We start from the raw sequence: 57,671 nt of genomic DNA on the forward strand, positions 1-57,671 counted from the left end.
GTGGGAGATCCCATGTGAGAGTAGGTCGTCGTCAAGCTTTACATTAAGAAGGCCCTGATAGCATGCTGTCAGGGCTTTTTTTCGTTTGGAGCGCTTAGTGGTTAATCCAGTAAGGCATGTCTAAAGAGGAAAGAAAAGAGTCAGCTTTGTTTCCTTGTAAAAGAGAGAGGGTGGCGATTATTCCGGCATTTACACAGTTAGGTGCGGCAACGGTAATGCTTCTTGGGGCACCTTTAACCGGCCAACCGGTACGAGGGTTTAATACGTGAGAATAACGAATACCATCTTTAAGTAGAAAGCGTTTGCTGTCACCAGAAGTGGCAAGGGCACCTGACGATAGTTCAATTATCCTTTCTGCTTTATTATCTACGGAAAGCGATTCAATTCCTACTTTCCAGCTTTCGCCATTAAGTCGAGGCCCGCTGCAAGTAAGGTCTCCGCCGCAATTAATTAAGACGGCAGAGGGGGCATCTTGTAATACTCTAATGCAGATATTAAGCATTCTATCTACCGCGTATTCTTTTCCTATACCACCAAAATCCAGTTCCATACCCTCAGGAATATTTAACTGTTCAGGTGTATCAAGGTTCCAGTCAAGTTTTTCCCAACCAACATGAGTCAAAAGATCGTCGATCTGGCTTTGTTGCGGTAGATTGTCACTGCCATCAAATGACCATACCCTTCTTAGAATACCAGAGGTGATATCAAACAGCCCCTCGGATGCTTGGTATGCATGACTTGCGAAAATCATCAGTTGAGCTGTTTCATGATCAAGTGCTTGCCAGTGATTTGCATGGGAATGAATAGCGGTAAAGGTGTTGTCTTGTCTATAACGGCTGAATTTATGTTCTATACGCCACGCTTCCATTATGGCTTTTTTTGCTGCGCTTTTAACAAGATCAATATGGTCGCATTCAATGAGGATTGAGCAATTGCTTGCCATACAATCAAAGCGTATTTGATAGGAATTAGAGCCTTCTAACCATAAGCTGGGGTTAGGGTGATTACTTATATTGAATTGAGAGGCTATTGCTAGATCTTCAATAAATATCATGCTGTCTCTTTGGATAGAAGTACCCTCTACTGCTTTTGTAGAGGGTATTTTGTAGGAATTAAAATTTATAGCCCATGATTAGCATCATGGAGTCTAAACCAGGATAAAGTTCTTGGGAGGCTAGCTTACCTATACCTTTCTCACCGGAACTTTCTTGGTGATAGAGTGAGAAGCGGGTATAAAATTCGGTATTGTCAGCAAATTCATAGCCGTATCTTAATCCAATTGTATAGGTATCTAAATCTCCCAATCGGTAATCAGCACTAGCCAGACTGGTATTTGTATAATCGCTTGATGTTAAGTATCGGTTATAAAAATCCGCTTTGCTTTGAGTATACCAACGAAGTTGAGGCTCTAGGTATTGGTTATCAAAACGGAATCGATATTTTGCGTCAATAGTATGCGAATTCACGCCCCAATCGTCGAACATAAAACGATAACTTACATCGAGAACATCGCTGTTATCAAATTGGTGTTTGGTTTGCCAATAGATACTTTGCTTCAAACGAGAGTCAGGCCTTTTTTCATAAAGGTAGACATTGTTGCCACCACTTTGAAAATTACCACCAAAATTACTTCCTGCTGTGTCATCAATGACTGAAAGCATTTTATAGGGGTCTGTGAGGTAGCCAGAGCTAGTGCTTAATGCGTAGTTAAACTGCATGATGGTTTTGCTGTTAATTACCTGAGTGACACCAAACACGGCATCGACAAGGTTCTTATTTTCAGAATCTGAACGTTGTGTAAATTCACTGTCAGACCTATCAAGAGGGATTTGATGTAATCCTGTGGGAACACCACCTTCTGGAGTGACAGCATCATTAGATAGGTTTAAGCCTAATGTAAGTGTTGTATTTTTTTGATTGAGATAGCGAGATAGGTTGCCGTTTACGCCAAGGGAGCGGTAATCATGCTCTGCTGATAGGTAACCGCCAACGCCATAAGCCCAATCTCGGTTAATCGGTGCAGACCAGTTACTGGAAAGCGCTATGCGTGTGTCTTTAAATGTGTCATCTAAAGGTTGCTCACCTGCTGTCGCATTGTAAGATGACTTACCGGAAGGGCTAGTGAATGTTTGGACTTGATCACTTGGTGTTGCGCCATTAGGTGAGGCGCCAGTCAAGGTATCAGCCACTATTTTGAAGTTGAGCTTGGTTTCTTCATCATAGTTTTTTGTTGCACTGACAACAGGCTCTACAGCAGACACTCGACTATCACTTTCTGAATAGAGTAAAAAGGCTGAATCCACATCCCAGCTGTCGTCTGCATGCGTTGTTGTTGATAGCCCACTAACTAATGCACAACTTGCTGCTGTTAGTAAACGAGCTAAGTCTTTATTCTTTTTCATTGTTTTAGTTACAGCCACAGCCACCACCTCCGAAACCTTGTCCGCCACTGCTGGCTTCTTTACTAAAGTAAATGTGATCGTTCAAACTGCTTTCTATTGGTTCGTTGATCAGATTCATTTCTTGTTGGGCAAGAATACCTCGCTCCCATGGTTTAACGCCCAAGTCACTGCAACCTGTTAAAGCAATAGTGATGGAAATCAAACCGAATATACCGGAGACGCCTCGCATAATTTATTCTCCTTTCTCTGCTAATAGTTGGGTTATAGCGCTTTCATAATCCGCTAGATTTTCATTATGGAATCCAATATGTGTTGCTCTAATGTTACCTTGGCGGTCTATTAGGTAGCTGGTAGGCATACCAATTACCCCAAAGTCTTCCGGTAAAAGCGCATCGGAATCGAACAGCACCGTGAATCCTGGTTTGTATTCTTTTAAGAAATCGAGAGCTTGTTCTTTTGCTTGATCCAAATTTATGGCGATTATTTTAAGACCTTGGTCTTTATATTTGGCCTGGATATTTGTCATCCAAGGGAATGATTCTCGGCAAGGGCCACACCAGGAAGCCCAAAAATCGACTAATAAAATCTTACCTTTCTGACTTTTTAGTGAAACTTGCTCACCTTGGTAGCTAGGTAATTGAACACTTTGGTGTGGAGCGGCTTTTACGTTACTAGAAGGTGTGAGTTCTGCTGCCCATGTAAAAGAGGAAAAGGCAATACTACAGAACAGTGCAGTGGTGAATGTGAGTGATTTGTTTCCTATCATGACTTTCTCCAAATACGAGGAATGTTTGGAATAATAGAGAGTCATTCTTAAGGAAAAATTAAGGTGAAAAAATAAAGGGCGTAAGATTCGCTTAAGGTTTCTTATCTATAGTAGCTAAACACCAGTAATGTTAAGGGCTATTAAGTGATCACTTCTTTTTTACCTGCTAGGCATATCAAATGGCTTATCGCTACATTGATGACTTTATTCATTGTGACTCATGTATGGGCCGAGAATGTCTTTTTAAAACCATCTGAAGCATTTCAAATACATCTTGATATAAACCAAAGGGAAGTTCAGTGGATCATTGCTGATGGTTACTATTTGTATGAGTCTCGAGTAAAGGTGTCATTGGCGAGTGATAAGAAAGCGTCTGTCCCTTTTGAGTTTTTAACCATATCAGAAGAAAAGAATGATCCAAATTTTGGACTGGTTAATGTTTTTCATAAAAAAATGGTTATTAAGATCGGACAAGTTAGCAGTGTGCCAGATGAGGTGAAGGTAACTTATCAAGGTTGTGCTGAGGCCGGTCTTTGTTACCCACCACAAACTAAGGTTATATCTTTAGGTGGTAAGCAGGCGGTACCTCAAACTAGCGAGCTTGAGCAAATTCCTTCTGAAAATATTCAATCTTCACAGACTTCTGGTGAAGAAGGGCAGTTGGTTAAGCTTTTATTGAATGGTGATCGAGTCTGGGTATTGCTGACATTTTTTCTATTAGGACTCGGGCTTACATTTACCCCCTGTGTTTTACCTATGATTCCTATTCTGGCTGGGATAATAGCGGGACAGTCTGGAAATATCACAGCGAAGAAAGGTTTCTTTTTATCACTTTCTTATGTTCTAGGTATGTCTGTTTCTTATAGTGCTGCTGGTGTTCTGGTTGGAGTATTTGGTGCTCAACTTAATTTACAGGCTTTGTTTCAAACACCTGTGGTATTAATTGCCTTTAGTTTAATTTTTGTGCTGTTGTCCTTGTCTATGTTTGGCTTTTATGAGCTTCAATTACCGATGTCTTTAAGAGATCGTCTTGATCGCTTGAGTCAAAAAAGCATCGGTGGGCCATACATTGGTGTTGGTATCATGGGGGCTATTTCTGCTCTTATCGTCTCCCCTTGTGTATCTGCTCCTCTAGCAGGTGCTTTAATTTACATTAGCACAACTGGAGATGCTGTTCTTGGTGGTAGTGTTTTGTTTGTCATGAGCCTAGGAATGGGCGTTCCATTATTACTGGTTGGTCTAGGTGGCGGTAAGTATTTACCGAAAGCTGGCATGTGGATGATGCAGGTTAAGGCGGCATTTGGGGTTGTCTTGCTTGGTATTGCGATTGTTTTGGTATCTCGGATGGTATCCGATACTGTGAGTGTATATTTGTGGTCAGTGCTTTGTGTGACCTATGCGCTACATCTTTCACCGTTTCAATCAGGCGACAATAGCTGGGGGAAAACGCGCCAAGGTTTTGCATTGATTTTGTTTATTTATGGTGTGTCGATATTGACATCCAGTTTGGCAGGACAGCCAAGTTTAGATAGGCCACTTGGTTATTTAAAACCTACTTCAATGGCTATCTCTGAGACAGTTAGAGCGCCATTGTTTACGAGAACTGAAGATGTTGGCTTTATTGACAATGCGATGCGTCAGGCTTCAATTGATGGCAAGCCTGTGGTTGTCGATATGTATGCTGACTGGTGCACTGCTTGTTTAGAGATGGAAAAAGATATCTTTAGTCGCACTGAGTTGAATTCTTATAGAAATAATGTGATTTTTCTACAACTTGATTTGACGCAAAATACTTCTAAACAGCAGGACTTTTTGAGTAAATATGGCATTTTTGGACCTCCAACTCTGTTATTCTTTTCTAAACATGGCGATTTAACAAAGGTACGTCAAGGTGAAATTGATTTAGCGGAATTTAGACGCACAGTTGACTCTACCTTGGCTGCCCTATGATTGAAGGAATGGGTTTGCGAATATTAGTGGTAGAGGATGATCTTTCTTTGGCGGATGGTTTAGTGACGGCTTTGAAGCGAGAAGGTTACACTGTGGATTTACTTCATGATGGCATTTATGCATTGGAAGCCTTAGCAAATGAAGTGTTTGATTTGGTGATATTAGACCTTGGGTTACCACGACTTGATGGACTTGCTGTATTAAAGCAATTACGGTCAGATAAAAGTGAAGTTCCTGTTTTAATTCTGACAGCAAGAGACGCTTTGGAGGATCGTGTTGCCGGATTAGATTTAGGTGCCGATGATTACCTAGTGAAACCTTTTGATGTGACTGAGCTGAAGGCGAGAGCGCGAGCTTTGTTAAGGCGCAGTTATGGCCGCGCAATCAGTGAAATTCATTACAAAGGGCTGGTGTTGTACCCTGCTAGCCATAAAGTGACCTATCAAGATAAAGATGTAAACCTTACGCGAAGAGAGTATTCACTGCTGCATGAACTAGTTAGTCAGCCTGGTCATGTCTTTACTCGTGATGTACTTCAGCAGCTTATGTATGGCTGGGGAGACGATGTTGAAAGCAATGCTCTAGAAGTACATATCCACCATCTACGTAAAAAGCTCTTTCCCGAATTGGTTCGTACTATAAGAGGTATTGGTTACGTCGTTGATCAAGAAGAAAGTTGAATATATTAGAGCTAAGAGTGACATGTGATTACGCTTTGCTATTTTGAATGTATTTATCATAATGTTTTTCTTTAGAGGTGAAGACAGTCTGGTTTAATATGATGCCTAGTATATTAATATTAATTTGTTCTAGCTGTTCAATCGTTGCTGTTAAATCTTTCTTTTTTGTATAGTCGGCTTTTACTATAAGGAGTGTGGCATCTACTAATTTTGATACTACCTCTGCATCTGAAAAAAGTTGAACAGGAGGCGTTTCAATAATGATTCTGTCATAATGATTTCTTAGGTGCATTAATATTTTTCCCATCATATCTGAAGATAATAATGCATTGGGGTAGTCTAATGCGGTTCCTACACCAAGAATATCGAACCCTTCTTTAGAGTTTCTAATAATGGCGTCAGAAAATTTAGCTTTATTCAAGATGATATCAGATAAGCCAGACTTTTCATTTGAGATATTGAGATCCTTTGTGATTGAATGTCTTCTGAAATCGATATCAATAACTAGCACTTTTTCTAACTCGGAAAGGGCCTTTGCTAAATGTAGAACCGTAGTTGATTTCCCCTCTTTGGGGATTGCTGACGTTATTGAAAGCATTTTTTTATTTTTATCTATCGTTCTAAGTCGTGTTCTTAAGCGATAAATAGACTCCAAGTAGATTTTATCTTGGATGAAGTTGTAGGATTGCCCTATCTTTTTTCTATTTTTCACTTTAGGTAAATTAGTGAGTATTGGAGCTTCTGTTAGGTTGTTTAAGTCATCTTTACTGTGTATTCCTTGATCAATTATTCCTAGAAAAAGGCTAATAAAAATACTAATAAAGAAACCTAAAAAAACTATCATAGTTGAAATTAAGTTCTGCCTTGAGGTTTTTTGAGCATCTTCAACTAGAGAATAATCAAGGACTGTAGCAATCTCTTGTTTTAGATTATTAATACTTTGGGCTTCTTGGAAACGCTTTAAAGTCATGTTGTATAGACTTCGATATGTTTCTATTTCTCGAAGTTTTTTAAGGTAAATATTCTCTGATTGTCTTAATTTTTGCAGCTCTATTTTGTTTTTTGATAATAGTTTTTCTAGTGATTTTATTTTTTTTGTTTCTATTTCAAATATCGAAATGTAAGTGTTTAATAGATTTCTTACTTGTCTTTTTAATATGGATTTTTCATTATATAAATTCTCTTTAGCTATTATATAAGATGGATGTTTAGGGCCATACTTTAGACTGAGCTCGAGTAATTTATTTTCAGCATCAGAGATTGAAGTCTGGGCTTTTTCAATTTGTGGGGTGGATTTTATTAATGGTGACTCTAAAATTATAGTTGGCTCTGTTACCCCTTCTAAATTTTTATAATGAATTTCATCTATTTCTATTTTTTGTTCTAGTTCATTTTTTTTAGAAGATAAAGAGTTTAATTCATCTTCTTTTAATTTCAACATTACTCTTATGTCTGGTGAGTCTTCGTTTCCAGAGAGGGGGATTAATTCATTTTCTGATCTCATTATATCTTTTTTTATAGATGCCAGCTCGCTTGAAAGCCAATTTAGAGTGTTTTTTTGTTGTTCTTTAATTTGTTTTTCTTTGTGTTGCATGTATATTTTCGCAATAGAGTTCACTATTCTTGTTGATAATTCAGGTCGGTAGGATTCAATTTTGATGGTTAAAAATTTTCCAGAATCTGAATATGATACAGAAAGCATTGATTGTAGTTTTTTTGTTATCAATATTTTCTTGGATAGGCTTTCATATTTATTTTTTTTAGTTGCTAAAGATGAAAATAATTCATTTAGATATGTGTTGATTTTTTTAATATAAGGTAAGAGTGGTTCTGGTTCTTTGTTTTTTAGCTTTATATTTAATTGAGACTCATTAAGATTTAAGTCATCAACAACTTCTGATAAGAGTTTTCTAGATTTAATTAGCTCAATTTCTGAACCATAATTATTTGCTTTATTGGAGCCTAGGGGAAGACGGGAAAGGATAGACGACATACCGCCTTTAGAGTCTAAATTTACCTGGATATTTATATTTGACCTATATGTATTTGGAATAGAGTAATAACAATAAATACTAATGAAAATGCTAGTTATTATGATGGCCAAAATCAACCATTTTCTATGCCATATAGTTGAAACTATCTGCAGAATGTTTATTTCATCTGTATCGATATTTTGTGATTTCATTTTAAAAGAAACTTTGATCGATTATCAAAATGTCACCAGGGAAAAGAAAGCTCTCTCCTGTTACTTTATACTTTTTATTACTAGGTTTTTTTATAAACCAATTAGATTTGGATGCTCTATCTGTAAGTCCACCCGCTAGGGCTATTCCCATAGAGACTGTAATGTTTGGTTGATAGGGAAATCCACCTGGTTTCTTTACCTGTCCATTGATATAAAATGGTCTATATTCAACAATAGAGACATGTACTTCAGGGTTAACAAAGTAACCATTTCTCAATCTAGATGAGATGTTCTTTGATACCTCTTTTGTTGATTTATTAAGTGTTTTAACTTCACCAATAAACGGGAAATTTATTATTCCTGATGAGTCGATTTTCGTAGTTAAATCTAAGTTGTTTTCATTATAAACATGGATTTCAATAATATCTCCCGCCTTTAAAATATAGCTTCCTTGAGCATATATGCCCATTGATATTGAGAATAATAAAATACATTTTAAAAGTTTAGTCATAATACCCCCTTAAAATTATAGCTTAGAGAAATGTTGAGCTCTGTTTCTTCTTTAGATGATGTTTTCTTTTTTAAGGCTAATGTTAAATCAAGGTCTTGATAGTTGTTTTTTATATCGAGTGAGATTTCATTTGTTGTTTTTGATATGTTGTTAATGATTTCTTTTGTTTTATTTTTTGCTATTGAAATAATAATATTGTGATAAGAGTTTCTAATGTGCTTCCACTTTAAAGATAGATTGTTAGACTCATTGAGTGTTTGGTTTATCTTGCTTATTGGATTTTGTTTATTTATTGCTTCTAAAGTAAATTCTGTGTAAGTGAGAGGTGACCAATTTAGAAGGCCAAGCCAATAATTCGTGGTGAGGGATTTACTCCCAATCACAAAGAGTTTATTTTCTCTACCGTAAGCAATAGATATATCACTAATAGAAGTCAGTGGCCATGTCACTCCTAGCGATGAAATTTTATTTTCAGAATCTTTCGATCTATCTTTAACATCAAAATATTCTTGCTGTATTATCGTCGACTCAAAGTAAACTGTTTTACTATCCCCCCATTTATAACCTAGATTCGTTATTAGTTTTTTTTGCTCTAGATTGGCATTCAGGGCAAGCTCACGATTCGAGTTATATATTTTTTTATCTAGAGCATAGGCTAATGTAAAAATTAAACTTTCTTGGCTTAAGCGGTCAAAAACATAGCCGCCTGTAATACTCTCATAGCGAAACGAATCGATTTTATTCTCAAAATCTATAGTATCAGACGTTAGTCCTGTGCCACGTTGCTCATCTTCTTGTTTGATTGTTGTAGAAAAAGACAGAGTGTTTGATGAAACGGGAGACCAATAGGAACTTACTCCTAACAAATGACTCTGTGCTAAATCTTTCTTTTTTTCAGGGGAAAATAAACTGTATCCATAGCGCCCCTGAAGACCATAGGTGTCTTTTTTTATACCAGATAAAAAATCAAAACTTGGTTGATGGTAAAAACTTGATGCCTGAGCTTGTGAAGAGTCATATCCTATTTTTAAATTGGCTGCGATGCTTGTGTTTCCTTGTTTATAGCCCAAATCTGTGTTTTCTGCGTGGGCAAGGGAAGGAGCCATGCCTATTTTTGAGAGTAAATAGATTAGAGCTAAGCGTTCAAACTTAAACATCATGGCATGTCTTCCTACTTCTAAATGGAATTATGCATAGAACAAGAAACCCAATCCGATTAATTTTCGCTGCTTTACAGGCATCATTTTATTGCTAACCTTACATCCTGATTTACATTTCTTTTCTAAAGAATACCTATGTAAACAATAAATATGCCTTTTTTTACACTAAAGTGCAATGTTTAATCAGATATATGACTATAAGTACCTGTTTTTTCAATATTCTTTCGTTGCTAATGTATGATGAAGCGTTGTGAACTTTTAAGAAGGGCTAGGTTATGTGGTCGATCAGTACATGGATTAGAATTCAAATGCTTAGCTCTATTCGAAGAAGAACGTTATTTTTTGTCATGCTGCTTTTCACCATAACAAGCTTAATGATTATGATAATGGGGTTGCTATTTGCTAACCATGAGGTGGAAGAGTTATTTGATGCTCGTTTGGCACAACAGGCCAGATTACTGCTTGTGCTGTCTGAGAATATTGAAAGTCTAGATGCGAATATTAAGCAGGCATCCACTTTGATTATTAATGAGGCAAATACTAATACGTCTGTTGGGCATAGGTATGAAAGTAAAATTTTTTATCAAATATGGAAAGAGGCGGAGCTTAAGGTAGCCTCGGATGACATAGTTTTATCTCAGCAAACCGAGGATCTTGATGGTTTTGGTGATGCGGTTGCTGACCATTATAAATGGAGGACTTTCACCCTAAATCAGAAAGTCAACAATGTAAAAGTTATTGTCGCCGAGCGTTCTGATGTAAGAGGAGAAATTTCTGCTCAGATTGTCTTTCAAACCCTTCTACCTGAGATATTAGCTTGGCCAGTTTTAGCCATTTTAGTTTGGTTTGCTATTGGGTTTGGTCTGGAGCCTCTTCAGCAGTTGGCACAGCGTATAAAGAAAATTACTCCAACGAAATTGGAACCTATTGAAATGTCGTATGTTCCAGAGGAATTAGCCCCAGTTAAAACGGCTCTTAATGGGCTTTTAGTTGAAATTGATGTGTTGATGGAGAGGGAAAAGCGTTGGATAGCGGATGCTGCCCATGAGTTAAGAACCCCTTTAAGCATTTTAAGAGTTCACGCTCAAAATGCGGAGACGGCGGGCAATGACATTGAACGTAACCAATCCTTAACACAACTGACGGTCGGCGTTGACCGTTCGACTCGAATAGTTTCCCAACTACTTGCTTTAGCACGCCTCGAACACCAGAAAAACCTATTAAGTAAAAAGGTAGATGTATTAGCCATTACCCGCTCTATGATTGCCGATATATTGCCATTAGCTTGGCAGCGAAATATTGAAATTGTTATGGATGTTGATGATAGTTTGTCTTGGTATTATCTTTTTGAACCTAGTCATATTGAGATCTTGTTGCAAAATTTAATAAGCAACAGCATAAAGTTCTCACCTGATAGAAGTGTCATTAACGTCGTTTGGGAGCAATCCCTTGAGGCAATCGAGCTTAAAGTCGTTGATAACGGCAAAGGTGTGACGGAAGAAGAAAGGCAGAGATTAAGTGAGCGTTTTTTTCGCTCTGGAGAAGTTGAAGGGGCAGGTCTTGGGCTTTCTATCGTTAAGAATATTGTAGAGAAATACCACGGAAATATTTTTTATGAAGACTCGGTCATACAGGGGCTAACGGTACGAATAAGTTTCCCTATATTGACCTGAAGATCTAATAATATTCAGTTAGGTGATAAAACTTGGCTGTATACGCGAATGCTGGTATCGGCAAGCTTAAGCAAGAATTTTAAAATTTTGTTTAGCATTTTAAGTTTTATATTTTAAAAATGTATACAAAAATACCCTTTCTCAAATATAGTGTTAGCTACTATTACTTAGAAAGGGAGCAGAAATTGTGCGTCAGGTTTTCAATGATTTTAGTTTGAGTGCCCTAGTGGCAGGTTTTGTGGCAGTTCTTGTCGGCTTTGCAAGTTCTGTCTCTATTGTTTTTCAAGCAGCTCAAGCGGCTGGAGCCGATTCCCATATTATTGTTTCTTGGATCATGGCTCTTGGTTTAGGTATGGGCTTAACCTGTTTTTTCCTTTCTTTATGGTATCGATCGCCAGTAATTACCGCCTGGTCCACACCTGGCGCTGCGTTATTAGTCACCAGTCTAGGAGGTGTTAGTTACCCCGAGGCTATTGGCGTGTTTGTTTTTGCCGCCATTTTGATTTTATTAACTGGGGTTTCTGGGTTATTTGATAAGTTAATGCGTTGGGTTCCATTGCCAATTGCTTGTGCCATGCTAGCAGGGGTGCTGTTTAAATTTGGGTTGTCTGTTTTTGATTCAATGGAAAGCGATACCTTTCTTGTGAGTACTATGTTGGTGACCTACCTTGTTAGTAAAAGTTTTGTACCCCGGTATGCTATTTTATTTGTCTTAATGGCAGGTGTTGTTTTTGTTATCGCACGATCTGATAGTAGCATGATGTCATCTATACCTCTGACTATAGGGGAACTGGTCTGGGTTGGGCCTGAATGGAATCTAGGTGCTTTAATCGGCGTCGGTTTACCTCTTTATATTGTTACCATGACTTCCCAAAATATTCCTGGTGTTGCAGTAATGCGTAGCAGTGGTTTTCAAACTCCTGTATCTCCTGTGATTAGCTGGACTGGATTCACCTCCTTGGTGCTTGCCCCGTTTGGTGGTTTTGCATTCAACTTGGCGGCAATCACCGCGGCGATCTGTGCTGGTGAGGAATGTCATAAAGACCCAAAGCGTCGTTATATTTCAGGACTTTCAGCGGGAATATTTTATCTAATAGCAGGATTGGCGGGGAGTTCAGTTGTCGCCTTATTTTCTATTTTCCCTCATACCATGATTGCTGCGCTGGCTGGCATTGCTTTACTAGGTACAATTGGGGCGAATTTGAAAAATGCTATGTCGGACGATACGAACCGAGAAGCGGCATTAGTGGCTTTTTTAGTGACCGTGTCAGGCGTGTCCTTTTTTGGCATTGCGTCCGCCTTTTGGGGGATTTTGTTTGGGGTGATTTGCTTATTAATTTCTAACGTTAGCTTTAAAGCTAGTTAAGGGCTTTTAGTTAATGAATATTTGCCAAAAAATTAAAACGGATATTATTAAAAATCAACTTCCGAGAGGAAAGCCACTGAGACAAGTTACGTTATCATCGCGCTATGGCGTGAGTCGCATACCAATTCGCGATGCTTTATTATCGCTAAAGGCAGAAGGTTGGCTGGTTCCCCATGGGAAAGCAGGGGTAATGATTCCTGCTTTAGACTGGAAAGAAGCAGAAGATTTATATCTTATGCGATCTTATTTAGAGGGGCTTATTTTCAATATGGCATTTGAGCACATTTGTCCTGAAGATCTTCTTAAGGCCAGAGGCTTTCTAATGGAATTAGATAAAGAGGGAGTTGGCTTATTGGAGCGAGGTAAGCTCAATTGGTCTTTCCATAAAGCGCTTTATCAAGCCGCAAACCGACCCACTTTATTGCAAGTAATCGCAGGCTTAAATGAACAGGTGGTTCGTTACATGGGGTTTCAATATGGTCCGTTAGATTACCGGCATAGAAGTGAGTATCAGCATGAGATTCTGCTTAATCATATTGAAAATAAGGATAAAATATCTGCGGAATGTCTCTTAAAGTTACATATAGAAGAGGCTGGTGTTTTGTTGGTGGATTACTTGAAATCATCAGAGGCTAGGTGATTTTGCATCGATCCCCAGAGAGATATGGGTGAAAATTCGAGCCCTATCGAAGATAAGGGTTATTGGGGTAAATAGATACAAAGGCTCGCTCCACCTAAATTGACTGAACTCTCTTTTTTAATAAAGCCTTTTGTCTCACGTGCTATGTGGGCATTAGCAGATAGCTCTGCGAAATATAAGCCTAAGCCTGTATTAGAGTCGAGCAAGTTATCTTCTGATTCTTCGGCCGGATTAAAGCCATTACCATCATCTTCTACTGCTATGACGAGAAAGTTTTCGTCCATTTTGGCGGTGATGACAATTTTAGACTTTGCAAAGCGTAGGGCGTTATAAACGGCAGTACTAACAACCGCAGTCATCAGTCTTTCGTCAAAGATGCCTGTAAGACTTGCATCACATTGATAGTCTAATTTGAGATTTTTGGCCGTTGCTGAAGGTTGAAGTGCAAACACTTGATCATCTAAAAACTCTTCCATTAGAAAAGTATCAACATGAAGCTCATACCCATCTGAAGCCAATCGGTAAAGGTATAGGTATTCAACCCATTCATCGTTAAGCTTTTTAAGCGACTCTTCAATCAAAGTGATTTTAGTTTGATTGCCATCTTTGTTTTCTAGGGAGTCCTTCAACCCCTGTAATTGATAAAGTAATGTCCCAACCTGATTTTTACTTTCATGTATGGCACTGGCTAGGATGGTACTAATATCCATTTTTTTCATCATTAGCCTCCAAAAGCGGCGGTGTATTTTTGAGTCTGTTGTTTAGTAGGGGGAGAAGCAACATTTGTTTTTACTTCATTCAGCCAAAGCTCAAACATTTGTTTAGCTGTAGTAAGGTCTTTATTTGCTAGATAAATGTCAATTTCGTAGCTGTAAGATTTTGCTGCGACGCGAGGGTCATCTATAAAGGATTGATGTATTTTCTTTAATGTATTATTAAAATTGTCTAGCTGTCGTTCGGCTAGGGGGCCATCATCTGCAATGCGCACTAAAGATTCTAGGTGACCTAAGTAGACGTCTGCCGTGTTATAGCAAGAGTGTTTAGCGAGAAAGACAGCCCTACGGTAGGCCATTTCGGCGGTAGTGTAGTCTTTAATCGATAAACTAAGATGGCCCAGTTCAATTTGTCTGAGGACATTTTTGGGAGAACGGCCAATAGCATCAATTAAGATAGCCTGTGCTTCCTCCGGGTGTCCTTGAGCGACTTTAGTTTTTGCTAACCAGTCATAAGCGCTAACAAAAAAACGATTGTCCAACATTAATTGGCGCAGGTTTTTTTCAGCTTTATCTAGTTCGCCTAAGTGGAAGTAAGACTTTGCTTGACCAAATAAGGCCCAAGGCATCTTTCTGCTTTTTAATGTTTTATTGAATAGCTTAAGGGCTTCTGGATACTGCTTGAGTTCTAGCAGGCTTTTTCCAATAACTCTTTCACATCGGCCTTCAAGGGAAGGGTGCTTTTTCATAACCGCTTTAGCGGCTTTAATGGTCTCTTGAAACTCACCGGCATCTAAAGCGAGATTGACATTAAGGAGCCTTTCCTTGGTTTTAAGTAACTTGGTCAGTCGTCGCTGAAGTTCCGCTTGGGAGAAGGGCTTTGTAATGTAGCCATCTGGCTGAAAATCGATGGCTCCCATGATCATTTCTATGGATGTTTCGGCAGTAACCATAAGATATGTCACAGTATTTGGAATAAGTTTTGTGTGCCTTGCTTCTTCTAAAAGCAGTTGCCCATCTTTCCCCTTGCCAAGGTTATAATCGGCCAAGATGATATCAAATTGTTGATTTTTTAATAGTTCAATGGCAGTTTCTGCTTTCATGGCAATGTCGACTGACTTAAATCCAAAGTCATTTAACATCTTCTTCTGCATGATTCGCGCTTCTGCCATATCCTCTATGAGTAAGGCTTTTTTATTTGAGAAGTCTTGATGTCCCATAAAGAATGCATATCCTGTTTACAAATTATAAGAATGACTTATTTGGGTTCACGACCAGTTCTTCTGAAAAAACTTCGTCTTCTTCGGATGTTTGCTGTGGAATAGCATAAGATTCACTGGCCCACTCTCCAAGATCAATTAGTTTGCATTGTGAACTGCAAAATGGACGGTCTATATTTTCATTAGACCAAGGTGTTTTCTTTTGGCAAGTTGGACAGCTAACTAGGGTCAAGGGATTGCTTTTCGACATTGTAATAACTCTAAGATTTTCTTGTGTAATTCTAGGACTTTAGCACTCAAATCTACAGTATTACCAGTGTTTTCCAATACTAGGTCGGCACGACTCTTGCGTTTTTCATTAGGTAGTTGAGTTGCCATTATTTTTGTTACTTTATCAAGGGTGGAATTATCTCTATTGATCACCCGTTCAAGTTGTAGCTCAGTTGGAACATCAATAGCGACAATGAGCTCACACATTTCATTTTGGTGTGTTTCAAATAGTAAGGGGTGAACTAGCAGAACATAGCTGGAAGAGACAGAACTAAGTTGACGTCTGATTTCTTCACGGATTACAGGATGTGTAAGTTCTTCTAACCAGACTCTTTCTTCTGCTCGGTCAAAGATGATATCCCGAAGTGTCTTGCGGTTTAAGGTGCCGTCTTCTAACAGTATTCGATCGCCATAGCGTTGCTGAATTTTTTTTAAACAGTGGGAGCCTGATTGGACAACAATTCTAGCTACATCATCAGCATCCACACTCTGAATTCCTAATGTATTAAAAAGTTGAGCGACAGTGCTTTTACCTGAGCCGATACCACCAGTCAGTCCAACAATAGGGGGGTTATGTGTCATAGTTTTGAATAATAAAATAAAATAATTGCTGAAAAAATTAAAAATGGTCCAAAAGCCAGTTGTGTCGGAGCTTTTCGTGTTATCACAACAGTGTATAAGATTCCGCCTAAGCTTGCACAAAGTAATAGCGGCGCTAAATTCATGATGCCCAACCAAGCCCCTAGCGCCGCAACAAGCTTTACGTCACCCAAGCCCAGTCCTTCTTTATGTCTTAATGTTAAATAGGCCCACCTCAGAAGATATAAACTGGAATAGCCTACTAGCATAGCTAAAACACTATTATTTAATGTATTTGATTGCAGGTGGCTAAGTAGGGCGCAACCTAATGCAATCACATTGCACTCATCTGGTATCAATCTATGTTCGAAGTCAATTGACGCCGAAGTAATAAGGGCACTGATAAGAATCGTCATGAGTGCTAATTGATACACGTCTTGATAGAAGAATAATAAAGGCAGACAACAGATAAAATGAAGAGATTCGATAATGGGGTATCGATAAGATATCATTTTTTTGCAATATCGGCATTTACCTTTCAGCAAGAGAAAGCTAAGTAACGGGAAGAGATCTTTCCAATTTAATGTATGTTGGCAGTGAGGACAATGAGACCTTTTGCTTGCTGCTTCATTTGGAAAGGGAGCTGTAAAGGTTTGCTCTAGTAATTGGTGTGCTTCTTTATTCCATTCATGCCGTTGTTTTATTGGCCACCTTATCGAAAAGGCCGCTGAATAACTGCCTAAGCTTAAAATAACCAAGGCATACAAAAAACATTCTACTAAAGTAACGCTCATTTATAGTGTCTCTATGAGTGGTGCGTATAAGGATAATAGTGTTGAAGCAACAAAAGCGCCTGCAATAAAAAGGCAGAGAGCAGGAATTGATTTTTCTAAAAAAGTGACATTCTTCTGCCAACGTCTTTCGTGTTCTTTTGCTGCTAAATGTAGAGCCCGCTCAATATCACCATCTTTTTCTGCTGAATGTAAAGCAATTGCTGATTCATTAGGAAACCATTGCTGTGGAAAACAGTCACCATAATTGTGGCCAAGACGAAGGGAATAATACACTTTTAAAATCTCGTGTTGCATTGTTTTGTGCTGAAAATATTCCGGCATAGATTTCAAAGCTTGTTGTAGCGGGTAACCTGTTTTTCTCGTTGTCGCTAGCAGTGAAAAAAATTTGGTTAGACGGAAGCTATGACTATATGTTTCTAACCAATTGCAGGCATTACCTTTATATAGACTGGTGATGATCAAAATCTGGATTAAGCTACAAAATAGATAGATACCGATATCATGGATAAGCCTAAAAGATAAAGTAAGGCTCTGACTAGATAAAAAAGCGGTATTTAATACACTCATTAAGAGGGCGATTTGAATGATACAGCATGGATAAACCATGGCTTTTAGAAGGCGTCTAGACCAGGCCAACAGAGTGTTTAATTGTGTAATAGATAGCTTTAGGCTTTCTTCACAGTCTTCCCGAGAACCTTGAGAATTTAATAGTTGGCAGTAAGGGGCTGTGTGGCGGTCCGCAAGCTTTGTCAAAACAGTGTTTAAGATAGCGCCATTTTCTAATTCACTTAATATGGTCTTACAGATATTCGCTAAGTCAGTATGGGTTGAGGATTGGGCCAAATGAACTAAGGCTTCATTAAGTTGTAGGCCTGAATGTAAGGCATTCTGTACTTCTTCATAAAAGGTCAATAGCGTTTTGTAATTTAGTTTTTTAGGGTGCCATCTCGTTATGCTGACATTCCATTGCCCTTTTTTGATGCAATTGAAAAGGATTTCTTTTTCAGCGTGACTAAAACGATATTCAATTTCTCCATCGTCATATTTTATTTTATACCATGGCATTTTGGGGGTCTTCCGCTTTATAGCTAAAAGCCTGCCATAATCCTGATAAAGAAATCAGGGACTCATAATCTCTTGGAAGGTTATTTTCCCATCTTGGTAGTAAGCCATTAAAAATAGGTTTTTGTGAGTTTGTTTTGTAAGACATGGATTGATGAATGATCAATTTTAATGAGCTGACCAGTGAAAAGAAATCGACTTGCCAGCCATGACATCTATGAATCGCATCTAAGGCTGAATTCGTGTGTAATGTGGCTAATACGAGATGGCCTGTTAAGGCGGCATTTACTGCAAGGTTTGCGGTAACTGCATCACGTACTTCTCCAACCATAATGATATCTGGGTCTTGTCTTAGGAACGATTTGAGTAGGGCGGCGGAATCTAAACCAATTGCTTTGTTTGGCTCACATTGAAAGAGGCCAGAAATTTCGTATTCTACAGGGTCCTCTATTGTGAAAATTGTTTTGTTTCCTGTGTTTAATACATCCAGGCATGAGTACAGGCTAGTGCTTTTACCTGCGCCTGTTGCTCCACAGACCAAAATCAAACCACTTGGAGACTTTAAGGTCGATTTTAATGTTTGCAGTAAAGGTTTTTGTATGCCTATTTCGTCTAGTGGTAAGCGGCTTTTTTCCGGCAGTAACCTGAGTGCGGTTTTTTCACCTTTAACCGTTGCTATGATGCTGACTCTGATAAAAGTACTACGGCTTTTTTCTGTAAACAAAAACTGCCCTTCTTGAGTTCTTCTCGTTTCAGATAAATCTAGATTGGAGCGAATTTTAATACGATTTATGAGGTTACTATCACTGGGCAGTGTCGCGACCGTGTGTAACTTCCCATAACTGCGCTGATAGATTTTTACACTGGAATGGGTGTGTTCAATATGCACATCCGTGGCATTGTTATTAATGGCGTTTGAAATGATTTCTTCTAGAGTCATTCTTCTTCTCCTTCTAAGCTGTCACATTGCTGAGGAAGAACGTTTTGATTTATATCTGAAGTGCAGTGCCAAGTTTTATTTGAGTCGCGAATATAGGTGATATTTTGATTTTCTTTTATTCCGGTGCTCTTTTTAAGAGCAATAATGAGGTGACCCGTATCATCATTTTGCTGGCTAACAGAAATTGACTTGACGATTGTATCGTCATTGAGCGTTGTTTTGATTTGATCGAATTCAGTTGTGGTAGGAAATAGGCCTTCTAAGAGAATATATTCTTCTACCAAGGATTGGTGTTGTGTGGCTAGATTTTGTGCTTCAACCAATTTCGCTTTGGTGATTTGTCGAGTAAAAGTAGGAGCAGAGACACTGGCCAGTATGGAGATGATAGCGATAACTACCATGAGTTCTAATAGGGTGAATCCATGTGCAAAAGGTTTGTGAGACATCTTTCTTCACTCCTTTGAATATTCTATTTTAGCATCCTGCTAAAACATGGTTTTTAGTTTGTCGTTACTAAATTGACTAGACTAAACAATGTCGTCTAAAAAATGTCCCGTATGGGCATCGTTATCTTGATAGTCTTCTAGCTCACCTTGATGCTTTTCTTCAATACTTTGAATACTCTCTAACTCCTCTCGGGAGTTTGATGCTTGCACCTCTACCGTTTCGGCTTTCTGAATATCATTTTTAGATAAAGGCTGTGCTTTCATTTCTTCAGATTGAGGCTTGCTATGTTGGGATAATGCTTGTCCCTCTTCGGATATGGTGACAACAAAGTCACTAGACGCTTTTGCATTGCGGGCATTAAGAGCGGCGATATTTTTGTCTTCATCGGAACGTAGGTCGAACGGGGTGTACCCTGTGGAATTAGCATTCGGCAGGGTATGGTTAGTTATTGCAATGGTGTGAGGAAGACTACCAGACATTAACGCCACCACTTGATTACAAATAGACAAATAGGGATTCAATTAACAAGTATTCTTACTAGAGCTTAATGCGGAATGAGAGAGATGTCCAATACCATCGATTTATATGGATGGTATTGGACACAGGGTGAGTAGCTAAGCGTTTTCTAGTTGGCTTGCTTGAATTGCGGTTATAGCAATGGTGTAAACAATATCGTCGACCAGAGCACCACGGGATAAGTCATTAACGGGTTTACGGATCCCTTGTAGCATAGGGCCAATGCTGACCACCTCAGCACTTCGTTGTACCGCTTTATAGGTCGTATTGCCGGTGTTTAGGTCGGGGAAAATAAACACAGTTGCTTTGCCGGCGACCTTACTATCAGGTGCTTTTTGTTTAGCCACTTTTTCCATAATAGCGGCATCGTATTGCAATGGTCCGTCGATGAGTAGGTCTGGACGACGGTTTTGAGCAATGATTGTGGCTTCTCTTACTTTATCTACGTCATTACCACTACCAGAACCACCAGTACTGTAGCTAATCATGGCGACTTTAGGTGCTATGCCAAAGGCAGTGGCTGAATCGGCACTCTGTATGGCAATTTCTGCGAGTTGTTCCGCGGTAGGGTCGGGGTTGATAGCACAATCACCATATACGAGAACCTGATCTGGGAGGCACATAAAGAAAACCGATGAGACCAAACTTGCTGATGGCGAAGTTTTAATCAGCTGAAGAGCAGGGCGAATTGTGTTTGCTGTGGTATGAATGGCGCCAGATACCAAGCCATCCATGTCACCCATTTGTAGCATCATGGTGCCAAGCACCACATTGTCCTCAAGCTGCTCGCGAGCCACAATATCAGTTAAACCGCGTTTCTTTCTTAGCTGAACCATAGGGGCAACATAGTTTTCACGAATGCTTTCTGGGTCGACAATTTCAACGCTCGCATCGAGTTCAATACCGTTATTTTGGGCTATGCGAACAATCTCCGCTTTATTGCCTAATAAGGTACATCGAGCGATACCTCTTTCAGCGCAAACAGAGGCTGCTTGGATGGTGCGGATCTCTTCTCCTTCAGGAAGAATAATTCGTTTATTAAGTGCCCGTGCTTGCTCGATGAGACGAAACCGAAAGGCTGGAGGAGAAAGCTTTCTTTCTTCTTGGTTGAGAGCAAATGAGTTTATCCAGTCATGATCGATACAGCGGGCTATATGTTCCTTAACATTTAACACGCGCTCTTTATCATCGAGTGGAATTTCTTGATTGAATGACTGCATGGTGATGGCAGTGTCCCAGCTGTTAGTATCTACAGAAAGGACAGGTAGCCCTTTGGCCATCGCTTTACCACATAAAATCATCAGAGCTTCACTGGGTTGATAACCACTCGTGAGAACAAGGGCGGCAATTTTAGTGTCGTTTAACGCGGCGATGGCTGTCGCCATAATGATGTCGGTGCGATCACCTGGAGTGAATACCAAAACGCCAGGTCTCAATGCCTCTAACATGTTTTCTACACCGCGAGCACATAGAGTATAAGATTGCACTCGGCGGGATTCTATTTCTCCAGCATTAATGACTTTGGCTTCTAGAAAGTCTGCAACGTCTTTAACTCGTGGGAAGGTAAGTTCATCAGAAACAGGGATTTGTCCTAATAGACTGAAATTGCGTTTGAAAATACCCCGTTGTGCAAATAGGTCACCATAGGACTTTGCGCCTAGGGAGCCAAGAGGAGTTTTATTTAAAATGCAACCAATGACATCTGCCGCTTTTATTCCGCCATAGGAGCCTGCAGCTATTTCCACATGATGCTCAAGTTCATTGACGCGCATATCACCGGGGGCCGTCACTAAAACAAGCCCAGCATCAAGAGTTCTGGCGATGGCCTTATTGAGCCGAGTTGCATAAGGGTGACCTGGGATTTGTGCTAGACCCTCAACAATAACAGTAGAATCGGGCTCTACACTGGCTTGAAAGCGCCCGACAACTTCTTCCATTAACTCATCAATATTATCGTTGTATAAATATCTTTCTGCGTCCTGTAACGATATCGGTTCTGCAGGCGTTAATAACGAGCCTTGTGATACCATGGCGGTTGATTTATCAGGGCCCGTATCGCCGGGGCGAGGTTGGGCAATGGGCTTGAAAAAACTGGCTTTTAAGCCTTGCTGTTCGAGTGCACGAACAAGACCAACTGATACAGATGTCAAGCCGACGCCGGGGCCTGTTGGTACTGTCATAAGTACATTTATTGACATAGCTAAAAGTCCTAAGTCGATCGATTTTTGTTCTGTTAATATCGATTAATGCTGGATCAAGTTAATAGTGTCTAAAGCGATCATTAGCTCTTCATTGGTTGGAATAACCCAAACATTCGTGGTGCAGGTTTGTGCTTTAATATTTAAGTTTTCACCGCGAGGGGCGCTCTCATTTAACTCTGAGTCTATACTGATATTGAACGCTTTCAAGCGGTTACAAACGGCTTGTCGAAGGTAGCTGGAGTTTTCTCCAATACCACCAGTAAAAACTATGTGGTCAATATTCTCTAAAGTTGTTGCTGCGCTGGCTAGGTATTTCGCTGTTCTTGCCGCAAACATCTCTAAGGCGAGTTTTGCTCTTTCATCGCCAGAAGTCATTGCTTCCTCAAGAGTCCGGCAATCGTTAGATAGCTCTGATATGCCCAGTAAGCCACTTTTTTTATTAAGAATGTCTAGCGCTGCTTGGGCGGAAATGTCCTCGGCCTGACTAATGAAAGAGAGTAGGCTTGGGTCTAAGCTACCAGACCGAGTGCCCATCATAAGACCTTCAAGTGGTGTAATGCCCATGCTAGTATCTGAAGATTCGCCCTGATTTATTGCGCAAATGCTGGCACCATTGCCTAGGTGTGCAACCAATACACCTTGCTGATGACTGCCTTTCGAAATAGTAGCCAATTGCTTGCTAATGTAGCGATAGCTCGTGCCATGAAAACCGTACTTACGGAAGTGATGATCTCGATAAAGCCCCATCGGAATAGGGTAAAGGTATTGCTCTGGTGTTAAGGTTTGATGAAATGCCGTATCAAACACCGCGACTTGAGGGAGTCCAGGGAAAAGCTCGGAGGCGATTTCAATGCCCTTCAGATGGGCTGGGTTGTGAAGCGGTGCGAATTTTGCGCATTCCTCGATACCATCGACCACCTTTTGGTTAATCAATACTGATTTGCTAAAGGTTTCCCCACCATGAACCACTCTATGCCCAACACCAATTAATGAATCATGGATATTCGGATGTGAATCTAACCATAGTTTTATTTGCGTAATTGCGTTTTTATGACTGCCGTCATCGAGAATAATTTGCTTCTTTTCACCATCACATTTAAATGTAATGCTACTTAAATTAGAACCCAATTTGTCAGCAATACCTTCAACGAGGATGTGTTGACCTGCATGGCTGAGAACCGCAAATTTTAACGATGAGCTGCCGCAGTTGATTACTAATATACCATCCTTCATCATTGCTCCTGAGATACGCGTAAAGAGAGATCTATTGCTTGAACATGTTTTGTTAAGGCTCCGATAGATACAAAATCTACGCCTGTTGCAGCAACGTCTAAAAGCCTACCTTGATCCATATTACCAGAAGCTTCGAATTTCACTTGACCTCTAAACTCTGCAACGGCTTGTTTCATGTCTTGATAAGAAAAGTTATCCAACATGATGATATCGGCGCCAGCATGAACGGCCATAGCAACCTCATCTAGGTTTTCAGTTTCGACTTCAATAGGTTTTCCAGGAGCAATTGTTTTTGCCATGGATACGGCGTTGCTAATCGAACCAGCAGCCATGATATGATTTTCTTTGATTAAGAAAGCATCATATAGGCCAATGCGATGGTTCTGTCCACCGCCTACTGTAACGGCATATTTTTGTGCTAACCGCATACCGGGAAGGGTTTTACGGGTATCAAGAATAGTGAGCTTGGTGCCTTCAACAATATTGGCATATTGTCCAGTAATGGTTGCAGTATAAGAAAGCGTTTGTAAGAAATTTAGCGCTGCTCTTTCCCCTGTTAAGATGCTACGTGCATGACCTTTAAGGGTTAGAAAAACCTGATTTACCGCTAATGTGTCACCTTCATTATTATGCCAAGTAATGGAAACGGTATTGCCTAATTGCTTAAACACTTCATTAACCCATGCTTGTCCACATAATATTGCAGGTTCGCGGCTAATGACTGTAGCAGTGATTTGTTGCTCATCAGGAATCAGTTGAGCGGTTATATCGCCTGAGCCGACATCCTCTGCTAATGCAAAGGCAACTTGTGATTGGATGTGCTCGGCTAGCAGAGCGTTTGGCTGTGTCATGTTCTACCCTAATTTTTGTCGCCAATAAAGGTCGTATTGTAGCTTTATATTTTATACTCGTCAGTGTTGATTATTTGGTATTGATTGATTTATTTAGCCATTTCTGAAAAAAGCTCCATTTATACCTCTTGGTGAGGCTTCTTTTTCAACTTAATTAGTCTGTTTTTTTAAGCTCTAAAATGAAGGTTCATTCATGTCATTCAATTTGTAGTAGAGATTTCAGTGTAGGCTGGTTTTGTCTATATGGGGTATGGATGTTTGCTTTCTCTGGTTGTTTTTTAAGCTGTTTCTATTGGTTTTTTTGAGATGCGCGACAGCTTTTTGTAGAAAATACATAAAATTAATTTTATTTATTGATGATGTGTTTTTTTAGGATGTTGGTGGGCGCTTCCACTATTTCAGCGGTATTTCGTGCTTTTGAACGCATGGTTTTAGCAAAAATGTGAGAATGGAAAAGCTTCAAAAGCCTTGTAAGCAAAGCAATCTTGCGATGGATGGCTAGGCGATTCTTTGATTAGGTGTTAATCTTACGCCCCTATGGAGAACTACATTCTATAAGTCTAAAGCGTATTTTCCGCAAATTTTTCGTAAATAAACGAATGATGTAGATACCTCTTCTTGGATGCAGAGGTTTTTTCTCAGATGGAATTTAGTAAATAAGTTTTAAGTTTTTCTGTGAGTTTGGTTAAAGCTAAACGTACATAAAAACTAATAATGGGTTTGATGAACCAAACCCTAACTGGAAGCGAGCCGACCAAGTCTCTTGGTGGTCGATACAATGATTGTTTAATTGAAAACAGCGTTGAAAACACAGATAAGCGATGCTTTAAAAGAAATAGGGTGTCGTTTTATCTTAAATTGGCTGGTTTTTGTATGGCTATTCATACAACTGCCGACGGTTCGTTTAAGTAGCCTCCAAGGCGTTAATACATAAGGTTCTTGGTAGGTTAACTATCTGTTCTAATAGCGGGAGTTATTAACACGATGACTGAGCAGCATATTCTCGAAGACATTGATCCAATTGAAACCAAAGAGTGGATCGATGCGCTTGAGTCTGTCCTTCGCGAAGAAGGTCCTGAACGCGCGCAATACATTCTAAATTGTTTGACGAATGAAGCTTCAAAAGCTGGTACGTCAATGCCATCCTCCATCACTACACCTTACCGGAACACAATCGCTCCTCAAAATGAGACGCCATTACCTGGTGATATATTTATGGAGCGTCGAATTCGTTCCATAATTCGTTGGAATGCATTGGCAATGGTGATGAAAGCCAACCGAGTAGATTCAACACTTGGTGGTCATATTACGAGCTTTTCTTCTGCCGCAACGCTTTATGATATTGGTTTTAACCACTTTTTTCGTGGTAATGACGGTAAGCAAGAAGCGGATATGGTCTTTTTTCAAGGACACATTTCCCCAGGTATTTACGCACGTTCATACATTGAAGGTCGTTTGACTGATGAACAGCTAGATAACTTCCGTCGAGAAGTCGATGGTAAAGGTATCTCTTCTTATCCTCATCCTTGGTTGATGCCTGATTACTGGCAGTTCCCAACGGTATCTATGGGGCTTGGTCCACTACAAGCTATTTATCAAGCTCATGTTATGAAGTACCAACATAGCCGTGGTCTTATTGATCAAGGTGATCGTAAGGTATGGGCTTTCTTAGGTGATGGTGAGTGTGATGAGCCAGAATCTTTAGGGGCAATTGCTTTAGCAGGGCGCGAACATCTAGATAACCTAATTTTCGTCATTAACTGTAACTTGCAGCGTCTTGATGGACCTGTTCGTGGTAACAGTAAAATTGTTCAAGAGTTAGAAGGCGTATTCCGTGGCGCTGGCTGGAACGTAGTTAAATGTCTATGGGGTCGTCATTGGGACCCTTTGTTTGAAAAAGATCACAAAGGTTTGCTTATTAAACGTATGAATGAAGTATGCGATGGCGAACTTCAGAATTACAAAGCAAATGGTGGTGCTTATACTCGTGAACATTTCTTTGGCAAATACCCTGAGTTATTAGAAATGGTTAAAGATATGACTGACGATGAGATTATGAATCTTAATCGTGGTGGTCATGATCCATACAAGGTGTATGCTGCTTATGCTGAAGCAACTTCTCACAAAGGTCAGCCGACCGTTATCTTGGCGCAAACCGTTAAAGGTTACGGCATGTTTAAAGCGGCTGAAGCGCAAAATACCGCGCACCAAACTAAGAAACTGGATGAGGAGTCTCTGGCTCTATTCCGTGACAAGTTTGGTATTCCAATCAGTGATGAAGAGCTAAAAGATTTACCTTATTACCGACCTGCAGAAGACAGCCCAGAAATGCAATATTTGCGCGCTCGTCGTAAAGAATTGCATGGTGATTTTCCGATACGTCGTCGTGATTGCGAAGCGCTTGAAGTTCCTTCTTTAGAAGCGTTTAAAGCTCAAATTGCAGGCACAAAAGGTCGTGAAATTTCGACAACAATGGCCTTTGTTCGTGCACTGAATGTCATGGTGAAAGACAAAAAAATTGGTAAGCATGTTGTGCCAATTCTTGCTGATGAAGCTCGTACTTTTGGTATGGAGGGTATGTTCCGTCAGTTGGGTATATACAGCAGTGAAGGTCAGCGCTATACACCGCATGATCACACTCAAGTTATGTATTACAAAGAATCCGCTGATGGTCAAATTTTACAAGAAGGTATCAACGAAGCTGGCGCATTCTCTTCATGGTTAGCGTTGGCTACTTCTTACAGTAACAGCAATCTACCTATGATTCCTGTTTACATCTATTATTCAATGTTTGGTTTCCAGCGTATCGGTGATTTAGCTTGGGCGGCGGGTGATTCTCAGGCTCGAGGCTTCTTGATTGGTGCTACTGCTGGTCGTACAACACTGAACGGTGAAGGGTTGCAGCATGAAGATGGGCATTCCCATATTCTTTCCGGAACGATTCCGAACTGTGTTTCTTATGATCCAACTTATTCATACGAAGTTGCTGTTATCGTTCAAGATGGCTTGCGCCGTATGTATAAAGAAAAAGAGAGTGTTTTCTATTACTTAACAGTAATGAATGAAAACTACGCCCATGAAGATATGCCAGAAGGTGTCGAAGAAGGCATCATCAAGGGGATGTACAAACTTCAAACTCATGAGAAAAAAGCGAATAAGAAACAAGTTCAATTACTTGGCTCTGGCGTAATACTCCGTGAAGTTGAAGCAGCAGCGAAAATACTCTTTGAAGACTACGGCGTTAACTCGGATGTATGGAGTGTGACTTCTTTCAATGAATTGCGCCGTGAAGGTTTAGATGCAAGTCGTTGGAGTATGTTACATCCAGAAGCAGATGCTCGTCCGTCTTATGTAGAAGAGTGTTTGGCTGGTAAGGGTCCTGTTATTGCGTCTACAGATCACATTAAACTGTTCGCAGATCAGATTCGCCCATTCATCAAGGGTACTTATAATGTACTTGGTACTGATGGTTTTGGACGTAGTGATACGCGTGCTCAGTTGCGCCACTTCTTTGAAATTAACCGTTACTGGGTTGTGGTATCTGCCTTGAATGCACTCGCGCAAGATGGTGTGATCGATGCATCTGTAGTTGGTGAGGCAATTGCCAAGTTTGGTCTGGATCCAGAAAAACCAAATCCAGTGACTTGCTAATTACATAACAAGCTAGGAATCTGGCTTGGGCATTTGTCTAAGCCAGATAGATTTTAAAGTTTGATGCGTCTATACGACAAAGGAGATTTCTGTGAGTACTGAAATCATTCGAGTACCGGATATTGGTGGTGCGACTGATGTCGAAGTTATCGAGATCAGTATTAAGGTTGGTGACATGGTAGAAGTTGACCAATCTATTATTGTGCTAGAAACAGATAAAGCTTCTATGGATGTTCCATCCTCTATGGCTGGTAAAGTAGTTAGTATTTCTATTAAAGAAGGCGATACGCTTTCTGAAGGCGATGAAATTCTTGTGCTTGAAGTTGAAGGTGCAACTTCTTCTGCTCCTGAAGCAGCGAAAGAAACACCTGTAGTATCTGCGCCTGTGCCTGCTGCTTCGTCAGCCTCTTCTAGCGAAGAAAAGGTGTCTGTGCCAGACATAGGTGGCGCGACGGATGTGGAAGTTATTGAAGTTTGTGTTGCCGAAGGTGATGTGGTCGCTGAAGGTGACTCTCTCATTGTATTGGAAACCGATAAAGCGTCGATGGACATTCCTTCGCCATTCTCAGGTAAGGTTGGCAGTATTTCCATTAAAGTTGGAGATACTGTTTCAGAAGGTGCTGACATTTTAATATTGGCTGCGGAGTCTACTGGTGCAGTAGCTCCTGTTGAGGCCGTTGCTTCTCCAGCGCCTGTGGCTCAAGTGGTTGCTGGTGGTGTTGAGGTTGTTAATGTCCCTGATATCGGCGGAGCGGAAGGTGTTGAGATAATTGAGGTTGCCGTTTCTGTTGGTGATAAAGTTGAAGAGGGTGATTCTATTATCGTTCTTGAAACAGATAAGGCCTCCATGGAAATTCCTGCTCCTAAAACGGGTACTGTTAAATCAATATCAGTTAAGGAAGGCGGCAAGGTCTCTGAAGGTGATTTGATTCTTGAACTTGACGTTGAAGCTTCTTCTGCCCCTGTAGCCGCTTCGGTTCCAGTAGAGCAAAAAGCTACTCCAGCCGTTCCTGTTAAAACCGCTGCCCCTGTGACTGAGCAATCATCTGCTGTTTTGTCTACGCCTTCTACTAAGGTACATGCTGGCCCAGCCGTCCGTATGTTAGCCCGAGAATTAGGTGTTGAACTGTCCCTTGTTCGTCCTACAGGTCCCCGCGGTCGGATTCTCAAAGAAGACCTGCATGCCTATGTGAAAGCCGCTGTTCAGAAAGCGGTTTCCGCTCCAGCGGCTGGTGTTGCCAGCGGTGCTGGTTTGCCTACTGTTCCTGATATGGACTTTAGTAAATTTGGTGACGTTGATCTTGTTAAGATGAGTAAGATCCAACGGCTGACAGCTCAAAACATGGTTCGCAACGCACTTGTTGTACCGCATGTTACGCAATTCGATAAGGCTGATATCACAGACTTAGAAGCATTCCGCAAAGGTTTGAAAGGGGAAATGGAGAAGCAAGGTGTCAAGTTGACTCCTCTGCCATTCCTGATTAAAGCGGTTGCACAAGCTATGGTTGCTAATCCAAGTTTTAATGTTTCGTTAATGGCCGATGGTGAAAGCTATGTTCAGAAACATTATGTGCATATTGGTATTGCTGTTGATTCACCGGTGGGTTTAGTGGTTCCAGTATTGCGTGATGCGGATAAAAAATCCGTTGTGCAAATTGCGAAAGAAGCGAATGAACTGATCAAGAAAGCGTTAGATAAGCAGCTAAAACCAGCAGATATGCAGGGTGGTTGTTTTACTATTTCTAGTTTGGGTGCGATTGGCGGTACAGGATTTACTCCTATCGTTAACTGTCCTGAAGTGGGGATTCTTGGTGTATCAAAAGCCGATATCGAGCCTCGCTGGAATGGTAAAGAGTTTGAGCCACGTACTATGTTGCCGTTGTGTTTGTCATATGATCACAGAGCCGTAAATGGTGGTGATGCTGGTCGCTTTATGACCTATTTAAACTCTATGTTAAGTGATTTACGTCGTTTAACGCTTTGATATTTTTACTCTAGAGTTACTAAAAGCCGCATTTAATATGCGGTTTTTTTTGTTTTTTAAAGTTGGAAGGGAACCTTGTTTCTAGTAGCTTGATGTATGTTGAATAAGGAAAAATAAAAAGAGAGGAAGCATTATGAAAGCAAGAATATTAGGCAAGACGGGGTATCAGGTGTCTGAAATTGGCCTGGGTTGCTGGCAGCTTGGTAATGATTTTGGCCCTGTTGAAGATCAAGAGGCGAGTGCGATTTTGCACACAGCGGTTGATCAAGGTATTAGTTTCTTTGATACCGCGGATGTTTATGGTGGAGGATTAAGTGAGCAGCGCATTGGTCAATGGCGGCAATCTTTAAGTCGGCAACCTATCATAGCCACTAAGGTTGGTAGGGATGCTGCCTTATACCCTGATGCTTATAACAAAGCGGCAATAAAAAAGAGCCTACAAGCATCCGCTAAAAGACTCGGTGTCGAGGTGATTGATCTGGCTCAATTGCATTGTGTACCAAGGGAAGTGTTGTTCGGTGGAGATATTTTTGCTTGGATGGAAGACCTTAAGCAAGAAGGCATAATCAAACATTTTGGTGCCAGTGTTGAAATGCTCGATGAAGCTATTTTTTGCTGTGCCCATCCACAGTTAGCTAGCTTGCAGATCTTATTTAATATTTTCCGACAAGATGCTGTTGACTCTCTCTTTCCTTTGGCGGAACAGAATGAAGTGGGAGTGATTGTACGCCTGCCTTTAGCGAGTGGATTGCTTTCCGGAAAAATGACGTTGGATCATGCTTTTGATAAAGGTGATCATCGTTCATACAATAAGGACGGAGTTGCGTTTCATGTCGGGGAAACGTTCAACGGTATTCCATATGAAAAAGGGGTTGCCTTGGTAGAGCAATTAAAAGCAAAATTACCAGAAGGACAAAATATACTGGATGTCTCTTTAAGGTGGATTCTTGATCATCCTCAAGTGTCTAGCATTATCGCTGGAGCAAGCCGTTCTTCTCAAGTAGTACGTAATGCCGCGGTGTCAGCGCTTCCGCCATTAGATGGCGAGTTACATAAATTGCTTAGTGAGTTTTATCGCCAGCAAGTGAGAAAAGAAATTCGCGGTGGTATTTAGACTTTTTTTATAAAAAGGCACGAAATGTATTCGTGCCTTTTGCTTTTTACTGTGGAAAAGAGTTTATTTTAGGATTTGTGCCGCATGTTCTTTGGTTTTTACCTTGCTGATAATCTCTTCGATAAGACCATTTTCATCAATAATAAAAGTGGTTCTGACTGTGCCCATGGATTCTCTGCCCATGAATTTTTTTAATTGCCAAGTGCCATACAGTTCGTGAACTTCTTTTTCTGTATCAGCAAGTAATGGGAAAGGTAGTTGGTATTTTGCAATGAAGTTTTGATGTTTTTTCTCAGTATCGGTACTTATTCCTAATACCACATAACCTTGTTCAAGCAGTGTGGTGTAGTTGTCTCTCAGGTCACAAGCCTGAGCGGTACAGCCCGGAGTGGAGTCTCTAGGGTAAAAATACAGAACAACTTTCTTACCCTTGTATTGCTCTAGCGTAATGATGTCACCATTTTGATCTTTCACGCTGAAATTTGGTGCTTTTTGTCCAATTTCGATTGTCATAAGTCTGTTCTCCGACTAGCTAAGCTGTGATAAAAATACGCGTAATATTATTAGCTTACCAAGAGAGAAAAGAAAAATCCCTCGGAATAACGCTTCTTGTTAATTTAGCAGGGCTTTAACACTCTGAATTATTGTTAAAGCCGTTTTTGGACGTTACTATAGGCACGCTTATAATTTAACGGAGACTCGAAATGATCACAGGTAGCCTAGTTGCTCTTATTACCCCCATGTTGGCAAATGGAGCAGTAGACACTAAGAAGTTAGATGATCTAATTGAGTTTCATATCAAAGAGGGGACTCATGGCATTGTTGCTGTGGGTACAACGGGGGAGTCTTCTACGTTAACGCCTGAAGAACATTCCAACGTGATCCACCAAGTGGTGCAGACGGTAGCAGGGCGGGTGCCTGTTATTGCGGGGACTGGGGCAAATGCAACCCATGAGGCAATTGACCTTACTCGTAGCGCCAAAGAGGCGGGAGCTGATGCCTGCCTATTGGTAACCCCATACTATAATAAGCCGACTCAAGAAGGCTTATACCAGCATTTCAAAGCCATTGCTGAAGCGGTCGATATTCCTCAGATTCTTTATAATGTGCCGGGTAGAACAGCATGTGACATGCAGAACGAAACGGTAGTGCGTTTGTCTAAGGTGAAAAATATTGTAGGCATTAAAGATGCTACTGGTAATCTAGAGCGTGGAGAGGCTTTGATCAAGTCTGTACCAACAGAGTTTGCTGTCTATTCTGGAGATGATCCAACGGCGATTGAGTTAATCTTGCAGGGAGGTAAAGGCAACATTTCAGTTACGGCTAATATTGCACCAAAAATCGTTGCTCAAGCCGCAGAGCTTGCTTTGGCGGGAGACTTTGAGCAGGCCCGTCGCCTTGATCAATCGATCGCTGCTCTACATGCAAATTTATTTTTAGAATCTAATCCCATTCCCGTTAAGTGGGCATGCAACCAAATGGGTTTGTGTGACGCTGGAATACGCTTACCATTAACGCCACTTGCTGAACCGCATCATTCAGCACTTAAACAAGCCATGATACAAGTAGGAATTTTATCTGTATGAATAAGTTAGCCTTACAGTTCACTAGTGCAAGTGTATTCGCATTTACTCTATCTGGTTGTAGTTTGTTTTTTACTGATCATGCCGATGATTATCAGAAGGCACAGGCTGAAACGACCATTATACAAGCGCCTCAGGGTTCTATGCCAATAGAAGACAGCTTAGTCATTCCAAATGAAGATGTTATTGATAACCTGAAAGAACAAAAAGCGTTTGAAGTGCCAAGAGCGCCTTTTGTTTTTTATCCTATGGTGCATGTGCCAGTTACAGAACAGAATAATGGCCTAGAGTTTATGGTTCCGGCTAATCAAAAATTAGCGAAACGCGTGGTTGTTGATTTCTTAACAGGACTACACGGTGCTGGCACACCTATCGCGTCACAAACAGAAACACAAATAACCAGTGTGCCTTTTGACTTTCACCCACAAGGTTGGTGGGCTTCTCTTTGGAGTAGCATTACCCGTGTTTACCCTGCGGAAACGGCTTTTTCTTTTACTTTCACTGAAGCTGGTGAAGCAACAAATATCTTGATTCAATTTCGTGATGAACAAGCTGGAGAAGAGCCTAGTGACTGGTTGAGTCCTGTTGAAAGTGATGATGCTTATTCTGTGGTTGCTCGTTTGTGGGGATCGATGGGGCGCCAATTAAATCAGGCGTCAGCTTACTTATCAAATCGTGGTGAAAAATCTTCCTTCCCTGTATGGATTAATAATCATGGCGTTTTTGCGATTCATCTTGGTGATCGCCTTTCTAAATCTGATTTTGAGGCCAAGTTAAATGGTGCCGGCATTTACTTGATGCCAAATACTGAAAATCTTCTTGCACCAGTACCGCCAGAAGACGTTGCCCGTGTGGGAGATGTTATTGATTTTAATATTCCTACTGGTAATGGACAAAAGACTAAGCTATTTAATGTTCGTCGCCGTAACCTTGATGATGTTAGCTGGGAAGAACGTGAATACAGCTATAAAATTGTTCGGCAAGAGGCGGGCGATTTTTTGGTGATTGATGTTTCTTCAGTGGATTTCCCTGAAGCGATCTCATTCCATTTAGCGCAGCGATTTGTGAACTAAATACAATTAACCCCTTATAAAAGAAGACCGGAGATTCTCCAATGGAAAAACGACAAGAGCTATATGCAGGTAAAGCAAAATCTGTGTTTCGTACAGATGACCCTGACAAAATGGTTCTAGTATTTCGTGATGATACATCTGCGTTTGATGGTAAAAGAATTGAACAGCTAGATCGTAAAGGCATGGTTAACAATAAGTTCAATGCTTTCATTATGACAAAACTACAAGAGGCCGGTATCCCTACACATTTTGAAAAGCTATTGAGTGATACTGAATCGCTAGTGAAATGCCTAGACATGATGCCTGTTGAATGTGTCGTTCGAAATGTGGCTGCTGGTAGTTTATGCCGTCGTTTAGGTGTTGAAGAGGGCTTAGATCTGAATCCACCGACTTTTGAATTGTTTTTAAAGAACGATGCCTTAGGTGATCCTATGATCAATGAGTCCCATGTGGAAACATTTGGTTGGGCCAATACTGATGATCTCGCGAAAGCAAAAGAGCTTACCTATAAGGTCAATGATGTATTAAAAGCGATTTTTGCTGAAGGCGGTATGATTCTGGTTGATTACAAACTGGAATTTGGCCTATATAAAGGTGAAGTTTTATTGGGGGATGAGTTTTCTCCTGACGGTTGTCGTTTATGGGATGCGAACACCAAAGAAAAACTAGATAAAGATCGCTTCCGCCAAGGTTTAGGTGGTGTTATTGAAGCTTATGAGGATGTGGGTCGTCGCATAGGTATGGATTTCGACGCATAAGCTGTTTGGCTATATCGTCTGTAATGAAGGGGCGTCTGCTCCTTCATTTTTACTATGCAAGGATACACTTTGATTAATTTCCTTCCTGTTGTTATTGGCTTACGTTATGCGCGAGCGAAGCGTTCCAATCATTTCATTTCCTTTATTAGTTTTTCTTCTATTGCTGGGTTGGCCTTAGGGGTTGCTGTGTTGATTACCGTTTTGTCGGTAATGAATGGCTTTGACCGCGAGCTACGGGAACGTATTTTAGGCATGGTACCCCATGCGACCCTTTGGGGAGCTCCAGCTTTACCGAATTGGCGTGAGACAGCTGAATTAGTAGAGAAAATGCCTAATGTAGTAGGCGTTGCTCCCCATACCCAAGCGCAAGTGATGTTTCAAGCTGGGGCGAGTGTGCATGGTGCTATTTTGAATGGTATTAACCCAGAAATGGAGAAAAAGGTTTCTATCATTGATCAGCATATGGCTTCTGGCTCACTTGAGGCATTAAATGAGACTCGCTTTGGTATTGTATTGGGGGCTCAGCTGGCAAAAATGCTGAAGGTGAAGGTTGGTGATAAGGTAACGGCGATTTTGCCTAAAGCCAATGTTTCTATTGTAGGTGTATCCCCAGTATTAAAACGCTTTACTTTAGTGGGAACTTTTGAGGTTGGGGCTGAATTAGACAGCAGTCTCGCTTATATCAATATCAAGGATGCCGCAAAACTTAAACGCTATGGTGTCGATGAGGTAGAGGCATTACGTATTTCTTTTGATGACTTGTTTCTGGCACCTACGCGTATCTGGGATATTGCTCGCGCTGTACCTGGTCAAAACCGTGTCAGTGATTGGACAAGAACTCATGGCAACTTGTTTCAGGCCATAAAGATGGAAAAAACCATGATAGGTCTGTTGCTGTTGCTGATTGTTGCGGTAGCGGCTTTTAACATTGTTTCTACCTTGGTAATGGTCGTAACGGATAAGCGTAATGATATCGCTATTTTAAGAACCATGGGGCTCACGTCAGGGCAGGTTATGTGGGTGTTCATTGTTCAGGGGATGTTTATTGGCATGTTGGGTACCTTGATCGGAGTGATATCAGGAGTGGCCCTTGCGCTTAATGTTAGTGAAATCATTGCCGGTGTGCAGAATTTATTGGGTATTCAGTTTTTGAATGCGGATGTTTATTTTATTAACTATTTACCTTCTCAGCTTGAGTGGTCAGATGTTGAAATGATCGTGATTTCTGCCTTTATTATGACGGTAACTGCAACCATTTACCCTGCTTGGCAGGCCTCTAAGGTCGAGCCTGCGGAGGCGTTGCGCTATGAGTAACATTGTATTGGAATGTAGTGCGCTTTCTAAGCAGTACCAAGACGGCAAGCAAACTGTGGATGTCTTTCATTCTATTGATTTGACCCTGAATAAAGGTGAGACCTGTGCCATTGTCGGTGCGTCAGGCTCGGGTAAAACGACCTTGCTTAATTTGTTAGCGGGATTGGATCTTGCCACTAAAGGTGATGTGAAGCTGGCGAACGTTTCTTGGTCTAGCATGAAAGACGCTAAGCGCGCGAAAATGCGTAACAAGGAAATGGGCTTTGTTTATCAGTTCCATCATTTGCTTGCTGAGTTTTCTGCCTTGGAAAATGTCATGATGCCCATGTGGATCGCAGGTATGAATAAAAAAGAGGCTCGCCAGCGTAGTGAGCAACTGCTCGGGCAGGTGGGTTTAGCTGACCGCTTGAATCATAAACCCTCACAGCTTTCTGGTGGTGAGCGTCAGCGGGTTGCTATTGCTAGAGCTTTGGCGAATCGGCCTGCTTGTGTGTTGATGGATGAGCCCACAGGGAACCTAGATGAAAGTACTTCACTCGATATTCAGAAATTAATTAATGAGTTGAAAGTAACCTATGATATGGCCTTTTTGATTGTTACCCATGATGAGAAAATGTTGAGTTGGATGGATTCTGCATACCGCCTTTCGCAGGGTGCTTTAGTGGGGTTAAAGGAATCAGCTTCATAGAGTAAGGTATTGATGAGTAAAAAGCCGCTATAGATGGTTAATCTATAGCGGCTTTTTTACGCTTGATTACGTGATTTGCGTTCTTTCCAGCGTTTGATAACGTGTAAGCGCCATAAGATGATAATTAATGCGTAGGAAACCGCACCGACAACTAACCCAGAAACGATAGAGCCAGTATAGAGGGGAAGCCAAATATGCTCCATCTTATCCCAGATCCATTCTACTGATAATTGAAAATCCTTTTTGTCACTGGATCCAAGGATTAAGGTTCCTATCTTGTAGTTAAAGTAAAAAACAAAAGGCATAGTAATAGGATTGGTTATCCATACTAAGGCCAAAGATAGTGGGATGTTTGCTCGTAAAGGAATTGCCAATAAAGCGGCAGCAAGCATTTGAAGTGGTAGAGGAATAAATGCCCAAAACAAGCCGTTAAAGAAAGCTCTAGCAACAGACTTTCTATTTAGATGCCATAGATTGGCTTCATATATTTGTGAGCCAAGAATACGTAAAGCTTTATTTTTTTTAAGCTTCTCTGGGTCGGGGATAAATCTTTTAAAGTAATGCTTTGGCATAGGCTGGTAAAATAATGTAGCAGCTTAAGACATGGAGGTCTTATGTTACTCAGTAGTTTGTCCATTTTGATGGGCGCCGTATTGGTGCCGAGCGAATATTTGTGGCTGTATTCTACTCATATCATTCTGGTGTGTCTCTACCTAATAGTCTCAAAGCGTTTAATTGTTTTAATTTTGACAGTCTTTTCCCTTCTTTCAGTATATTGCAATGAGTTTCATCAAGAGGCATTTTCATTGCCCTTGATAGTAGGGCAAAGGGTAAGTTTTAATCCCGAGTCCCGAATAATGACGCTTGCTCCCAGATCAGCGCCTTTAGCGGGAGGGGGGGGAGCTTGGGAAGAAATCAATAAAGAACAACAGATCACCATTCACTTCTTTAATTCGCTGGGGGATAGGGAGGTCATCCGTGATGTTAGCCTAAGTGTTTCCGAATTGGGCGCTGCAAGCTCCATGATAGGAGAAATTACTCAAATTACCTTGCCTGATAAAAATGGTCTTTGGTGGCAAAGGCAATTGTATATTGAAAGGCAGGTCGTCCAGCTTGGCCTTAAGTTTTTTGACCCTGCTGCAATCACTAGGCAACAACACTCTATCGCAGCGTTGGCAATAAGAGAGCGGTTTGTCCGTATCCTAGATGATTATTTTGATTCTTTTGCTTCTTGGCGTTTTTCAAAAGCCTTGTTACTTGGTAGCAATGATCTTTGGAGTGAGCGCGATGTCTGGATGGTCCGAACTCTTGGTTTAGCACACCTCTTTGTTGTCTCAGGTCTGCATGTTGGTTTTGTTTTTGTCTTGGGTTGTTTGCTGAGTCGCTTCTTGTGGCGAATGATGCCTAAATCTTTGCTTCTTGCCGGATTAGCAAGGTGGCATATGGATGCCATTGTTGTTATTCCTATCTTGCTCTTGTATTGCTATATAACCAACTGGGGAGAGCCTGTTGTAAGGGCGAGCATAATGCTCACTACTTATTTATTGGCTAGAGTGTGCTCAATGAAAGTGTCTGCTTATGCGGTGATTACCTTTGCGCTTTGGTTGGTGCTGCTTGTTGATCCGCGAGCTATTTTGGACGCTGGTTTATGGTTGTCTTTCAGTATGGTGTATTTGCTCATTGGTTTTTTTCAGACATCGATTCACTGGACGCGGTTGTTTGCCGTGCAGTTAATGTTGAGCACGGCTTCCATGGTGCTAGTACTTGGCTGGCAGGAAGCCATCTCTAGTGCGTCTATCTTAGTGAATTTATTGCTTGTCCCTATTACTGGGTTTATTTGGTTTCCATGGGGTGTTCTTGCCTGCGTAGAGGGGCTAATCACGGGAACGACTTATGGTTATGCTGTTTTAGATGTTTTATTAAATTGTTTGCTGTCGCTTGTTGAGTTTCTTGCTTTTACTGCCCCCTTATTTTTTTTCGAACAGTTTGATTCCTCCATCCCTAGGCTAATTATGCTTATCTTATTAATTTATTGGGTTTTCCAAACACCTTTGAGACGAGGAGTCTTTGCTGTATGTGGAATTTGGTTGGCTTTGTTTTCTGTAACTCCTTTGAGTTTTAATTCCCCGGATCTGATGTTAGAAAACCAACGGGGTGAGTTGGTGCTAAAGGGCGAACAGGGTATTCTCTTATCTGCTCAATGGGCTGGAAAAGAGCGAGGCAAGCTGAGTCTTGATGCTTATATAAAGAGTCACTCTAACGAAACCTTGTCGCTTTCTGCAGAAAAAGGGGGAGATTGGTCACCTAGAGAACTACTGCAACATCACGTTGACTGGTTATTTTTGCAAGGTACCGCTGCGAGTAAAACAGTGACACGATTAAATGCTTTACAGGTAAATTGGTTGATATTGTCGCCAGACGAGTGGTTAGCATTTTATTTTCGCGATGACCGGATTTTGTTACGCCATTCAGGCTGTATTTTTTCATTTTTTCTCTTTAAATCTGACACTTGCAAGCATGTAGAAAAGTTAGAGAATATGCTAAATTAGGCGAAACTTTAATTGGAGAGCGAAGTGCTAACTTTTATTCAGACTGGTGGTTTTTTTATGTGGCCGTTATTGGCCTGTTCGATTCTGGCTCTGGCTATCATTATTGAGCGCTTCTGGACACTTCGTAAAGCGAGAATTGCCCCAAAAGGTTTGCTAGCTGATGTCATGAAACGATTGCGTGATGATCGAATGACCTTGGAATATATTCGCTCCTTACAAGCGAACGTAGGTTTGTCCTCTATTTTTGCCGCCGGTTTATTGAACTCTAAACACGGTCGAGAAGCAATGAAAGAGAGCTCTCAGGAAGCGGCGAGTCATGTCATTCATGAGCTAGAACGCTTTATGAATACTCTAGGTACCATTGCCGCTATTTCTCCTCTGCTCGGCTTGTTAGGCACGGTTGTTGGTATGATTAAGGTGTTTGCTGTGCTGATGGAAAGTGGCGCAGGCAATACTTCATTATTGGCAGGCGGTATCTCCGAAGCCTTGTTAACCACGGCAGCAGGACTTGGGGTAGCGATTCCTGCGTTGATTTTTCACCGTTTCTTTAGTCGGAAAATAGATGAACTTGTTGTTTCTATGGAGCAGAAGTCGACTAAATTAGTGGATGCTCTGCATGAAAAGGATGCTAAATCAGGAGCGCATAAGTGAAATTCCGCCGTCAAAAAATAGATGACGTACAGGTGAATCTAACCCCCTTGATTGACGTGGTTTTTCTGTTGTTGATCTTTTTCATGGTGAGTACCACCTTTAATCAAAGTACTGAACTTACCATAGACCTTCCAACAGCCACCTCAGATGCACCTGCCTCGGACAGAGACGAGAATGTTGAACTTGTCATTACTGCCGACGGTCGTTATGTAATTAACGGGCAAACCTTAATTAATGAAAAGGTGGATACCTTGGTACAGGGGTTGAAGGAAGTGACCGAAGGGCGTTCTGATCGACCACTTATTATTACGGCGGATGCAAAATCATCTTATGAAATGGTGCTGAAAGTCTACGATGCGGCGGCACGACTAGGTATTACCAAATTGGCTCACACCGCTCAACGGGAACCTAAGCAGTGAGTTTAGAGGCTTGGTTCATCCGCTCTTGGTATGGTGAGCGTGGCTGGACCAATATTTTCAAACCTATTCAGCCTTTGGTTAAACACCTAGTTGATAAAAAGCGCATGGCCTTTCTTACTCACCCTGAAAACTCTTATCAGGCCCCTGTGCCTGTCATTGTGGTTGGCAATATCAGTGTCGGAGGAACAGGCAAGTCTCCTATGGTCGTGGCTTTGTGCGAGTTATTAAAAGAGCAGGGTTATCGGCCAGGAATTGTGTCTAGAGGGCATGGGGCAAAAATCACTAGCCCAACCCACGTATATATAGATAGCTTGGCTAGTGAGGTGGGGGATGAACCTGTCATGCTAGCAAGGCGAGCCGCTTGTCCTATGGTGGTGTTTCCTAATAGGGCAAAAGCCGTTCAACACCTTTTGGCAACAACTGACGTGAATGTGGTATTAAGTGATGATGGCATGCAGCATTATCGTTTAAACAGAGACATTGAAATTGCCATGTTGGATGCTGAGCGTGGTATAGGAAATGGTCAGCTTTTACCAGTGGGCCCACTTAGGGAACCTGTTGAAAGGTTGTCGGAAGTGGATTTTGTTGTGAGCATCGCTGCGAAAATGACGAAGCCTTTATCTCAACTAACACTTTCTGTTGAGCTTGCTCACCTCATAGCTGAACATTTAGTGTCACTTGATGGCAGTAAGATGAAACACTGCGATCAAGCTTTCTCGAACGATGATCCATGGCATGTTATCGCGGCGATTGGAAACCCTCAGCGTTTCTTAAATACGCTGAAGGGGCTGGGCTTAAAGCACATAGCGAGTCAGCATTGGTTTGCCGATCATCATGCTTTTAGCGTATCTGATATTCCAGACAGTGGGCCTGTGGTGATGACAGAGAAGGACTCGGTGAAATGCCAGTTTTTAGACATTATGAATTCAAACCTTTGGTATTTGCCCGTATCCTTGGTATTACCAGAACCTTTTAAACAGGCTTTTGTAGCAAAACTCAAGCAGATTGAAGTGGAAGATAAACACCATGAATAAAGCATTATTAGACATCCTAGTTTGCCCAGTAAGCAAAGCTGCATTAACGCTTAGCAAAGATGGCACTGAATTGATTAGTAAAATGGGGGGGATGGCGTACCCAATTCGGGACGGCATTCCTGTTCTGCTAGAAACAGAAGCCCGTACTTTAACCACGGATGAGCGTCTAGATTCTGGCTCAGCAAAATGAAGCCCATTAAGGTGCTTACAGTTTGCTTAGGCAATATTTGTCGCTCGCCAGCCGCACAGGGAATATTAGAAAAAGCACTTTTAAGTGAGCGAGCTCATTTCGAGGTGGATTCTGCGGGAACCGCTGCTTATCATGTGGGTAATCCACCTGATCCTCGTTCTATTGCCGCATTAGCAAAAGAGGGTATTGATATTCGCAAGCAAGAGGCCAGACAAGTTAGCTCTGCTGATTTTGACCAGTTTGACTGGATTCTGGCAATGGACAGAGAAAACCTAAGGCATCTAAAAAAGTTGCAACCATCAGATAGTAAAGCGAAGCTTGTTATGTTTGGTGAGTTCGCTGGCGATGTGTCTTACGGTGAAATTGCCGACCCTTATTATGGCGGCGATGAAGGTTTTATTTTGATGAGAGAGCATCTTACTCAAATAGCACGGGCATTTGTAAAACACCTTGATGCAAGGCCTGAAATAAACAAGGAAAGGCTAAACTAGCCATGACCAGATCGCTATCAACCACACAGCCTGTGAGACCTGGTGTCGTTCAACAGGGTATTTCCCTACTTGCTTACAATACGTTTCGCTTTCACTATCAGGCAGAGTACTTTGCTCTTGCAGAAACACTTGAATCCTTAAAAGAGTTGCTTGCTTGGGCAAACCACCAGCAGCTTGAAGTAACCATTATTGGTGGCGGCAGTAACTTGCTTATCTCCGCCGACATTAGAGGTTTGGTTATTATTAATCAGCTCTCTGGTATTAAGTCTCGGGAGCTGGGTAATAATCGTGTCAGTTTGACTGTGGCTGCAGGGGAGAATTGGCATCATGTTGTAGAACATGCGGTTAATCAAGGTTGGTTTGGGATTGAAAATCTAGCTTTGATTCCGGGCACCACAGGCGCTGCGCCGGTGCAAAATATTGGTGCCTACGGTGTTGAGGTGAAAGACGCTATTGCCCGAGTTCAGGTAATAGATAGAATTTCTGGCGATGTGTACTGGGTGCTTGCTGTTGACTGTGGTTTTGCTTATCGAGACAGTCATTTCAAAGGTAAGTGGAAGGACAAGTATTGCATTACCTCTGTTGAGTTTTCCTTGAAAAAGCGTTCTGATTTTGTTCTCAGCTATGGCGGTTTGGCAAATCAAATTACTGGTGATCTAAGTCTTCTTAATGTGTTTCGCGCTGTTTGCAAAATACGAAGTGAAAAACTACCTGATCCGAACGAGTTGGCGAACTCTGGAAGTTTTTTTAAGAATCCTATTGTCGACCCCGCTAAGCACGATGAACTAAAAGCAGCTTTTCCCAATCTGGTGTCTTTCCCTTTTGGCGATGATTATAAGCTAGCCGCAGGCTGGCTGATTGATCAAGCAGGTTGGAAAGGGAAAAAATACCAAGGTGTCGGTGTTTACGAGAAACAAGCTTTAGTATTGGTTAACTATTCTGAAGAGTCTGCTCAAGCCTTATTGGCGTTGGAAGCCAAGATTAAAGCCTCTGTATTTGAACGTTATGGGGTGGAATTAGAGCGAGAGCCGGTGCAATTGCCTTTGTTAACGACGAACCCTATAGACCACGGGGAGAGTATTTCTTGAAAGTCGGTATCGTGGATTCAGGGGCAGGCGGGCTGACCATTTTAAATGCCATTCAACAGAAACTGCCTTTTCTTGATCTGGTCTATTTGGCCGATGATGCCTTTGCGCCTTATGGCAGTAAAAGTATTGTCCAGCTACAGGATAGACTTATTAAAATTGGCTCCTTCTTTGAAACGGAAGGGGTTGCCGCCATCGTTGTTGCCTGTAATACCGCGACGGTCGCAGCCATTGATGCCTTAAGGTCGAATACCAAACTGCCTGTTATCGGAGTGGAGCCGGCGGTTAAACCAGCCTTTCGAATGAGTAAAAAACGCAATGTGGCCGTATTGGCAACGCCTTTGACTGCAGCCAGTACGCGTTTGAATCAACTAATTGAACTCTGGCAAGCAGATAGCCAAGTTTCCATTATGGCCAGTCCAACGCTTGCCTTTGATATAGATGCTTGGCCGGAGAGCAAAGAGAAGGTTATTGAGACCATTAAAGTGTTGAGCCAGACCATGCTGGCTGATGAAGTGGATACCCTAGTATTGGCTTGCACCCATTACCCACTTGTCAAAAGTCTATTCGAGCAAGAGCTAGGGCAAGGCTGTGAGATTATCGAGCCCAGTGAAGGGGTGACTGCGCAGTTGCTTCGTAAACTACAGGAAGGTTATCCAGAACAAATAGAAACTCAACTCGAGTCGAGGACAAAAGGTAAAGTGGAGCTCTGTAGTTCGTTAGGCTTAGCAGGTACACCACGACTTGTTGCTTGGGTGCAGTGTGCCGAAACGGTAGTGGACCAGCGCCACGCCTTGATTCCCTAACGGCTTATGCTTTAATTTAGCTTTGCTTATTCTCACCTTGGTCTTCAAAGAAAGCCATAATACGATCCTTTTCCCACATGGCATCTTGCCGTCCTAAATCGATCAAAGCCCGACAGTACTCAGGAGTAAAAAGTAAGTAGCTGGCTGCTGAACTGATTCTTTCTGGGGAAGAGCCTCCTACTGCTTTTAACAATACGCGGATATTTTTAGGCAAAGTGTAGATATAGTGGTTTGCAATTTCGTTGATTTCTTCTGATGGCGAAATAATGAGTGTGTTGGTTGGTAAATCGTATTTGGTGCGTTTTTCTTCCGGTAAATCATGCACTAGGCTATTTAGTAATTCTAGATGGCTAATATCGTCTTCCAGATTATCGATAAAGGCACTATTGAGCAGTTGGCCTAAAATCTGCCCGATGCTTGGTGCATTATATTCCACTTGTTCCTCGGCCTTTGCCCAGTTTTTGGCACTTCTATTACCACTGACACCGATAATAAAGAGTTTTTTTGCGCCTAGCTGAAGAGCTGGCTGGATGGCCGATTTTTGTCGTATGGCACCGTCACCATAATAATGTTCTTGTACTTTATGGGCCGGGAAAATCGTCGGTATGGCACTAGAAGCTAATAAATGGTCGACATTCAACATGGTTTCTTTGCCACGGCGACGCTTCCCCTTCCAAGCTTCTTTATCTGCGCTTCCTTGAAAGAAAGTCGTTGATTCCCCTGTACTGTAACTCATGGCGGTAATAGCAAGGGCAGAAAGCTGCCCTTGGTCTATTGCTGTTGCAATCGCCGAAAAGTCTAAATGATTGGTGAGCAGCTCTTTTAATGGGTCGTTATTCATTAGGGCAATAGGGTTACTGCTATTCTGTCGGTGAAAAAGGGATAACAAGGTTTTTGTGACGGAGCGTGCCACGGGCCAACGACTTACCGTATAAATCTGATCCGGTGTCAGGTGACGCCAGACAAAAGCAAGCGTCGAAATGGCCTTGGTGAAATTGTCTGCATGAGTCGCTAGCATGGTGGCATTTAAGGCCCCAGCCGAGGTGCCGCATAAGATAGAAAAGGGCAAAGACGAACCTTTGGGGAGTATTTTTCCCATGGCTGATAAAACACCGACTTGGTAGGCTGCGCGAGCTCCGCCACCCGATAAGATTAATGCATTATTGTTTACCATAATTACTCGCTTAATCGAAGGAAACTTGACGCTATCATAGATTCTGAAAAAGGTCTTTTTTCAATAAATACAATCAGTCAACAAGTTGAGTATGGTCATCAAGGAATGATAAATCCAATTAATGATATAAGTATTTTGCATTATACTGCATTGCTGTTATTACATTTGATGGACTGGTTGGCAGATCTAGGCGACAATCTCCTCTATACTCTTGATAGTCATCAAAAAAATAAGAAAGGATAGTGTCATGAATTCTTCTGTTGTTATTAGTGGTGTTGGCCTATGGACACCCGCGCAATCCATTACCAATGAAGAGTTGGTTGCTAGTTACAATGCTTGGGCGGATAAATTTAATAGTGAACATGCTGATGCTATTGAACGTGGCGAAATAGAAGCCAAACCATTCTCTACTGCGGCCTTCATTGAAAAAGCCTCGGGCATAAAAAGTCGTTACATTTACTCAAAAGACGGGGCCTTAGATATTGATCGCATGCGCCCTGAACTTGAAGTAAGAAGTGACGATAAAGTCTCTCATCAGGCTGAAATCGCCATAGCGGCAGCGCAGAAAGCCTTACAATCGGCAAATAAAACCGCCGCTGATATTGATATGGTAATTGTCTCCTGTGCCTATACCCAGCGTTCATACCCCGCCATTGCCATTGAAGTGCAAGCAGCGCTAGGCATTGATGGCTTTGGTTTTGATATGCTAGTGGCTTGCTCAGCAGCCACCTTTGGTTTGCAGCGAGCCTATGATGCGATTAAATCTGGCTCCTCAAAAGGGGTATTGGTGATTAACCCTGAGTTAACCTCACCTCAAGTGAATTACAAAGACAGAGACTCACACTTTATTTTTGGCGATGTGGCGACCGCAACCGTGGTAGAAAACAGCGATACTTGTCAGTCTGCCCATTCTTTTGATGTGCTTAGCACCAAGTGTGTGACGTCTTATTCTAATAACATTCGTTCTAATTATGGCTACCTCACTCGGGTGACAGACGAAGACCCTTATTCAGCAGATAAGCTATTCCATCAAAATGGCCGTAAAGTCTTTAAAGAAGTGTGCCCAATGGCGGCGGAGCATATTGAACGTCATTTACTAAGCGAAGGCATTCAAGTCGCTAGCCTGAAGCGTTGGTGGTTGCATCAGGCCAATATCAATATGAATTTATTGATTAGCAGACGTTTATTAGGTCGGGACGCAACCCTTGAAGAGGCGCCGGTGGTGTTGGACGAATATGCCAATACCGCATCTGCAGGTTCGATTATTGCCTTTGCTAAATACCATGAAGATCTAAACGCCGGAGATATTGGCGTGATCTGCTCCTTTGGTGCGGGTTATTCTATCGGTAGTTTGATTCTTAAAAAACGCTAACAGACTATCTTGCTCGTTAAGTCATTGAAACGAACATAAATATAAGGGAGACTGTTTCTATTCCTTTAATAGCAATGACTTAACGGAGCTTTTTTTAATATGGCAATTCACCCTCAAGCTGGACAGCTTGCTCCTCACGATTTACTCGTCGACCTCCCTGAACTGATGACGGCTTATTTCCTGAAGAAGCCTAATATTGATATTCACCCAGAGCAAAAAGTAAGTTTCGGCACCTCAGGTCACCGTGGTAGTGCCTTGCAAACCAGCTTTAACGAAGACCATATCCTTGCTATTGCGCAAGCCATTGCGGAGTATCGTCAGGAACAGAAAATAGACGGTCCTTTGTATTTAGGCAAAGATACCCACGCCTTATCGGAAGCAGCCTTTCAAACTGTACTGAGCGTGCTCACAGCGAATGGCGTGCGTGTTCGTACCCAGATAAATGGCGGCTATACACCAACACCGGTTATTTCTCACGCTATCTTGACCCATAACAAAGTCGGACAAGACACCAGTGATGGCATAGTGATTACGCCTTCCCATAACCCGCCTGAAGACGGCGGCATAAAATATAACTCCATCAAGGGTGGCCCTGCTGATACTGACATTACCAATTGGGTAGCGAAAAGAGCGAATCAATTGTTGTCGGACAATCTAACTGAGGTAAAACGTTTTTCCACCGATGAAATGGAAGCAAGTGGTTTAATTGAATCCTTTGATTACATTAACCATTACGTTAACGACTTAGAAAACGTCGTTGATATGGCCGCCATTGCCAAGGCTAAGATCCGTATTGGTGTTGATCCTATGGGCGGTTCTGGTATTCACTACTGGCAGCCGATTGCAGAAAAATACGGCCTAGACATTAGCGTGGTAAATACAGAGGTTGATCCAACCTTCCGTTTTGTTCCGCAAGACAAAGATGGTCGTATTCGCATGGACTGTTCTTCACCGTATTCCATGCAAGGCTTATTAAAACTAAAGGACGACTTTGATATCGCGGTGGGTAACGACCCTGATTACGACCGCCACGGCATTGTCTGTGCCCAATCTGGTTTAATGAACCCTAATGCCTATCTGGCTGTTGCTATCGAGTATCTATCACAACATAGAACACAATGGTCGCAGGACATACAGCTAGGTAAAACTCTAGTCTCCAGCGGCATGATAGACAGGGTGGTTAACGGGCTTGGCCGCAAGCTCTGTGAAGTGCCTGTTGGCTTCAAATGGTACGTGGAAGGTATGTATCAAGGCACCATGGCTTTTGGTGGCGAAGAGAGCGCCGGAGCGTCTTTTCTTCGTAAAGATGCGACGGTTTGGACGACCGATAAAGATGGCTTCATCATGGCGCTATTAGCGGCAGAGATTCTCGCCGTGACCGGCAAAGATCCTCAAAGCCTTTATGAAGAACAGGTTGCCAAATACGGCAAACCTTTCTACAAGCGCATTGATGTAGCGGCAACACCTGCGCAAAAAGCCATACTGGGCGCCTTGGATGCGAAGGATGTCACACAAACAGAACTGGCAAGCGAAACTATAGTGAGTGCGCTCACCCATGCGCCGGGTAACGGTGCTGCTATTGGCGGTTTGAAAGTTTCCACAGAAAACGGCTGGTTTGCCGCCAGACCCTCTGGTACGGAAAACGTCTATAAAATTTACTTAGAAAGCTTTATTTCAGAAGCCCATTTAGATGCTTTAGAAGTGGAAGCAAAAGCCTTGGTTGATAGCGTTTTGAGAGGCTAATCAGTGCCTTGGGAAACAAAAAATGCCGCTCCTGATAGCGGCATTTTTGTGTATTCCAGTAATTCAGAACGAATAGTTACTCCATAATTCACGAACGGCTTTACCCGGATCGTCAAGCTGTTGGGGCTTGCTATCAAACTGCATAGTGGGGCGTGTGTCCACGTTATAGGGAGTCCAACTGACACTGCCTGACTTGGCAAAACGGATCCACTCGTTGTGCATTGCTTGCGCTAATGTCTCAGGCGAATTGCTACCGATAAGGCCTTTTGCTTGATTGCTGGCAATGGTATTAAAGGCGAAGGGCACATCGACCAGATGTGCGGCACCTAATCGACCTCCAAGCCCAAGGGAAAACCAAGAAAAGTGATAATGCCAAACCTGATTACCGTTACTTAACAGGTGTTCCGCAATATGTTGTGCTGGCATTCTGAAGGTGTAATCGGACTGAAGGTCAACAAAAGCTTCACCAATGGTTTTTTCGGCATCGGGTTTGGTGTAGATCGGCAAGGCATCATTCCCTAGGGATAAGTCGTCTAAGAATAGTGCGACTTGCTCCTTAGGAATATGATCAATGGCACCACTTGGTACCAAAAATAATCTCGCTTCTTGGTCGGTACTACCAACAAGAATGGGAATTGATGAATCCGTATTGTGTTTTACACCCTCCATTGGAGAGTCGGTGATCAGATCATTGTCTACCACAGGTAAAAAGGCCGTTCCGCCCCAAGATATCATGCCCCAGTCTTCACGTTTCGCTATGGTATCGCATTGCTCAACCACCGCGGCCACCAGTGTAGGGAAAGGTACGTTCGATAGGCCTTCTATGGTTGCTGGAACCGATAACCTGTCTGCGAAACTTTGGGTAACACGACTGGCTTCCTGTTGTGTGAAGTACTGCATCGGTGGGCTCTGCATAATGGCTTTTTGAAAAAGACCGCGTGCCTTCTTGCAAGCCAACAAAATCGCCACACTTTCCGCACCAGCGGATTGACCAAAGAGGGTGACTTGTTTGGCATCGCCACCAAACGCCGCAATGTTATCTTGTACCCATTGCAACGCCATAACTTGATCTAAAATACCGCGATTATCGGGCGCGCCGTCAAGATGCATAAAGCCATCCACCCCCACGCGGTAATTAACCGTAACGATAATGACACCATGTTGGGCAAAGCTTGTGCCGTTAGAGATCTGCTCTCCAGCATCTTCACGAATAAAGGCACCGCCGGGAATCCACACCATAACCGGTAACTTTTTATATGATTCCGCCGCATTTTCTGGAGTCCAAATATTCAGCGTTAAATCGCTAGGGGATCCGAATAATTCGGTTTTTCCCATCCTACTTGGCTGTGGTGCAGCCAAGCCTAGTGTTGTGGCATCTAATTGACCCTGCCACTTTCCATAGGCCTGTGGGGCTTGAAAACGACGTTCTTTAGTAAAGGGATTTGTGGCAAAAGGGATGTTATAAAATACGTTAATCCCATTTTCTAACGCGCCCAGAATAGCGCCCTGTTGAGTCGTTAACTTTACTGTATTCCTATCAGATGTGTGCATAAAACGAGTCCTAAGTAGTCAAGTAACAGGTTATTGTTTTTCTTGTGTTTAGACTTCAATCATAGGGTGTTTTCCTTTCTCCGTGAATATAGTTGCATAGCGAATGTCATCCAGGTCTTTATCCTACGCTGAAAAGGATATTTTTTTCGAGAAACAAAGTTTTTATCTGGGCTTAGTGAAGCATTCGATGGATTAGGTGAACAATGAATTGCGGCGGGCAAAGGCCTTGAAATGGCTATTATGTTATTGGTTTTTTATAGCAGTAAGAAGCTGTTATTTTACTTCGATGCTTGCAAAGGCCGTGATGAGGTCACATTTTCTAACGTCCATCTGGGCACCAGAAATAGGCTGAATTTATTCTGTCTGAAAAGACTTGTAGAAACGCGTTTCCTGCAATAGGAGCGTTTATGAGCGAGGGTTGATGCCGAGCAAATGAGCCTAAACTTGTGTTATTTTTCTGAGCTACACTGTACTTCTAAAACCATCACCGACTTGGGGTGGTGATCCGCGTTAGAGCGCCAGTGAAAGTTTGTTAAAGGGGGAATTATGCCAATCGCTAACTGCGTCATTACACAAGAATGCCCACAGGGTACAGGCAACATTATTGAACTCTGGGCACAAGAGTCGGGAATATCAGCTGAGCACATGACGATTAATATAATGACCAGCAGTGAGCAGCTAGGCAATACATACAAAATAATGGCTAATTTAGCGCTTCCGTCTATGTGGTCTGCTCCTAGTGTTTCATTGCTTCAACTTGGTTTGGCCAAAGCGCTGGCTAAATATTTTGCCGTTGCCATCAACGAGGTTCATGTGATCACCAGTGTGGTGGCATCAGGAATGGTTGTAGACTCTGGGCAAGAAATAAAATGGTAAAGCTGGTTAACAAAACGCATAGCAAGCAGATTATCTCACCTTGATAGATCACTGGCTCATCAGGTCTAGCTTTGACCAAAGCAGGCAATTTCTTTACTTATTAGGCTTTTCTTAAGCTAAGTGTCAGTAGTCTCTTGTTAGTAAAAACCTTGTGTAAATATGGTTTTTTACTATGCCGGTGTTTTTATTTTCATATTATGCTGTTTTTTTTAAACCAATTTAGAGGTAAAAAAACCAATGATTCCTAATGATGAATGCATCATGGTCGTTGGTTTCTTGGGGTAAGGCTATGTTGTTTGAATGGTTGTTTAATTTTAATGCTGTTTTGGTTACTTCGGCGCAATCTTCAGTAGGCACGCAAGGAAAGACTATTTTTTTATACGATTACTTTAGCAGTCAAAACCATGTCCGGCTGGGAAGCGTATTGGCGAGTTCTGTATTTATGAATGTTTTAAGCTGGGGTGGTGATGCAGAAAAATGCATTGCAATCTCTTATCGAAAATGGCGAACCAAGCTGATCCATTATTTCTTTATGAATAATGATTGGGACAAAGGAGAAACCAAATGACGATAACTTTAGGTAAGACAATCAAATTAGGCGAAAGGGCAACCTCAGAAATTATCAGTGGCAATCGGGTATCGCATTTATATTCGGTGATGATAACGGGCTTTAGTGGCGATGAAGAAGTTGGCCTTAAGCTGGTATCTGGTCATAATTACTCGAAGTCTGGTTATGATTTTGAAGTGAAGCAAACCTGCACAAATTCTTCTATTTCTAAGCAAACAGATTTCTTGGTTAAAGAGTCGGATGGCTCGACAACCTTGCCGCTAACGTCTGATAAGTGGTCTTTGTCTCTGGTGGCATTTGATAAAGGTGGTAACAGTAAGGCAATTGACGTTGCTTTGGTGCGCCAAGGCGTAAGTGTGATTGATGTTGTGGTCGATAAAGTGAAGCTGACGGATTCGTCTGTTTTTAAAGTGTTTGCTGATATGGGGATAGCGATTGCAGATGGTCAGCAGCTGCAATACGAAAATCATGACGATTCGGGCAATGCGATAATCTATAGCGATGCAGGAATACTGGAGACATGCATAAAAGGGCGTTCGAAGCATCGTGTGACGCTTTGGGATAATGGCAATTTATACGAAACCTACGTGAAGATAAATAACGACGGTTTACCCGCTAAGCCTGTGGTTTCCATTATGAAAAAAGCACGGCTAGGTTATAAAACGGCATTAGCCTCTTCGGATGGCTACGTCTTGTTAGAAGGTGTGGCTTGTCGTGGTATGGCGCAAGGTTCAAATTATATAAAGGGCAATCTGTTTGATCTCCATATGAAAGCAAATGCCACGGCTATTTCAGGTATTCAAAAGAGGACTGGCGAGACATTTGATGGCTTTTATATCAATGCCAAATCGGTATTTGGTTCAGAAAGTGGGCGGCCTGCATCTAGGTTAAAAAATTGTTATGAACAAGCGTTAACTCTTAAGAGAGCCAACAATGTAAAAATTGATAGTGACGTTCAAGAAGGTATGCCTATTAAAATCTATACAGGAGAAGGTTATACAGGCACACCTCAGGCCATGATTAATAATGTGAGCGTTCCTGTTACAGGTTCTTTTCCTAATTTGGTGGTGCCAACCGAGTTGGCATCCTTAGCGGATACATTTCACGGTTTTGAGTTAGATACCGTTTTAAATTTAACGATTTTTCACGACGCGGGTCATTTTGATAATGAGATTATTATTCGTTCGCTTGATGGTTATGAACGAGTTCAGATGACGCATCTATTAGAGTCTCAGGAAGGAGATCAATCTGGGGGTATTAATACGCAAGTTGATGGCGTTGTGATAAACCACAATGCCATCATGTATTACCCATCTGGTCAGGGCCTAGTGATTTATGAAAACGGCGATTATGAATACAGTGGTGGCACGCTGGATGTGCTTATTGGTAAGCGGCTTGAAAGCGGCATTCAGTGGTATCCGTATAAGTTTCAAGAGTCTTCTGTGTCAGAATCCGCTATACCAGTCCCAGCCATTCAGTTAGCCAATGACATTACCAGCTTAGCGGCCTGCGATGTTCCCCATGAACCCAATTATGCCACAGAGGTGAATGGTGATATGGCTAGTCATCTTGTTGTCTCGAGTGAAGGAAATTATACGCTTTATTATCATGTGAGTGACGAGGTTTCTAATAGTGCAGAGCTGGTGACACAAAGGTCTAATCTCGTTCAAGGAAAATTAGCTACTTCAACTGGAGCTTATTCTAGCTGGTATTGGGCGCTTATTAACCGTTTTTGGCATTTTATTATGATTTCAACAACGTGGAATACACAGGCGCATTTAGATTATCTAAGAGGGTACCCGAGATACAGCGTCCCTCATTATTAATAGACCTTTACTTATTGAAGTTAGTCATATTAAGCGATTGTTCTGTCCTGTGGAGATTAAGGAAGGCGACTAATAAACACGAAAGTAAAATGACATTCCCTAGGTAGGCGATGGTTTCGAGCAGAAATGTCATTTTCTTCAGTTATCATTGATAGCGTCTTTTGTTTTTAAACCTCGGACAAGCGTGACAGCCATTTGCTCATTTGAAAGCCAAGTTGGTTACTGAGTTTCTGTGCTGCGGCTTTCAGTTCTTTGGCATTGTTATGGTTTTTTCTTTTGCCTGCAATGATCACCCAGTTGCCTGTGCCAGTATCCAAGGCGCGAACATCGTTAAAGTGCTTTAGCAGTAGGGCAGTTAGGTCATGGTTGTTTCTTTGATCGACCCAGCAGTTAAGGGCCATCCAGCCATCGTCTTTGATGCTTTTTGCACAGTGTTCTATGAAGCTGGTGTCTAGGACCGAGCGATCCATGCCTTCATTGTTGTAAAGGTCGGTCATGAGTAGGTCGACCTTCTTTGGTAATCCTGCCGCCATATAGTCTATGGCATTGGCGACATCCAGTGTGATGCGTTTGCCCCTTGGTAGTTTGAAGTACATTTCAGCCGCGTCCATCACTTCTTGGCGTAATTCCACGGCTGTGATGTGGATAGACGGAACGGTATGATGTAGAGCATTTAACAGCGCGCCGCCACCTAACCCAAGGATGCAAACGCGTTTAGGTTCGCAGAATAGCAAAGGCAACATCATGGCTTGGGTGTATTCGTGCTGTAATTCATGTGGTGTAGAAAGGCGAATTCGAGTTTGCTCATCGCCCTCTGCGAAGGAGAGTATGCGGTATTGGCCGTCATCGAATACACGGATAGGGCCTAGGTCATCGGCGCTATCATGCAGTAGGTTTTGGTGGCTCATTATGATTATGTTCCTTGCTGGGAAAATAAGGTCCATCAATCGGACCTTAATAAGGTGAAGCTTAGGTGTTTGTCTAACGGTGCTTCTTTTACGTGCTTTAAGAATACTCGCGTAAGCTGAGGCGATGCCTCATCGAAACGTTTGGTTGGCCCACTGTGGTTAGCTTATCTTCTAGGTTCGACCCATTAAACGGTATCTTTTATTTTCACCAATGATGGGGCGTCGATTTTAGCAAAGAAAGTGCCATGATAGGGACATTAATTCTGTGAAAATATTTGAACTTAATGCAAAGGTCTTGGTCTGAGTTTTTGTAAGCATACACAGAAGATAGATTCCCCTTCTTATTTTCTAAATTGTTATTATGCTATTATGGCCTCGTGTAAAAACGAGGCTTTTTTTTTGTGTCCCTGATCCATCCTGTCGTTATCCCTTCCTCTTTTATTAGTAAGACAAACCGTCATTATACACTGGCTATTTACCGTGGCGACCTTGAGCATGCGGATGCGCCGGGTAATAAATGGCATAAGTTACAACACCATCTTACACAGGCCAAAAAACGAAAGGCTAAGGTCATCGCTACCTTCGGCGGACCTTTTTCTAATCACCTTCATGCGTTTGCGAAGACGCTAGAATCGACGCCGTTTCAAGCAATTGCCGTGGTACGTGGTGAACTTCAGCCGACATTAACACCAACCCTAATCGATGCTGTCGCTTCGGGCGTAGAGTTATGGCCAAGTTCACGCTCGGATTACCGATCAGGCTGTTCGTCCGCAGTGGTAGATGACATCAATCGGTGTTATGGCGATGTTTATTGGATTCCTGAAGGTGGTGGAGGGCTGCTCGGTGCGTTTGGTTGTCGAGATTGGGCCGGAAATATTAGCTATTTAGACAGTGAATATGATGCATGGGCGGTTTCTGCAGGAACCGGAACCACGGCCGCCGGTCTGTTATCCCATGAGCAAACACCTCATTTACATGTCTTTAGCGCACTTAAAGGTGCAGAACAACAAAAGCTCGAGATTGTCGAACTGGCCCATTCGCTGGTGGCTGATGGCTCATCCATAGAGCAAGTGTCTGCTAAATTGAGCTTTTATGCTGATTGCCATGAAGGCGGTTACGCCAAACAGAGCAAGGCTTTGATGGATTTTATGGCGGACTTTGCAATAGCGAATCCTGAACAAGCCCTAGACCCTGTTTATACCAGTAAAAGCTTATTTGCCATATGCAAAGCCATGCAAGCTGGCCGTTGGCCACATGAACGTACCTTATTCATTCATACGGGGGGATTGCAAGGCTGGAGAGGCTATCCTCCATCGAATAACCCTTTTTCATCATATTGTAAGCTTTCTCTGGATGGCGAGGCTTAGCGTCTTCATGTTAAAGTTGCGCCACATTATGTAAAACTCGCTATCCTAGTAAAAGGCGGTATTCATCGCTACGCGGGTTGTTTTACCTACATCGACAGACAGAAAGAGAATGACACATGAGTCTTTTTAGACGTGTTGGAATTATTGCTCGCTTAGATAAACCTCAGGTTATTGAAACCGTTAAAAAATTGATGGAATACCTGCAAGAAGCGGGTGTTGCTCCGGTGCTTGAACATCAATTGGCCGCCATGATGCCTGGCATCAAAGTGGACTCAGCCCCTTTAAAAGAATTAGGTGATCACTGTGATCTTGTGACGGTAGTCGGCGGGGATGGTAGCTTTCTTGGCGCTGCCCGAGCGATTTGTGATTACGACATTCCTGTCTTGGGTATTAACCGAGGCACATTGGGGTTTCTAACCGATATTTCTCCCCATCGATTAAAAGAAGAATTAGATCCTATTTTTCGTGGTGAATACCATGAAGAAAAACGCTTCATGATTGAAGCAAAAATCAAACGCCAAAACCGCCCCAGTGGAGAAGGCATTGCGCTGAATGATTTGGTGCTTCACCCCGGTAAATCCGCACGAATGATCCGTTTTGATCTGTTTATTGATGACCAATTTGTAATGAATCAAAAATCAGACGGTTTAATCGTGGCTACGCCAACAGGTTCTACTGCTTACGCTTTATCGGCTGGTGGTCCTATCATGTTGCCTAAGCTTGATGCCTTGGTGCTGGTGCCTATGCACCCTCATACTTTAAGTAATCGTCCTATTGTGATTGATGCCAATGCACGCATTCGCATTGTGGTGAGCGAGTCTAATCTTACTTACCCAAGTGTGAGTTGTGACGGCCAGCTAAATATCACTGCGGCACCGGGCGACGAAATTCATATCACCAAACGCAAAGGTGACCTGCGTTTAATCCACCCTAAAGATCATGATTTTTACGATGTCTGTCGTGACAAGCTAGGTTGGCAATCCAGTTATCGACCTTAAGAATATACCGTCATTTATGTACGCTTGGAAAAAGTAAAGCGAGAAGAGGTCTCACCATGTATTTAGTGTATCAATTTGATATCAATGAAGACCCTGAATTACTCAGTCAGACATTGTGGCGGTTAAAAATTCTTCACCGTGTTATTAATAGCAAGGGACGCAATGAACTCTGGGTAACGGATCAAGTTCATCAAGATGTTGTTAAGCAGCTAGTGCAAGTATGGAAAGATGATCCTGATTCGTTACTGAATTTATCGCCTAGCCTGACGTCTTCTTCTGGCAGGCAAAGCTCAAACCTAATGATGCAAATTAAGGCGGCTCCGGCCACTATTGTGGTGCTTGCTGCTGCGTTTTTTATTGCCTTAATTAGTCAATTGGGCTCGGATCTTTCCATCGTCGCGTATTTCACCATTAGTCCTATTCAAGTATTCGGTACGCAGATTCGTTTTTTTAGTTTGGCTAATGTGCTTTCTCAAGGGGAGTATTGGCGACTTGCTACGCCAGCGCTGCTTCATTTTAGTGTTATGCATATTGTTTTTAATGCCTTGTGGGTATGGGAAATTGGTAAAAAATTAGAACGCTTGCTAGGTTCTATTATCTGGTCTGTTGGTGTGCTAATAATTGCCATCGTGAGTAATGTTTTACAGTATCAAATGAGTGGCAATCCTTTGTTTGGTGGCTTATCTGGCGTGGTTTATGGTTTGATCGGTTTTGCTTGGTTAACGCCTATAATCGTTAAGGCTTGGCCGCTGATTATTAGCAAACAACTGATGATCTTTTTTGTTGTTTGGTTAGCCATTGGTTATACGCCTTTTCCTGAAATGGTAGGGCTGGGAAGCATTGCTAATACGGCCCACACGATAGGTTTAGTGGCTGGTTTAGTGTTGAGTGGTGTGTATTGGTTAGTCACTCGTCACCGTTATTCATAAAGGTTTTAGACTATTAGTTTGTTTGAAGAGTAAAAGCCTACTCTTTTGAATTGTAGAGAGATGCGTAAATGAATTTTAAAGAAATGATCGACAATATGTCACCGGAAGTGTATGTCCGTTTAAAGCAAGCTGTAGAGCTTGGTAAATGGCCTAATGGTGTGCGCTTGACCGACGAACAAAAAGAACTTTGTTTGCAGGCGGTAATTACCTACGACTATACCAATAAACCAGAAAAAGAGCGCGTTGGCTATATTGATACCGAGGTTCATCAAGGCTGCGATAGCAAAACATCGACCAATGAACATGAAACGATAAAATGGGTAGACAATGCTCCTAAGGGGCAAGGTTAATGTTGCAGGGCAATCTAAAAAAAATGTCGACTGAGGTAAGCGACGGGCAAGTCTCTTATCGTTTAGACTTAGGTAATGACAGTCTTGTAGTGAATGAATTACTTGGGCAAAAGGTGTCTTTGGATTTTGCCGGTGTGATCCATTGTATTAATTGCAAAAAAGTCACCAAAAAGTCCTTTAGTCAGGGCTTTTGTTTTAATTGCTTTCGAAAATTAGCGGCTTGCGATACCTGTATAATGAGCCCTGAAAAATGCCATTTCCATCTTGGAACCTGCCGTGAGCCTGAATGGGCAGAACGGTTTTGCATGCAGAGCCATTATGTTTATCTCGCTAACTCATCGGCGTTAAAAGTAGGCATTACCCGTGGTGATCAACTACCAACTCGTTGGATTGATCAAGGGGCAACGCAGGCTAGGGCCTTGTTTCGTGTTAACAATCGCAGAATGTCTGGTTTAGTCGA

General features: G+C 41.9%; 55 protein-coding genes (1 of these 55 running past the window's edge). 31 read left to right on the forward strand and 24 right to left on the reverse strand.

Annotated elements, in window-relative coordinates:
* Positions 1 to 94: 94 nt before the first annotated feature.
* The 4 genes from I8J31_RS10525 to I8J31_RS10540 are packed head-to-tail and all read right to left on the reverse strand — an operon-like array spanning position 95 to position 3,168.
* Positions 95 to 1,054 carry an FAD:protein FMN transferase gene (locus I8J31_RS10525; protein ID WP_199468520.1) on the reverse strand — a complete coding sequence of 320 codons (960 nt, stop codon included), beginning with the start codon at positions 1,052 to 1,054 and terminating at the stop codon, positions 95 to 97.
* Positions 1,055 to 1,112: 58 nt separating this feature from the next.
* Positions 1,113 to 2,420, reverse strand: a complete 1,308-nt coding sequence (locus I8J31_RS10530; RefSeq protein ID WP_199468522.1) for a DUF3570 domain-containing protein — start codon at positions 2,418 to 2,420, stop codon at positions 1,113 to 1,115.
* Complete coding sequence (locus I8J31_RS10535) at positions 2,407 to 2,631, reverse strand: DUF4266 domain-containing protein (protein WP_199468523.1); 225 nt, start codon at positions 2,629 to 2,631, stop codon at positions 2,407 to 2,409. The genes I8J31_RS10530 and I8J31_RS10535 overlap by 14 nt, the downstream gene beginning before the upstream one ends.
* Positions 2,632 to 2,634: 3 nt before the next feature.
* The gene (locus I8J31_RS10540; RefSeq protein WP_199468525.1) at positions 2,635 to 3,168 is read right to left on the reverse strand and encodes a TlpA disulfide reductase family protein; all 534 of its coding nucleotides are present in this window, start codon (positions 3,166 to 3,168) and stop codon (positions 2,635 to 2,637) included.
* Positions 3,169 to 3,312: 144 nt separating this feature from the next.
* On the opposite strand from I8J31_RS10540, the gene dsbD reads away from it, so the two are divergent.
* Both dsbD and I8J31_RS10550 read left to right on the forward strand, forming a co-directional pair.
* The gene (gene dsbD, locus I8J31_RS10545; protein ID WP_325101196.1) at positions 3,313 to 5,118 is read left to right on the forward strand and encodes a protein-disulfide reductase DsbD; all 1,806 of its coding nucleotides are present in this window, start codon (positions 3,313 to 3,315) and stop codon (positions 5,116 to 5,118) included.
* Between the two features lie 14 nt (positions 5,119 to 5,132).
* On the forward strand, positions 5,133 to 5,798 hold the full coding sequence (locus I8J31_RS10550; RefSeq protein WP_199468671.1) for a response regulator: 666 nt from the start codon (positions 5,133 to 5,135) through the stop codon (positions 5,796 to 5,798).
* Between the two features lie 28 nt (positions 5,799 to 5,826).
* Here I8J31_RS10550 and I8J31_RS10555 read toward each other — a convergent pair whose 3' ends face one another.
* The 3 genes from I8J31_RS10555 to I8J31_RS10565 are packed head-to-tail and all read right to left on the reverse strand — an operon-like array spanning position 5,827 to position 9,654.
* On the reverse strand, positions 5,827 to 7,983 hold the full coding sequence (locus I8J31_RS10555) for a GumC family protein (RefSeq protein WP_199468526.1): 2,157 nt from the start codon (positions 7,981 to 7,983) through the stop codon (positions 5,827 to 5,829).
* Between the two features lies 1 nt (position 7,984).
* Complete coding sequence (locus I8J31_RS10560; RefSeq protein WP_199468527.1) at positions 7,985 to 8,494, reverse strand: polysaccharide biosynthesis/export family protein; 510 nt, start codon at positions 8,492 to 8,494, stop codon at positions 7,985 to 7,987.
* Positions 8,491 to 9,654: a hypothetical protein gene (locus I8J31_RS10565; protein WP_199468528.1), complete on the reverse strand. Its 1,164-nt coding sequence runs from the start codon at positions 9,652 to 9,654 to the stop codon at positions 8,491 to 8,493. Before I8J31_RS10565 ends, I8J31_RS10560 begins: the two co-directional genes overlap by 4 nt.
* 275 nt (positions 9,655 to 9,929) lie before the next feature.
* On the opposite strand from I8J31_RS10565, the gene I8J31_RS10570 reads away from it, so the two are divergent.
* The 3 genes from I8J31_RS10570 to I8J31_RS10580 all read left to right on the forward strand — a co-directional run bounded on the left by I8J31_RS10570 (position 9,930) and on the right by I8J31_RS10580 (position 13,333).
* Complete coding sequence (locus tag I8J31_RS10570) at positions 9,930 to 11,327, forward strand: ATP-binding protein (protein ID WP_199468529.1); 1,398 nt, start codon at positions 9,930 to 9,932, stop codon at positions 11,325 to 11,327.
* 187 nt (positions 11,328 to 11,514) lie between these two features.
* Positions 11,515 to 12,693, forward strand: coding sequence for a benzoate/H(+) symporter BenE family transporter (locus tag I8J31_RS10575; RefSeq protein WP_199468530.1), 1,179 nt, complete (start codon positions 11,515 to 11,517; stop codon positions 12,691 to 12,693).
* Positions 12,694 to 12,706: 13 nt separating this feature from the next.
* Positions 12,707 to 13,333, forward strand: a complete 627-nt coding sequence (locus I8J31_RS10580; protein ID WP_199468531.1) for a GntR family transcriptional regulator — start codon at positions 12,707 to 12,709, stop codon at positions 13,331 to 13,333.
* A 59-nt stretch (positions 13,334 to 13,392) separates the two neighbouring features.
* Here the strand turns inward: I8J31_RS10580 and I8J31_RS10585 are convergent, their stop codons facing one another.
* The 12 genes from I8J31_RS10585 to nadC all read right to left on the reverse strand — a co-directional run bounded on the left by I8J31_RS10585 (position 13,393) and on the right by nadC (position 24,159).
* On the reverse strand, positions 13,393 to 14,055 hold the full coding sequence (locus I8J31_RS10585; protein WP_233402709.1) for a sensor histidine kinase: 663 nt from the start codon (positions 14,053 to 14,055) through the stop codon (positions 13,393 to 13,395).
* Positions 14,055 to 15,266, reverse strand: a complete 1,212-nt coding sequence (locus tag I8J31_RS10590; RefSeq protein ID WP_199468532.1) for a response regulator — start codon at positions 15,264 to 15,266, stop codon at positions 14,055 to 14,057. Before I8J31_RS10590 ends, I8J31_RS10585 begins: the two co-directional genes overlap by 1 nt.
* 25 nt (positions 15,267 to 15,291) lie before the next feature.
* A complete protein-coding gene (locus I8J31_RS10595) occupies positions 15,292 to 15,516 on the reverse strand; it encodes a DNA gyrase inhibitor YacG (protein ID WP_199468533.1) in 225 nt (74 codons plus the stop codon).
* A complete protein-coding gene (coaE, locus tag I8J31_RS10600; protein WP_199468534.1) occupies positions 15,495 to 16,118 on the reverse strand; it encodes a dephospho-CoA kinase in 624 nt (207 codons plus the stop codon). The genes I8J31_RS10595 and coaE overlap by 22 nt, the downstream gene beginning before the upstream one ends.
* Positions 16,115 to 16,909 carry a prepilin peptidase gene (locus I8J31_RS10605; protein WP_199468535.1) on the reverse strand — a complete coding sequence of 265 codons (795 nt, stop codon included), beginning with the start codon at positions 16,907 to 16,909 and terminating at the stop codon, positions 16,115 to 16,117. The genes coaE and I8J31_RS10605 overlap by 4 nt, the downstream gene beginning before the upstream one ends.
* Positions 16,910 to 17,974, reverse strand: coding sequence for a type II secretion system F family protein (locus tag I8J31_RS10610; protein ID WP_199468536.1), 1,065 nt, complete (start codon positions 17,972 to 17,974; stop codon positions 16,910 to 16,912).
* Complete coding sequence (locus tag I8J31_RS10615) at positions 17,961 to 18,911, reverse strand: GspE/PulE family protein (protein ID WP_199468537.1); 951 nt, start codon at positions 18,909 to 18,911, stop codon at positions 17,961 to 17,963. Before I8J31_RS10615 ends, I8J31_RS10610 begins: the two co-directional genes overlap by 14 nt.
* On the reverse strand, positions 18,908 to 19,357 hold the full coding sequence (locus I8J31_RS10620) for a pilin (protein WP_199468538.1): 450 nt from the start codon (positions 19,355 to 19,357) through the stop codon (positions 18,908 to 18,910). The genes I8J31_RS10615 and I8J31_RS10620 overlap by 4 nt, the downstream gene beginning before the upstream one ends.
* Before the next feature lie 81 nt (positions 19,358 to 19,438).
* Positions 19,439 to 19,879 (reverse strand): hypothetical protein, encoded by a 441-nt coding sequence (locus I8J31_RS10625; protein WP_233402710.1) that lies wholly within the window; start codon positions 19,877 to 19,879, stop codon positions 19,439 to 19,441.
* 93 nt (positions 19,880 to 19,972) lie between these two features.
* Entirely contained in the window at positions 19,973 to 22,072 is a 2,100-nt protein-coding gene (gene pta, locus I8J31_RS10630; protein WP_199468539.1) for a phosphate acetyltransferase, read from the reverse strand.
* A 45-nt stretch (positions 22,073 to 22,117) separates the two neighbouring features.
* Positions 22,118 to 23,308, reverse strand: a complete 1,191-nt coding sequence (locus tag I8J31_RS10635) for an acetate/propionate family kinase (RefSeq protein ID WP_199468540.1) — start codon at positions 23,306 to 23,308, stop codon at positions 22,118 to 22,120.
* On the reverse strand, positions 23,308 to 24,159 hold the full coding sequence (gene nadC / locus I8J31_RS10640; protein ID WP_199468541.1) for a carboxylating nicotinate-nucleotide diphosphorylase: 852 nt from the start codon (positions 24,157 to 24,159) through the stop codon (positions 23,308 to 23,310). Before nadC ends, I8J31_RS10635 begins: the two co-directional genes overlap by 1 nt.
* Before the next feature lie 984 nt (positions 24,160 to 25,143).
* Here nadC and aceE point away from each other — a divergent pair.
* The 3 genes from aceE to I8J31_RS10655 all read left to right on the forward strand — a co-directional run bounded on the left by aceE (position 25,144) and on the right by I8J31_RS10655 (position 30,908).
* Positions 25,144 to 27,810, forward strand: coding sequence for a pyruvate dehydrogenase (acetyl-transferring), homodimeric type (aceE, locus tag I8J31_RS10645; RefSeq protein WP_199468542.1), 2,667 nt, complete (start codon positions 25,144 to 25,146; stop codon positions 27,808 to 27,810).
* A gap of 91 nt (positions 27,811 to 27,901) precedes the next feature.
* Positions 27,902 to 29,794 (forward strand): dihydrolipoyllysine-residue acetyltransferase, encoded by a 1,893-nt coding sequence (gene aceF, locus I8J31_RS10650; RefSeq protein ID WP_199468543.1) that lies wholly within the window; start codon positions 27,902 to 27,904, stop codon positions 29,792 to 29,794.
* 133 nt (positions 29,795 to 29,927) lie between these two features.
* Entirely contained in the window at positions 29,928 to 30,908 is a 981-nt protein-coding gene (locus tag I8J31_RS10655) for an aldo/keto reductase (RefSeq protein ID WP_199468544.1), read from the forward strand.
* Between the two features lie 63 nt (positions 30,909 to 30,971).
* Here I8J31_RS10655 and bcp read toward each other — a convergent pair whose 3' ends face one another.
* Positions 30,972 to 31,421, reverse strand: a complete 450-nt coding sequence (gene bcp, locus I8J31_RS10660; RefSeq protein WP_199468545.1) for a thioredoxin-dependent thiol peroxidase — start codon at positions 31,419 to 31,421, stop codon at positions 30,972 to 30,974.
* 191 nt (positions 31,422 to 31,612) lie between these two features.
* Between bcp and dapA the strand changes: the two genes are divergently transcribed.
* From dapA to I8J31_RS10685, 5 genes are all read left to right on the forward strand, one after another.
* Positions 31,613 to 32,494 (forward strand): 4-hydroxy-tetrahydrodipicolinate synthase, encoded by an 882-nt coding sequence (gene dapA, locus I8J31_RS10665; RefSeq protein WP_199468546.1) that lies wholly within the window; start codon positions 31,613 to 31,615, stop codon positions 32,492 to 32,494.
* Complete coding sequence (locus I8J31_RS10670; RefSeq protein WP_199468547.1) at positions 32,491 to 33,564, forward strand: hypothetical protein; 1,074 nt, start codon at positions 32,491 to 32,493, stop codon at positions 33,562 to 33,564. The genes dapA and I8J31_RS10670 overlap by 4 nt, the downstream gene beginning before the upstream one ends.
* Positions 33,565 to 33,605: 41 nt before the next feature.
* A complete protein-coding gene (gene purC / locus I8J31_RS10675) occupies positions 33,606 to 34,322 on the forward strand; it encodes a phosphoribosylaminoimidazolesuccinocarboxamide synthase (protein ID WP_199468548.1) in 717 nt (238 codons plus the stop codon).
* 69 nt (positions 34,323 to 34,391) lie between these two features.
* Entirely contained in the window at positions 34,392 to 35,636 is a 1,245-nt protein-coding gene (locus I8J31_RS10680) for a lipoprotein-releasing ABC transporter permease subunit (protein WP_199468549.1), read from the forward strand.
* A complete protein-coding gene (locus I8J31_RS10685) occupies positions 35,629 to 36,324 on the forward strand; it encodes an ABC transporter ATP-binding protein (RefSeq protein WP_199468550.1) in 696 nt (231 codons plus the stop codon). The genes I8J31_RS10680 and I8J31_RS10685 overlap by 8 nt, the downstream gene beginning before the upstream one ends.
* A 56-nt stretch (positions 36,325 to 36,380) precedes the next feature.
* Here I8J31_RS10685 and I8J31_RS10690 read toward each other — a convergent pair whose 3' ends face one another.
* Positions 36,381 to 36,896 carry a DUF2062 domain-containing protein gene (locus I8J31_RS10690; RefSeq protein ID WP_199468551.1) on the reverse strand — a complete coding sequence of 172 codons (516 nt, stop codon included), beginning with the start codon at positions 36,894 to 36,896 and terminating at the stop codon, positions 36,381 to 36,383.
* Positions 36,897 to 36,938: 42 nt separating this feature from the next.
* On the opposite strand from I8J31_RS10690, the gene I8J31_RS10695 reads away from it, so the two are divergent.
* From I8J31_RS10695 to murI, 8 genes are read left to right on the forward strand one after another with little or no spacing between them, the layout of a single operon-like run.
* Positions 36,939 to 38,873 (forward strand): ComEC/Rec2 family competence protein, encoded by a 1,935-nt coding sequence (locus I8J31_RS10695; protein ID WP_199468552.1) that lies wholly within the window; start codon positions 36,939 to 36,941, stop codon positions 38,871 to 38,873.
* Positions 38,874 to 38,897: 24 nt separating this feature from the next.
* On the forward strand, positions 38,898 to 39,524 hold the full coding sequence (locus I8J31_RS10700) for a MotA/TolQ/ExbB proton channel family protein (protein ID WP_199468553.1): 627 nt from the start codon (positions 38,898 to 38,900) through the stop codon (positions 39,522 to 39,524).
* Positions 39,521 to 39,943 carry an ExbD/TolR family protein gene (locus I8J31_RS10705; protein ID WP_199468554.1) on the forward strand — a complete coding sequence of 141 codons (423 nt, stop codon included), beginning with the start codon at positions 39,521 to 39,523 and terminating at the stop codon, positions 39,941 to 39,943. Before I8J31_RS10700 ends, I8J31_RS10705 begins: the two co-directional genes overlap by 4 nt.
* Entirely contained in the window at positions 39,940 to 40,977 is a 1,038-nt protein-coding gene (gene lpxK / locus I8J31_RS10710; RefSeq protein ID WP_199468555.1) for a tetraacyldisaccharide 4'-kinase, read from the forward strand. Before I8J31_RS10705 ends, lpxK begins: the two co-directional genes overlap by 4 nt.
* Positions 40,970 to 41,167 (forward strand): Trm112 family protein, encoded by a 198-nt coding sequence (locus I8J31_RS10715; RefSeq protein WP_199468556.1) that lies wholly within the window; start codon positions 40,970 to 40,972, stop codon positions 41,165 to 41,167. Before lpxK ends, I8J31_RS10715 begins: the two co-directional genes overlap by 8 nt.
* Entirely contained in the window at positions 41,164 to 41,658 is a 495-nt protein-coding gene (locus I8J31_RS10720; RefSeq protein ID WP_199468557.1) for a low molecular weight protein-tyrosine-phosphatase, read from the forward strand. The genes I8J31_RS10715 and I8J31_RS10720 overlap by 4 nt, the downstream gene beginning before the upstream one ends.
* Positions 41,659 to 41,660: 2 nt before the next feature.
* A complete protein-coding gene (murB, locus tag I8J31_RS10725; RefSeq protein WP_199468558.1) occupies positions 41,661 to 42,746 on the forward strand; it encodes a UDP-N-acetylmuramate dehydrogenase in 1,086 nt (361 codons plus the stop codon).
* Complete coding sequence (murI, locus tag I8J31_RS10730) at positions 42,743 to 43,549, forward strand: glutamate racemase (protein WP_199468559.1); 807 nt, start codon at positions 42,743 to 42,745, stop codon at positions 43,547 to 43,549. Before murB ends, murI begins: the two co-directional genes overlap by 4 nt.
* Positions 43,550 to 43,565: 16 nt before the next feature.
* On the opposite strand, the gene I8J31_RS10735 is transcribed toward murI, so the two are convergent.
* Entirely contained in the window at positions 43,566 to 44,723 is a 1,158-nt protein-coding gene (locus tag I8J31_RS10735; RefSeq protein ID WP_199468560.1) for a patatin-like phospholipase family protein, read from the reverse strand.
* A gap of 247 nt (positions 44,724 to 44,970) precedes the next feature.
* Here I8J31_RS10735 and I8J31_RS10740 point away from each other — a divergent pair, with 247 nt between their 5' ends.
* Both I8J31_RS10740 and pgm read left to right on the forward strand, forming a co-directional pair.
* Entirely contained in the window at positions 44,971 to 46,095 is a 1,125-nt protein-coding gene (locus I8J31_RS10740) for a beta-ketoacyl-ACP synthase III (RefSeq protein WP_199468561.1), read from the forward strand.
* 99 nt (positions 46,096 to 46,194) lie between these two features.
* Positions 46,195 to 47,838: a phosphoglucomutase (alpha-D-glucose-1,6-bisphosphate-dependent) gene (pgm, locus tag I8J31_RS10745; RefSeq protein ID WP_199468562.1), complete on the forward strand. Its 1,644-nt coding sequence runs from the start codon at positions 46,195 to 46,197 to the stop codon at positions 47,836 to 47,838.
* A 63-nt stretch (positions 47,839 to 47,901) separates the two neighbouring features.
* On the opposite strand, the gene I8J31_RS10750 is transcribed toward pgm, so the two are convergent.
* Positions 47,902 to 49,389: a carboxylesterase/lipase family protein gene (locus I8J31_RS10750; protein WP_199468563.1), complete on the reverse strand. Its 1,488-nt coding sequence runs from the start codon at positions 49,387 to 49,389 to the stop codon at positions 47,902 to 47,904.
* 546 nt (positions 49,390 to 49,935) lie between these two features.
* On the opposite strand from I8J31_RS10750, the gene I8J31_RS10755 reads away from it, so the two are divergent.
* From I8J31_RS10755 to I8J31_RS10765, 3 genes are all read left to right on the forward strand, one after another.
* Positions 49,936 to 50,265, forward strand: a complete 330-nt coding sequence (locus tag I8J31_RS10755; protein WP_199468564.1) for a hypothetical protein — start codon at positions 49,936 to 49,938, stop codon at positions 50,263 to 50,265.
* A 247-nt stretch (positions 50,266 to 50,512) separates the two neighbouring features.
* Positions 50,513 to 50,833: a hypothetical protein gene (locus I8J31_RS10760; protein WP_199468565.1), complete on the forward strand. Its 321-nt coding sequence runs from the start codon at positions 50,513 to 50,515 to the stop codon at positions 50,831 to 50,833.
* Complete coding sequence (locus I8J31_RS10765; RefSeq protein WP_199468566.1) at positions 50,830 to 52,659, forward strand: hypothetical protein; 1,830 nt, start codon at positions 50,830 to 50,832, stop codon at positions 52,657 to 52,659. Before I8J31_RS10760 ends, I8J31_RS10765 begins: the two co-directional genes overlap by 4 nt.
* 167 nt (positions 52,660 to 52,826) lie before the next feature.
* Here I8J31_RS10765 and I8J31_RS10770 read toward each other — a convergent pair whose 3' ends face one another.
* Positions 52,827 to 53,567: a spermidine synthase gene (locus tag I8J31_RS10770; protein ID WP_199468567.1), complete on the reverse strand. Its 741-nt coding sequence runs from the start codon at positions 53,565 to 53,567 to the stop codon at positions 52,827 to 52,829.
* A gap of 401 nt (positions 53,568 to 53,968) precedes the next feature.
* Between I8J31_RS10770 and I8J31_RS10775 the strand changes: the two genes are divergently transcribed.
* The 5 genes from I8J31_RS10775 to I8J31_RS10795 form a co-directional block, all read left to right on the forward strand.
* Positions 53,969 to 54,934 (forward strand): 1-aminocyclopropane-1-carboxylate deaminase/D-cysteine desulfhydrase, encoded by a 966-nt coding sequence (locus tag I8J31_RS10775; RefSeq protein WP_199468568.1) that lies wholly within the window; start codon positions 53,969 to 53,971, stop codon positions 54,932 to 54,934.
* Between the two features lie 116 nt (positions 54,935 to 55,050).
* Positions 55,051 to 55,932, forward strand: coding sequence for an NAD(+) kinase (locus tag I8J31_RS10780; protein WP_199468569.1), 882 nt, complete (start codon positions 55,051 to 55,053; stop codon positions 55,930 to 55,932).
* Between the two features lie 56 nt (positions 55,933 to 55,988).
* Entirely contained in the window at positions 55,989 to 56,861 is an 873-nt protein-coding gene (locus I8J31_RS10785; RefSeq protein WP_199468570.1) for a rhomboid family intramembrane serine protease, read from the forward strand.
* A gap of 68 nt (positions 56,862 to 56,929) precedes the next feature.
* Entirely contained in the window at positions 56,930 to 57,211 is a 282-nt protein-coding gene (locus I8J31_RS10790) for a YeaC family protein (protein WP_199468571.1), read from the forward strand.
* Positions 57,211 to 57,671: the 5' portion of a DUF2797 domain-containing protein gene (locus I8J31_RS10795; RefSeq protein ID WP_199468572.1), read on the forward strand. 364 nt of this gene lie beyond the right edge of the window; 461 of the gene's 825 nt are visible here — the first part of the coding sequence; its start codon is at positions 57,211 to 57,213; the stop codon falls past the right edge of the window. The genes I8J31_RS10790 and I8J31_RS10795 overlap by 1 nt, the downstream gene beginning before the upstream one ends.

It is taken from the genome of Marinomonas transparens, assembly GCF_016463975.1.
Taxonomy (GTDB): Bacteria; Pseudomonadota; Gammaproteobacteria; order Pseudomonadales; family Marinomonadaceae; genus Marinomonas; species Marinomonas transparens.

Bases quoted from the DNA above. Each gene is read 5' to 3' on its own strand.
- I8J31_RS10525 (WP_199468520.1), bottom strand. From the start codon at position 1,054: ATGATATTTATTGAAGATCTAGCAATAGCCTCTCAATTCAATATAAGT.
- I8J31_RS10535 (WP_199468523.1), bottom strand. From the start codon at position 2,631: ATGCGAGGCGTCTCCGGTATATTCGGTTTGATTTCCATCACTATTGCT.
- I8J31_RS10540 (WP_199468525.1), bottom strand. From the start codon at position 3,168: ATGATAGGAAACAAATCACTCACATTCACCACTGCACTGTTCTGTAGT.
- I8J31_RS10555 (WP_199468526.1), bottom strand. From the start codon at position 7,983: ATGAAATCACAAAATATCGATACAGATGAAATAAACATTCTGCAGATA.
- I8J31_RS10560 (WP_199468527.1), bottom strand. From the start codon at position 8,494: ATGACTAAACTTTTAAAATGTATTTTATTATTCTCAATATCAATGGGC.
- I8J31_RS10565 (WP_199468528.1), bottom strand. From the start codon at position 9,654: ATGATGTTTAAGTTTGAACGCTTAGCTCTAATCTATTTACTCTCAAAA.
- I8J31_RS10570 (WP_199468529.1), top strand. From the start codon at position 9,930: ATGTGGTCGATCAGTACATGGATTAGAATTCAAATGCTTAGCTCTATT.
- I8J31_RS10580 (WP_199468531.1), top strand. From the start codon at position 12,707: ATGAATATTTGCCAAAAAATTAAAACGGATATTATTAAAAATCAACTT.
- I8J31_RS10585 (WP_233402709.1), bottom strand. From the start codon at position 14,055: ATGATGAAAAAAATGGATATTAGTACCATCCTAGCCAGTGCCATACAT.
- I8J31_RS10590 (WP_199468532.1), bottom strand. From the start codon at position 15,266: ATGGGACATCAAGACTTCTCAAATAAAAAAGCCTTACTCATAGAGGAT.
- I8J31_RS10595 (WP_199468533.1), bottom strand. From the start codon at position 15,516: ATGTCGAAAAGCAATCCCTTGACCCTAGTTAGCTGTCCAACTTGCCAA.
- coaE (WP_199468534.1), bottom strand. From the start codon at position 16,118: ATGACACATAACCCCCCTATTGTTGGACTGACTGGTGGTATCGGCTCA.
- I8J31_RS10605 (WP_199468535.1), bottom strand. From the start codon at position 16,909: ATGAGCGTTACTTTAGTAGAATGTTTTTTGTATGCCTTGGTTATTTTA.
- I8J31_RS10610 (WP_199468536.1), bottom strand. From the start codon at position 17,974: ATGCCATGGTATAAAATAAAATATGACGATGGAGAAATTGAATATCGT.
- I8J31_RS10615 (WP_199468537.1), bottom strand. From the start codon at position 18,911: ATGACTCTAGAAGAAATCATTTCAAACGCCATTAATAACAATGCCACG.
- I8J31_RS10620 (WP_199468538.1), bottom strand. From the start codon at position 19,357: ATGTCTCACAAACCTTTTGCACATGGATTCACCCTATTAGAACTCATG.
- pta (WP_199468539.1), bottom strand. From the start codon at position 22,072: ATGTCAATAAATGTACTTATGACAGTACCAACAGGCCCCGGCGTCGGC.
- I8J31_RS10635 (WP_199468540.1), bottom strand. From the start codon at position 23,308: ATGAAGGATGGTATATTAGTAATCAACTGCGGCAGCTCATCGTTAAAA.
- nadC (WP_199468541.1), bottom strand. From the start codon at position 24,159: ATGACACAGCCAAACGCTCTGCTAGCCGAGCACATCCAATCACAAGTT.
- aceE (WP_199468542.1), top strand. From the start codon at position 25,144: ATGACTGAGCAGCATATTCTCGAAGACATTGATCCAATTGAAACCAAA.
- I8J31_RS10655 (WP_199468544.1), top strand. From the start codon at position 29,928: ATGAAAGCAAGAATATTAGGCAAGACGGGGTATCAGGTGTCTGAAATT.
- bcp (WP_199468545.1), bottom strand. From the start codon at position 31,421: ATGACAATCGAAATTGGACAAAAAGCACCAAATTTCAGCGTGAAAGAT.
- dapA (WP_199468546.1), top strand. From the start codon at position 31,613: ATGATCACAGGTAGCCTAGTTGCTCTTATTACCCCCATGTTGGCAAAT.
- I8J31_RS10670 (WP_199468547.1), top strand. From the start codon at position 32,491: ATGAATAAGTTAGCCTTACAGTTCACTAGTGCAAGTGTATTCGCATTT.
- purC (WP_199468548.1), top strand. From the start codon at position 33,606: ATGGAAAAACGACAAGAGCTATATGCAGGTAAAGCAAAATCTGTGTTT.
- I8J31_RS10685 (WP_199468550.1), top strand. From the start codon at position 35,629: ATGAGTAACATTGTATTGGAATGTAGTGCGCTTTCTAAGCAGTACCAA.
- I8J31_RS10690 (WP_199468551.1), bottom strand. From the start codon at position 36,896: ATGCCAAAGCATTACTTTAAAAGATTTATCCCCGACCCAGAGAAGCTT.
- I8J31_RS10695 (WP_199468552.1), top strand. From the start codon at position 36,939: ATGTTACTCAGTAGTTTGTCCATTTTGATGGGCGCCGTATTGGTGCCG.
- I8J31_RS10715 (WP_199468556.1), top strand. From the start codon at position 40,970: ATGAATAAAGCATTATTAGACATCCTAGTTTGCCCAGTAAGCAAAGCT.
- I8J31_RS10720 (WP_199468557.1), top strand. From the start codon at position 41,164: ATGAAGCCCATTAAGGTGCTTACAGTTTGCTTAGGCAATATTTGTCGC.
- murB (WP_199468558.1), top strand. From the start codon at position 41,661: ATGACCAGATCGCTATCAACCACACAGCCTGTGAGACCTGGTGTCGTT.
- I8J31_RS10735 (WP_199468560.1), bottom strand. From the start codon at position 44,723: ATGGTAAACAATAATGCATTAATCTTATCGGGTGGCGGAGCTCGCGCA.
- I8J31_RS10740 (WP_199468561.1), top strand. From the start codon at position 44,971: ATGAATTCTTCTGTTGTTATTAGTGGTGTTGGCCTATGGACACCCGCG.
- pgm (WP_199468562.1), top strand. From the start codon at position 46,195: ATGGCAATTCACCCTCAAGCTGGACAGCTTGCTCCTCACGATTTACTC.
- I8J31_RS10750 (WP_199468563.1), bottom strand. From the start codon at position 49,389: ATGCACACATCTGATAGGAATACAGTAAAGTTAACGACTCAACAGGGC.
- I8J31_RS10755 (WP_199468564.1), top strand. From the start codon at position 49,936: ATGCCAATCGCTAACTGCGTCATTACACAAGAATGCCCACAGGGTACA.
- I8J31_RS10760 (WP_199468565.1), top strand. From the start codon at position 50,513: ATGATGAATGCATCATGGTCGTTGGTTTCTTGGGGTAAGGCTATGTTG.
- I8J31_RS10765 (WP_199468566.1), top strand. From the start codon at position 50,830: ATGACGATAACTTTAGGTAAGACAATCAAATTAGGCGAAAGGGCAACC.
- I8J31_RS10770 (WP_199468567.1), bottom strand. From the start codon at position 53,567: ATGAGCCACCAAAACCTACTGCATGATAGCGCCGATGACCTAGGCCCT.
- I8J31_RS10780 (WP_199468569.1), top strand. From the start codon at position 55,051: ATGAGTCTTTTTAGACGTGTTGGAATTATTGCTCGCTTAGATAAACCT.
- I8J31_RS10785 (WP_199468570.1), top strand. From the start codon at position 55,989: ATGTATTTAGTGTATCAATTTGATATCAATGAAGACCCTGAATTACTC.
- I8J31_RS10790 (WP_199468571.1), top strand. From the start codon at position 56,930: ATGAATTTTAAAGAAATGATCGACAATATGTCACCGGAAGTGTATGTC.